The 57,671-nt window shown below is 55.4% G+C and carries 51 protein-coding genes, 1 tRNA gene, 1 pseudogene and 1 riboswitch (2 of these 54 cut by a window edge); of the genes and pseudogenes, 26 read left to right on the plus strand and 27 right to left on the minus strand.

All coding sequences use genetic code 11. The annotated features are described in order from the left end of the window. A protein-coding gene (locus J7412_RS16855; RefSeq protein ID WP_209079689.1) for a heme NO-binding domain-containing protein crosses the window boundary here: on the minus strand, nt 1–87 show its 5' portion. It extends 459 nt beyond the left edge of the window; only the first 87 of its 546 coding nucleotides appear in the window; the start codon lies at nt 85–87; the stop codon falls past the left edge of the window. A 143-nt stretch (nt 88–230) separates the two neighbouring features. On the opposite strand from J7412_RS16855, the gene J7412_RS16860 reads away from it, so the two are divergent. The 3 genes from J7412_RS16860 to J7412_RS16870 all read left to right on the plus strand — a co-directional run bounded on the left by J7412_RS16860 (nt 231) and on the right by J7412_RS16870 (nt 2,823). Further along, a complete protein-coding gene (locus tag J7412_RS16860) occupies nt 231–1,397 on the plus strand; it encodes an alpha-hydroxy acid oxidase (protein ID WP_209079690.1) in 1,167 nt (388 codons plus the stop codon). Nucleotides 1,398–1,583: 186 nt separating this feature from the next. After that, on the plus strand, nt 1,584–2,090 hold the full coding sequence (locus J7412_RS16865) for a hypothetical protein (protein ID WP_209079691.1): 507 nt from the start codon (nt 1,584–1,586) through the stop codon (nt 2,088–2,090). 103 nt (nt 2,091–2,193) lie between these two features. Then, on the plus strand, nt 2,194–2,823 hold the full coding sequence (locus tag J7412_RS16870; RefSeq protein WP_209065606.1) for a 50S ribosomal protein L25/general stress protein Ctc: 630 nt from the start codon (nt 2,194–2,196) through the stop codon (nt 2,821–2,823). Nucleotides 2,824–3,070: 247 nt separating this feature from the next. Here J7412_RS16870 and J7412_RS16875 read toward each other — a convergent pair whose 3' ends face one another. From J7412_RS16875 to J7412_RS16885, 3 genes are all read right to left on the minus strand, one after another. Continuing rightward, the gene (locus J7412_RS16875) at nt 3,071–3,892 is read right to left on the minus strand and encodes an arginyltransferase (RefSeq protein ID WP_209079692.1); all 822 of its coding nucleotides are present in this window, start codon (nt 3,890–3,892) and stop codon (nt 3,071–3,073) included. Nucleotides 3,893–4,057: 165 nt separating this feature from the next. After that, nucleotides 4,058–5,221 carry an acetylornithine deacetylase gene (gene argE, locus J7412_RS16880; RefSeq protein WP_209079693.1) on the minus strand — a complete coding sequence of 388 codons (1,164 nt, stop codon included), beginning with the start codon at nt 5,219–5,221 and terminating at the stop codon, nt 4,058–4,060. Nucleotides 5,222–5,225: 4 nt separating this feature from the next. After that, nucleotides 5,226–7,046 (minus strand): ABC transporter ATP-binding protein, encoded by a 1,821-nt coding sequence (locus tag J7412_RS16885; RefSeq protein WP_209079694.1) that lies wholly within the window; start codon nt 7,044–7,046, stop codon nt 5,226–5,228. A gap of 299 nt (nt 7,047–7,345) precedes the next feature. Between J7412_RS16885 and J7412_RS16890 the strand changes: the two genes are divergently transcribed. From J7412_RS16890 to J7412_RS16900, 3 genes are all read left to right on the plus strand, one after another. Then, nucleotides 7,346–9,046: a peptide ABC transporter substrate-binding protein gene (locus J7412_RS16890; RefSeq protein WP_209079695.1), complete on the plus strand. Its 1,701-nt coding sequence runs from the start codon at nt 7,346–7,348 to the stop codon at nt 9,044–9,046. A gap of 112 nt (nt 9,047–9,158) precedes the next feature. Further along, nucleotides 9,159–10,166 (plus strand): ABC transporter permease, encoded by a 1,008-nt coding sequence (locus J7412_RS16895; RefSeq protein ID WP_209065611.1) that lies wholly within the window; start codon nt 9,159–9,161, stop codon nt 10,164–10,166. After that, nucleotides 10,159–11,070: an ABC transporter permease gene (locus tag J7412_RS16900; RefSeq protein WP_209079696.1), complete on the plus strand. Its 912-nt coding sequence runs from the start codon at nt 10,159–10,161 to the stop codon at nt 11,068–11,070. The genes J7412_RS16895 and J7412_RS16900 overlap by 8 nt, the downstream gene beginning before the upstream one ends. Nucleotides 11,071–11,129: 59 nt before the next feature. Here J7412_RS16900 and J7412_RS16905 read toward each other — a convergent pair whose 3' ends face one another. Further along, entirely contained in the window at nt 11,130–11,510 is a 381-nt protein-coding gene (locus tag J7412_RS16905; protein ID WP_209079697.1) for a VOC family protein, read from the minus strand. 189 nt (nt 11,511–11,699) lie between these two features. On the opposite strand from J7412_RS16905, the gene J7412_RS16910 reads away from it, so the two are divergent. After that, nucleotides 11,700–12,458 carry an isocitrate lyase/phosphoenolpyruvate mutase family protein gene (locus tag J7412_RS16910; RefSeq protein ID WP_209079698.1) on the plus strand — a complete coding sequence of 253 codons (759 nt, stop codon included), beginning with the start codon at nt 11,700–11,702 and terminating at the stop codon, nt 12,456–12,458. A 21-nt stretch (nt 12,459–12,479) separates the two neighbouring features. Here J7412_RS16910 and J7412_RS16915 read toward each other — a convergent pair whose 3' ends face one another. The 4 genes from J7412_RS16915 to J7412_RS16930 all read right to left on the minus strand — a co-directional run bounded on the left by J7412_RS16915 (nt 12,480) and on the right by J7412_RS16930 (nt 15,900). After that, nucleotides 12,480–12,848, minus strand: coding sequence for a GFA family protein (locus J7412_RS16915; RefSeq protein WP_209079699.1), 369 nt, complete (start codon nt 12,846–12,848; stop codon nt 12,480–12,482). Between the two features lie 136 nt (nt 12,849–12,984). Beyond that, nucleotides 12,985–14,661, minus strand: coding sequence for a 30S ribosomal protein S1 (rpsA, locus tag J7412_RS16920; RefSeq protein ID WP_209079700.1), 1,677 nt, complete (start codon nt 14,659–14,661; stop codon nt 12,985–12,987). A 218-nt stretch (nt 14,662–14,879) separates the two neighbouring features. Continuing rightward, nucleotides 14,880–15,140: a DUF6525 family protein gene (locus J7412_RS16925; protein ID WP_209079701.1), complete on the minus strand. Its 261-nt coding sequence runs from the start codon at nt 15,138–15,140 to the stop codon at nt 14,880–14,882. A gap of 124 nt (nt 15,141–15,264) precedes the next feature. Continuing rightward, entirely contained in the window at nt 15,265–15,900 is a 636-nt protein-coding gene (locus tag J7412_RS16930) for an NAD(P)H-dependent oxidoreductase (RefSeq protein ID WP_209079702.1), read from the minus strand. A 155-nt stretch (nt 15,901–16,055) separates the two neighbouring features. Here J7412_RS16930 and J7412_RS16935 point away from each other — a divergent pair, with 155 nt between their 5' ends. Further along, on the plus strand, nt 16,056–16,442 hold the full coding sequence (locus tag J7412_RS16935) for a helix-turn-helix domain-containing protein (RefSeq protein WP_209079703.1): 387 nt from the start codon (nt 16,056–16,058) through the stop codon (nt 16,440–16,442). Nucleotides 16,443–16,448: 6 nt separating this feature from the next. Here the strand turns inward: J7412_RS16935 and J7412_RS16940 are convergent, their stop codons facing one another. Continuing rightward, entirely contained in the window at nt 16,449–17,057 is a 609-nt protein-coding gene (locus J7412_RS16940) for a d(CMP) kinase (protein ID WP_209079704.1), read from the minus strand. A 231-nt stretch (nt 17,058–17,288) separates the two neighbouring features. Between J7412_RS16940 and J7412_RS16945 the strand changes: the two genes are divergently transcribed. The 6 genes from J7412_RS16945 (at nt 17,289) to mdoH (ending at nt 26,194) form a co-directional block, all read left to right on the plus strand. Next, a complete protein-coding gene (locus J7412_RS16945) occupies nt 17,289–18,887 on the plus strand; it encodes a thiamine pyrophosphate-binding protein (protein ID WP_209079705.1) in 1,599 nt (532 codons plus the stop codon). After that, nucleotides 18,877–20,091, plus strand: a complete 1,215-nt coding sequence (locus J7412_RS16950; protein ID WP_209079887.1) for a CoA transferase — start codon at nt 18,877–18,879, stop codon at nt 20,089–20,091. The genes J7412_RS16945 and J7412_RS16950 overlap by 11 nt, the downstream gene beginning before the upstream one ends. Nucleotides 20,092–20,200: 109 nt before the next feature. Further along, complete coding sequence (locus tag J7412_RS16955) at nt 20,201–21,565, plus strand: tetratricopeptide repeat protein (protein ID WP_209079706.1); 1,365 nt, start codon at nt 20,201–20,203, stop codon at nt 21,563–21,565. A 15-nt stretch (nt 21,566–21,580) separates the two neighbouring features. Further along, nucleotides 21,581–22,801, plus strand: coding sequence for an OpgC domain-containing protein (locus J7412_RS16960; protein WP_209079707.1), 1,221 nt, complete (start codon nt 21,581–21,583; stop codon nt 22,799–22,801). Further along, nucleotides 22,788–24,311, plus strand: a complete 1,524-nt coding sequence (locus J7412_RS16965) for a glucan biosynthesis protein (protein ID WP_209079708.1) — start codon at nt 22,788–22,790, stop codon at nt 24,309–24,311. The genes J7412_RS16960 and J7412_RS16965 overlap by 14 nt, the downstream gene beginning before the upstream one ends. A 41-nt stretch (nt 24,312–24,352) precedes the next feature. After that, nucleotides 24,353–26,194, plus strand: coding sequence for a glucans biosynthesis glucosyltransferase MdoH (gene mdoH, locus J7412_RS16970; protein ID WP_247743988.1), 1,842 nt, complete (start codon nt 24,353–24,355; stop codon nt 26,192–26,194). Here the strand turns inward: mdoH and J7412_RS16975 are convergent. The 4 genes from J7412_RS16975 to J7412_RS16990 all read right to left on the minus strand — a co-directional run bounded on the left by J7412_RS16975 (nt 26,177) and on the right by J7412_RS16990 (nt 28,226). Beyond that, complete coding sequence (locus J7412_RS16975) at nt 26,177–26,470, minus strand: hypothetical protein (protein ID WP_209079710.1); 294 nt, start codon at nt 26,468–26,470, stop codon at nt 26,177–26,179. The two genes, mdoH and J7412_RS16975, sit on opposite strands and share 18 nt — an antisense overlap. Beyond that, on the minus strand, nt 26,470–27,306 hold the full coding sequence (locus J7412_RS16980) for an alpha/beta fold hydrolase (RefSeq protein WP_247743989.1): 837 nt from the start codon (nt 27,304–27,306) through the stop codon (nt 26,470–26,472). The genes J7412_RS16975 and J7412_RS16980 overlap by 1 nt, the downstream gene beginning before the upstream one ends. Nucleotides 27,307–27,308: 2 nt before the next feature. Continuing rightward, complete coding sequence (locus J7412_RS16985; RefSeq protein ID WP_247743982.1) at nt 27,309–27,680, minus strand: rhodanese-like domain-containing protein; 372 nt, start codon at nt 27,678–27,680, stop codon at nt 27,309–27,311. A gap of 78 nt (nt 27,681–27,758) precedes the next feature. After that, nucleotides 27,759–28,226 (minus strand): YHS domain-containing (seleno)protein, encoded by a 468-nt coding sequence (locus tag J7412_RS16990; RefSeq protein WP_209065693.1) that lies wholly within the window; start codon nt 28,224–28,226, stop codon nt 27,759–27,761. Between the two features lie 469 nt (nt 28,227–28,695). On the opposite strand from J7412_RS16990, the gene J7412_RS16995 reads away from it, so the two are divergent. The 5 genes from J7412_RS16995 (at nt 28,696) to J7412_RS17015 (ending at nt 33,199) form a co-directional block, all read left to right on the plus strand. Then, a tRNA-Ser gene (locus J7412_RS16995) sits at nt 28,696–28,785 on the plus strand. A gap of 2,184 nt (nt 28,786–30,969) precedes the next feature. Beyond that, nucleotides 30,970–31,305 carry a hypothetical protein gene (locus tag J7412_RS17000; RefSeq protein ID WP_209079712.1) on the plus strand — a complete coding sequence of 112 codons (336 nt, stop codon included), beginning with the start codon at nt 30,970–30,972 and terminating at the stop codon, nt 31,303–31,305. 245 nt (nt 31,306–31,550) lie between these two features. Beyond that, nucleotides 31,551–32,063 carry a hypothetical protein gene (locus J7412_RS17005; protein WP_209079713.1) on the plus strand — a complete coding sequence of 171 codons (513 nt, stop codon included), beginning with the start codon at nt 31,551–31,553 and terminating at the stop codon, nt 32,061–32,063. Between the two features lie 41 nt (nt 32,064–32,104). Continuing rightward, nucleotides 32,105–32,485, plus strand: coding sequence for a hypothetical protein (locus tag J7412_RS17010; RefSeq protein ID WP_209079714.1), 381 nt, complete (start codon nt 32,105–32,107; stop codon nt 32,483–32,485). Nucleotides 32,486–32,710: 225 nt separating this feature from the next. Further along, nucleotides 32,711–33,199: a hypothetical protein gene (locus tag J7412_RS17015; protein WP_209079715.1), complete on the plus strand. Its 489-nt coding sequence runs from the start codon at nt 32,711–32,713 to the stop codon at nt 33,197–33,199. 228 nt (nt 33,200–33,427) lie between these two features. Here J7412_RS17015 and J7412_RS17020 read toward each other — a convergent pair. From J7412_RS17020 to J7412_RS17050, 7 genes and pseudogenes are all read right to left on the minus strand, one after another. Continuing rightward, a pseudogene (locus J7412_RS17020) lies at nt 33,428–34,182 on the minus strand (IS5 family transposase). 669 nt (nt 34,183–34,851) lie between these two features. Continuing rightward, a complete protein-coding gene (locus tag J7412_RS17025) occupies nt 34,852–37,137 on the minus strand; it encodes a PAS domain-containing hybrid sensor histidine kinase/response regulator (protein ID WP_209079716.1) in 2,286 nt (761 codons plus the stop codon). A gap of 896 nt (nt 37,138–38,033) precedes the next feature. Beyond that, nucleotides 38,034–39,647: an amidohydrolase family protein gene (locus tag J7412_RS17030; RefSeq protein WP_209079717.1), complete on the minus strand. Its 1,614-nt coding sequence runs from the start codon at nt 39,645–39,647 to the stop codon at nt 38,034–38,036. 9 nt (nt 39,648–39,656) lie between these two features. Next, nucleotides 39,657–40,946, minus strand: coding sequence for a TRAP transporter large permease (locus J7412_RS17035; RefSeq protein ID WP_209079718.1), 1,290 nt, complete (start codon nt 40,944–40,946; stop codon nt 39,657–39,659). Further along, the gene (locus tag J7412_RS17040) at nt 40,943–41,482 is read right to left on the minus strand and encodes a TRAP transporter small permease (protein WP_209079719.1); all 540 of its coding nucleotides are present in this window, start codon (nt 41,480–41,482) and stop codon (nt 40,943–40,945) included. Before J7412_RS17040 ends, J7412_RS17035 begins: the two co-directional genes overlap by 4 nt. A gap of 77 nt (nt 41,483–41,559) precedes the next feature. After that, nucleotides 41,560–42,558: a TRAP transporter substrate-binding protein gene (locus J7412_RS17045; protein ID WP_209079720.1), complete on the minus strand. Its 999-nt coding sequence runs from the start codon at nt 42,556–42,558 to the stop codon at nt 41,560–41,562. A 238-nt stretch (nt 42,559–42,796) separates the two neighbouring features. Continuing rightward, nucleotides 42,797–43,738, minus strand: coding sequence for a LysR substrate-binding domain-containing protein (locus J7412_RS17050; protein ID WP_209079721.1), 942 nt, complete (start codon nt 43,736–43,738; stop codon nt 42,797–42,799). 99 nt (nt 43,739–43,837) lie between these two features. Here J7412_RS17050 and J7412_RS17055 point away from each other — a divergent pair, with 99 nt between their 5' ends. Both J7412_RS17055 and J7412_RS17060 read left to right on the plus strand, forming a co-directional pair. Continuing rightward, nucleotides 43,838–45,466, plus strand: a complete 1,629-nt coding sequence (locus J7412_RS17055; protein ID WP_209079722.1) for an amidohydrolase — start codon at nt 43,838–43,840, stop codon at nt 45,464–45,466. Further along, entirely contained in the window at nt 45,463–46,368 is a 906-nt protein-coding gene (locus J7412_RS17060; RefSeq protein WP_209079723.1) for a CobW family GTP-binding protein, read from the plus strand. Before J7412_RS17055 ends, J7412_RS17060 begins: the two co-directional genes overlap by 4 nt. Here J7412_RS17060 and J7412_RS17065 read toward each other — a convergent pair. Both J7412_RS17065 and J7412_RS17070 read right to left on the minus strand, forming a co-directional pair. Beyond that, a complete protein-coding gene (locus J7412_RS17065; RefSeq protein ID WP_209079724.1) occupies nt 46,365–46,961 on the minus strand; it encodes an HD domain-containing protein in 597 nt (198 codons plus the stop codon). The two genes, J7412_RS17060 and J7412_RS17065, sit on opposite strands and share 4 nt — an antisense overlap. Further along, on the minus strand, nt 46,958–48,097 hold the full coding sequence (locus J7412_RS17070) for a TauD/TfdA family dioxygenase (protein ID WP_209079725.1): 1,140 nt from the start codon (nt 48,095–48,097) through the stop codon (nt 46,958–46,960). The genes J7412_RS17065 and J7412_RS17070 overlap by 4 nt, the downstream gene beginning before the upstream one ends. 105 nt (nt 48,098–48,202) lie before the next feature. Here J7412_RS17070 and J7412_RS17075 point away from each other — a divergent pair, with 105 nt between their 5' ends. Further along, complete coding sequence (locus J7412_RS17075) at nt 48,203–49,060, plus strand: LysR family transcriptional regulator (RefSeq protein WP_209079726.1); 858 nt, start codon at nt 48,203–48,205, stop codon at nt 49,058–49,060. A gap of 11 nt (nt 49,061–49,071) precedes the next feature. On the opposite strand, the gene J7412_RS17080 is transcribed toward J7412_RS17075, so the two are convergent. The 4 genes from J7412_RS17080 to J7412_RS17095 are packed head-to-tail and all read right to left on the minus strand — an operon-like array spanning nt 49,072 to nt 52,264. Next, the gene (locus J7412_RS17080) at nt 49,072–50,061 is read right to left on the minus strand and encodes an iron ABC transporter permease (RefSeq protein ID WP_247743991.1); all 990 of its coding nucleotides are present in this window, start codon (nt 50,059–50,061) and stop codon (nt 49,072–49,074) included. A gap of 39 nt (nt 50,062–50,100) precedes the next feature. After that, on the minus strand, nt 50,101–51,054 hold the full coding sequence (locus tag J7412_RS17085) for an ABC transporter substrate-binding protein (RefSeq protein ID WP_209079728.1): 954 nt from the start codon (nt 51,052–51,054) through the stop codon (nt 50,101–50,103). A gap of 26 nt (nt 51,055–51,080) precedes the next feature. Beyond that, complete coding sequence (locus J7412_RS17090; protein ID WP_209079729.1) at nt 51,081–51,860, minus strand: ABC transporter ATP-binding protein; 780 nt, start codon at nt 51,858–51,860, stop codon at nt 51,081–51,083. Beyond that, nucleotides 51,857–52,264 carry a DUF1636 domain-containing protein gene (locus J7412_RS17095; protein ID WP_209079730.1) on the minus strand — a complete coding sequence of 136 codons (408 nt, stop codon included), beginning with the start codon at nt 52,262–52,264 and terminating at the stop codon, nt 51,857–51,859. Before J7412_RS17095 ends, J7412_RS17090 begins: the two co-directional genes overlap by 4 nt. Nucleotides 52,265–52,366: 102 nt before the next feature. Further along, nucleotides 52,367–52,567: riboswitch (cobalamin riboswitch) on the minus strand. A gap of 286 nt (nt 52,568–52,853) precedes the next feature. Between J7412_RS17095 and J7412_RS17100 the strand changes: the two genes are divergently transcribed. The 4 genes from J7412_RS17100 to J7412_RS17115 all read left to right on the plus strand — a co-directional run. Then, nucleotides 52,854–53,780, plus strand: coding sequence for a hypothetical protein (locus J7412_RS17100; RefSeq protein ID WP_209079731.1), 927 nt, complete (start codon nt 52,854–52,856; stop codon nt 53,778–53,780). A gap of 22 nt (nt 53,781–53,802) precedes the next feature. Further along, complete coding sequence (locus J7412_RS17105; RefSeq protein ID WP_209079732.1) at nt 53,803–55,734, plus strand: methyl-accepting chemotaxis protein; 1,932 nt, start codon at nt 53,803–53,805, stop codon at nt 55,732–55,734. Between the two features lie 463 nt (nt 55,735–56,197). Next, nucleotides 56,198–57,412: a GTP-binding protein gene (locus tag J7412_RS17110; RefSeq protein WP_209079733.1), complete on the plus strand. Its 1,215-nt coding sequence runs from the start codon at nt 56,198–56,200 to the stop codon at nt 57,410–57,412. Then, nucleotides 57,409–57,671, plus strand: partial view of a DUF1826 domain-containing protein gene (locus J7412_RS17115; protein ID WP_209079734.1) — the 5' end (the start) only. 373 nt of this gene lie beyond the right edge of the window; 263 of the gene's 636 nt are visible here — the first part of the coding sequence; it begins with the start codon at nt 57,409–57,411; its stop codon lies off the right edge, out of view. The genes J7412_RS17110 and J7412_RS17115 overlap by 4 nt, the downstream gene beginning before the upstream one ends.

The raw sequence follows: 57,671 nt of genomic DNA on the forward strand, positions 1-57,671 counted from the left end.
TGTTTCATCGAGAATTTCATCCACGACATCCTCCCCTAGGGCGGATTCAGCCATTCGAACCAATTCAACAAACACAATGCCTTTCATGGCAACCTCCGCGAAACTCAAAACCAACTCACGCGAACATGATGGGAACAAATGGTAAACAAATATCTAAGGCAACAAGGGGATTGCGCTTAGCCTGCCATATTGGTAAAGAACATTTACCAAATTACGGAGTTTAAGAGCGCATGACCGTGATCACCTGTATTGACGATCTCAAACGCCAGTATAAGCGCCGCGCACCGCGTATGTTTTACGACTATGCCGAAACCGGTAGCTGGACGGAGAAAACCTTCCAGGAAAACACCTCTGATTTTGCCGATATCTACCTGCGCCAGCGGGTGGCTGTGGATATGGCCGGGCGCTCTACTGCGAGCCAGATGATCGGTCAGGATGTGGCCATGCCGGTGGCGCTGGCCCCTGTTGGGCTGACCGGAATGCAGTGCGCCGACGGCGAGATCAAAGCCGCGCGCGCAGCAGAGAAATTCGGCGTGCCCTTCACTCTGTCCACCATGTCGATTAACTCGATTGAGGAAGTGGCAGAGGCCACCACCAAGCCGTTCTGGTTTCAGCTTTACACCATGACCGACGAGGATTTTGTGGCCCGCCTGATCGAGCGCGCAAAGGCGGCAAAATGCTCGGCACTGGTTATCACGCTGGACCTTCAGATCCTCGGACAGCGGCACAAAGATCTCAAAAACGGCCTGTCCGCTCCGCCCAAGCTGACCCTTTCGACCATTGCCAACCTCGCCACCAAATGGCGCTGGGGCATTGAGATGCTGGGCGCCAAGCGGCGCAACTTCGGCAATATCGTGGGCCATGTGCAGGGCGTGACGGATACCGCCGATCTGGGTGCCTGGACCGCGCAGAGCTTTGACCCGTCGCTGGATTGGGACAAGATTGCCAAAATCAAAGAGATGTGGGGCGGCCCGGTGATCCTGAAAGGCATTCTGGATGCCGAAGACGCCAAGATGGCGCTGAAAGTGGGCGCGGATGCGATTATCGTTTCCAACCACGGCGGCCGCCAGCTTGACGGGGCGCTGAGCGCAATCCGAGCCCTGCCCTCCATCATGGAGGCCGTGGGCGATCAGGTTGAGGTGCATTTGGACAGCGGCATCCGCTCTGGTCAGGACGTGCTGAAGGCGCTCGCGCTGGGGGCCAAAGGCACCTACATCGGTCGCGCCTTCATCTACGGACTGGGCGCGATGGGCGAAGCGGGCGTCACCAAGGCGCTGGAAGTGATCCACAAGGAGCTTGATGTCTCCATGGCGCTTTGTGGCCGCCGCAGCGTGACTGATCTGGACCGCGATATCTTGCTGGTGCCGGAAAATTTCGAGGGCCGCTGGCAGGGCTGATCTAACGCTTTGACATTCCGCTGCCCGGCACGTCATAAACGGGCCGGGCAGAAGGACGTCTTGTATATGCTTGTCTTTTTCAAACAGAATCTTGCATTTCTATCTGTGCCGAAGACCGGTTCGACGGCATTTGAAAGCACATTGCGCTCAAGAGCGGACGTCATTTTCACCAAGAGTGTGAAGCATATGACAATTGGCAAATTCCACGCCAAACTCGCCCCGCTTTTGTCTGAGACTTACGGCATTGAGCCCGAGCGCGTCGCTGTGATCCGCAACCCAATCGACCACGCGCGCAGCTGGTACAAGTACCGCAGCCCTGAGCGTATGGGAGCAGGCAACCCCGCAAGCCATGGCGGCATCAGTTTTGACGAATTTGTAATGGATGCAATCAGCCCATCACCAAGCAAAGCTGCTGGCATAGGGTCTCAAGCGTCTTTTCTGTCGCTCACGCCGGGCATTGTCCCCATCCATCACCTTTTCGCTTACGATCAGAGCGAGCTTCTGCTGGCCTTTTTATCGGCCCGATTTGAAGAGCCAATCGTGCCTGGCTTGCGAAATGTATCTCCGGATGTGGCTGCCCCGATTTCTGAGGATGTTGCCGCCGCCTTTCGCGCTGCGCGCCCAGATGATTTTGCGCTTTATGACCGCGTCAAAGACGCAGGGGGCATCCTGCGCGATTTTCGCAGCGAGTAGCCCCGAATCCCCTTTGCATTTCAACCAATCCGCGCTATAGGCGCGGCTTCACGTGGGGTTACAGCCTTGGAGGAACCCCACCCTTATTTATGGAGAATTCAATATGGCTGGTCAGATTCCTGATCTTCACGCCGAAGTACGCACGGGGACAGGCAAGGGCGCCGCTCGTCAAGCGCGTCGCGACGGTTTTGTTCCTGGTGTTGTTTACGGCGGCGAAGGCGAACCTTTCGCAATCCAGATCCCTTTCAACGTTCTGTTCAAGAAGCTGAAAGAAGGCCGCTTCCTGTCCACGCTTTTCAACCTGAAAGTTGAAGGCCAGGAAGATGTGCGCGTGATCTGCCGCGGTGTTCAGCGTGACACCGTGAAAGACCTTCCGACCCACATCGACCTGCTGCGCCTGCGTCGTACATCCAAAATCAACCTGTTCATCCACGTTGACTTTGAAAACGAAGAAGCGGCACCGGGCATCAAAAAAGGTGGCGTTCTGACCATCGTGCGTCCTGAAGTTGAGCTGAACGTGACCGCGGGTGACATCCCTGAGCGCCTGGTTGTTGACCTGACCGGCAAAGAGATCGGCGACGTGATCACCATCAGCCAGATCGACCTGCCAGCTGGTGCGAAGCCAACCATCGACCGTGACTTCGTGATCGCCAACCTGTCCGCACCTTCCGGCCTGCGCTCTGCAGACAACGAAGAAGAAGCGGAAGGCGAAGAAGCCGCAGCGGAAGAATAAACACAACACCGGCCTGTCCGGACTGTGTGAACGCGGTGCCCTAAGGTGCCGCGTTTTTTTGTTGGCAATGCGCGCTGTGCTTTCGGAGCAATCTTCCTGTGCCGTCCCTATAGCTCAAAGCAACCACAATCGCTCTCGTGCGAAGATTTGCATCTCGCGCCTCGGACCACCTACTCGATTGCGAACACGTCAGTGCTTAGACAAAGCAGACATTAAACGAGTGGTAGCTCAAGAACCGTATGCACCCTCAAAACTTGTGAGCGCGCAAGTCAGGCAGAGATATATTGGCAACTTGCTCTGCGATAGGAGGTGTGGACAGGGGATGGGTATCAGAAGAAAACTCCTCCGGGTCCCTCATGGGATGCCACTGATTGGCGAAATGGATTTCCAGACCGGAGAACTTCGCTTTGTAAGCCATCTTCGCACTGCCCGGCACCCAATAGCCAAGATAGACATAAGGCAGCCCTGCTTCCCGCGCGATCTCGATGTGATCGAGGATCAGATAGGTTCCCAGTGATGCCCGTCTCTGCTCCGGATCATAGAAGGAATACACCATGCTCAGACCATCTTCGAGCATGTCCGTCAGGCACACACCGATCAAGGCATCGGTTTCCCGATCAGTGTACTCCACCACGCGGCTGCGGATTGGCGTTTCCTCAATCATTGCGGCAAACTCAAAGACATCCATATCCGCCATGCCACCGTCGGCATGACGGGTGTCAAGATATCGTCGAAACAGTTCAAACTGCTCCTCTGTTGCCCAAGGAGACGTTGCGCGACGCATCAAATGCGCGTTTCGACGCGCCGCACGTCGCTGACTCTTGGTGGGCTGAAACTTCGACACATCAATGCGTGCCGACATACAAGCGGTGCAATCCGTACAAGAAGGACGATACAAAACATTCTGAGAACGTCTAAACCCCTGTTGAGAAAGCGCGTCGTTCAGAGCCGTTGCATTGTCTCCTTGCAAGGCGGTGAACAGCTTTCGCTCCATGCGCCCTTCCAGATAGGGGCAAGGCTGCGGGGCGGTTACATAGAACTGCGGTGCTATTGGCAGGGTGTGGCGCATGATACTCCATCAACTAGGCACGAGGACAAAGTTATCAACAGGATCTGAGAACGCGCAAGCCCCTACAAAGCGTTGCCACCCCCTGTTTTTACACTGTTGGTTAAGATTTGAATTTCATTAACCGATTATTACCATCAACTTCGCGCAATCCGTCGCGTGCTTAAACTAGGTGCAACTTTCGATCAGTTTTTCCATGAAACGCTGTCCAGCTTCAAACTGAGCGACGGAGAGGAACTCATCCGGCTGATGCGCCTGCGCAATATCGCCGGGACCGCAGATCACTGTAGAGTAGCCTGCTTTCTGGAAGTGGCCTCCCTCGGTGCCATAGCTGACAACGCGCGTTGCGTTGTCTCCAGTGAGCTGACGCACCAAAGCTTCCGCTTCGCCTTGCTCCTCAGGGGCCAGCGCCGGAACCATAAAGGACTCCGTCATCTCGATATACGTTTCAGGCACAACCGCTTGCATTTCTGCTTCAATTTCAGCTGCCTTTGCACGTGCCTGAGACATCCAGAACGCATGATCCTCACCAGGGACAACCCGAAAATCGAGACCGAAGCGGCAATCAAGCGCGGTGATGTTATGCGCTGTGCCACCTTCAATCACCCCAACATGAACAGTGGTCCATGGAGGCTCAAATGTAGCGGCCGTATCGCTAGGGGTCTTTGCCTGATTGGCGACATTCATTTCGTTAGCCCACTCAATCAGCTTGGCACCATACATGATTGCGTTCACGCCGGTGTGCATAAGCGAGCTATGCACCTCAAAGCCGCGCACATGCACCATAAAGCCAGCTCCGCCTTTGTGCCCAGAAACCGCGCCCATCATGGACGGCTCCCCAACGATGGTGGCACTCCCTTTTGGAAAGTTAGCATTCAAGCTGTTGATCAACGGCGGAGCGCCTGCGCAGCCGATTTCCTCATCATATGACAAAGCAAGCTGAATAGGCCGCTGCAGATTAGCATAGCGCGCTTCAACCATTGCCCAGATGGCCAAGGCATCAAAACCCTTCATGTCGCATGTACCGCGCCCAAAGAGCTTTCCGCCCCGCTCAACAACCTCAAAAGGATCGCTGGTCCAGGGTTGCCCTTCAACCGGCACAACATCTGTGTGACCCGACAATACGATGGCACCTTCCACCGCAGGCCCGACATGCGCAAAAACAGCAGCTTTGTCAGGGTCTGTTTCGTGCGGATGGCGGTATGCCGTGATACCATGGCTCTTGAGATAAGCCTCGACCCAATCGATCAGCGGCAAATTCGTTTCACTCGACACCGTCGGGAAAGATACGAGTTTTTCAAGAATGGCGCGGGGCGTCAGTCGTTCCGCCATAGACTCAATACCCGCTGTCGGTGATCAGAACTTTATGGCCGGGAACAACCTCTTTGTACTCGGACGGCTGCGCCTCATAGCCCACCGGATGGATCGGGCTTGGAATTGGCTTGAAATTCAGATCCTTCTCGGACTTGCGACGACGCGGGTCCGCAATCGGCACGGCCTTCATCAACGCTTGCGTATACGGGTGCTGCGGGTTCTCAAATACCGCACGACGCGGGCCGATCTCGACGATGCGCCCCAGATACATCACGCCAACATGGTGGCTGACACGTTCCACGACTGCCATGTCGTGGCTGATAAAGACGTAAGAAATTCCCATTTCTGCCTGAAGTTCCATCATCAGGTTCAACACTTGCGCCTGGACCGACACGTCGAGTGCAGACACAGCTTCATCAGCCACAATCAGCTTGGGATTCAGTGCTAGTGCGCGGGCAATCGCAATCCGCTGGCGCTGACCGCCGGACATCTCGTGTGGGTAGCGGCGCATAAAGCTGCGCGGCAGCTCCACACGGTCAAACAACATCTCTACACGCTTTTGCAGTTCGGTACCGGAATGCGTACCGTAGTTTCGCATAGGCTCCGCCACCTGATCCATCAACACCATCTGTGGGTTCAGGGATGCAAAAGGATCCTGAAAGATCATCTGCATATCTTGACGCGCAGCGTGCATCTCTTTCGGATTGAGCGAAATGATATCCTTGCCGTCAAACCGGACTTCCCCAGAGGTTGGCTCAACCAGACGCAGCAACGAACGGCCCGCCGTGGACTTACCGCAACCAGACTCTCCGACAAGAGACAGCGTTTGACCTTTGTTGACGGTAAAAGACACATCTTCCACAGCATGCACATTCGCCACGGTGCGCCGCATGAGGCCACCTTTCACCGGGAACCGGGTGACGAGGTTTTTGACCTCCAAGATGGTTTCTTCCGTTCCGGGGATTGGATCTGTGTTGTGCGTGGTGTCCCCAAACAACTTCATCGGGCTTGGGACATCCGTACCCGTCATTTCCCCCAGCTTGGGAACAGCTGCGAGCAACGCTTTGGTGTAATCATGAGACGGGTTCTCGAAGATCTCTTCGACAGTGCCCTCTTCAACCTTGTTTCCGCGGAACATGACGACAACGCGGTCAGCCATCTGCGCGACAACCGCCATGTCGTGCGTGATGAACATCACGGCCGTGCCGGTTTCCCGCTTCAAACGGTCCATCAGTGCCAGAATTTCCGCCTGAATGGTCACGTCCAGAGCTGTTGTAGGCTCATCCGCGATCAGCAAGCGCGGTTCGCACGCCATGGCCATTGCGATCACAACCCGCTGGCGCATCCCGCCGGACAATTCATGCGGATATTGCTTCAGGCGTCGTTCTGGCTCCGGAATCCGCACTTGTCGCAAAAGTTCCAAAGCACGGGCTTCTGCATCGGCTTTTGACAGTTTTTTGTGCAACCGCAGACCTTCGGTCAGCTGCCGGCCGACTGTAAATACCGGGTTTAGAGCCGTCATAGGCTCCTGAAAGATCATCCCGATCTCGTTGCCACGAATCGTCCGCATAAGATCTTGATCGGCTTTGGAGAGGTCCACATCGCCGTTATCGCGGCGGTCAAACAACAGGCGGCCGCCAGCAATATCGCCGCCACCAAACTCCACCAGACGCATCAGAGACAGGCTGGAAACGGATTTGCCAGAGCCAGATTCTCCAACGATACATACGGTTTCACCCGGACTCACCTTGAAGGACACGTCCTCGACCCCAACCACCGGGCCGTCTTTGGTTTGAAATTCGACGCGCAGGTTCTCGATGGAGGCTATAGCGTTGTCCAGCATGCGGGTTACTCCCCTCAGTGTTTTTGTTTTCTCCTTGTCGCCGACGCTATAGCTGACGTTCCACAAGGTCAAACCGATGCGAACTTCTTTCTCGGAAAGCGACGGCAGGAAAAACAAACGAACCCTTGCAATTTTTTACCGACTGGTCTGTGATGCCCTCAGTCGGAGGGGAGTACGACACAAATCTGTGCATTGGGTTCTGTGCGATTCGCCACCCGCTCCTCTTGTTATGACAACCAAGAACGGGCGGAACCAATCTGCCTTTTTCGCACGAACGACGTGCCAACATGGAGTGAGATATGAAAGCAAAAACCCTGATGCTGGGCGCTGCAGCAGCGTTTGTGATGGCCCCGGCGGCCATGGCAGAGCGCGGCGCTGATGGCCACGTAAACATCATCTATTGGCAGGCGCCTTCGATTCTGAACCCTTATCTGTCCTCCGGGACCAAGGACATCGAATCCGCCTCTCTCACAATTGAACCGCTGGCGCGTTACGACGAAACCGGCAAAATGGTCCCATATCTGGCAGCTGAAATTCCAACCGTGAACAACGGTGGCGTTTCTGAAGACCTGACCTCTATCACCTGGACCATTGCAGACGGCATGGTGTGGTCTGATGGCACTCCGGTGACCTCCGCTGACGTTGTTTTCACCGGCGATTACTGCATGCACCCAGAAGGCGGCTGTGCACAGGCCGCGTTCTTTGACGGTGTTGAAGAAATCGAAGCGCTGGACGAAAAAACCGTCAAAGTGACCTTCAACCAGCCAAAGCCAAACCCATATGGCCCATTTGTTGGCGGTCAGTCCCCAATCCTGCAGAAAGCCCAGTTTGAAAACTGCATGGGTGCCAAAGCACCTGAGTGTACTGCAGAGAATTTCGGCCCAATCGGCACCGGCCCGTTTGTTGTGACCGAATTCAAAACCAATGACGTGATCCAGTACGAAGCCAACCCGAACTATCGCGATCCGGCGAAGCCAGCGTTTGCTACCGTAACCTTCAAAGGTGGCGGGGATGCGACCGGCGCAGGCCGCGCGGTTCTGGAAACCGGCGAGTTTGACTATGCGTGGAACCTCCAGCTGGCACCCGATGTGATTGCCAAGATGGAAGAAGGCGGCAAAGGCATCGCGATCGCGGGCTTTGGCCCACTGGTTGAGCGTCTCGAAATGAACATGACCAACCCATCTTCTGACCTTCCAGAAGGTGAGCGTGCGACTGTTGCGCATCCGCACCCGTTCCTGTCCGACATCAACGTGCGTAAAGCTCTGTCTATGGCAATCGACCGCGAACTGTTGGTGGAAATCGGCTATGGCAAAGCGGGTAAAGTCACCTGTGACCTCGTGCCTGTGCCTGCGAACTACGCGTCTGCAAACACCGACTGCTTCACCCAAGACATCGCTGGCGCCAACGCGCTTCTCGATGAAGCGGGCTGGGTCAAAGGTGGCGACGGCATCCGCACAAAAGACGGCGTGAAACTGTCCATCCTGTACCAGACATCCACCAACGCCGTGCGTCAGGACTTCCAGGCGCTGATCAAACAGTGGTGGAGCGAGATTGGTGTTGAAACCGAGCTGCGCAACCTGTCTGCATCCGTGTTCTTCGGTGGTGACCCAGGTTCCCCTGACACCTTCCAGAAATTCTACGCAGACGTGGAAATGTATGCGAACACCTTCAACGGCACCGACCCTCAGCAGTATCTGGCGGCCTACCGTTGTGGCGGCGAGCCTAAGCCGTCTTCCCAGTGGCAGGGTGAGAACATCAACCGCTTCTGTGATCCGGCGTATGACGCTCTGATCGACGAACTGGCTCGCACAGGCGACATCGAGAAGCGCGGCGAGATCGCGAAGAAGATGAACGACATGCTGACCAACGAGAGCTTCACCATTGTGCCACTGGTGCACCGTGGTCGTGTGTCCGCACATGCCAACTCTCTGGGTGGCGTTGTGCTGAACACATGGGACTCCGAGCTTTGGAACATTGCCGATTGGCACCGTGTGAAGTAAACTAATGCTTAGGGCGGGCTTTCGGGTCCGCCCTATCCTCTATCGGTTCTGAACAGGCAGGTCGCTGCGCGGAGCCCACCAATCAAAAATAGACGCACAAAGGCGCCGCTTTATGCTGACCTTCACAATACGACGGTTGATCCTTTCGATCCCGACGCTCTTTTTCATATCTCTCGTCATTTTCCTTCTACTGGAACTGGCCCCGGGCGACCCGATGGCACAGGTGCCGCTCACCGTGCCACCAGAAGTGAAGGAAAAGATGCGCCAGGCCCTTGGTTTGGGCGAGCCTGGCTATATCCGGTTCTACAAATGGCTGGTTCAGTTTTTCTGGGTAGAACCGCAGGTGCTGTTTGACCATCTCTTTGGCACCGCCTTCTCTGAAGGCAAGCTGCGCATCATTAGCTGGCAGACCCGCTCTCCGGTGATGGATGTGGTGGTGGAACGCCTGCCCCAGACCCTGTGGGTTGTGGGCATGTCCTACATCGTGGGCATCCTGATCGCGCTACCAATCGGGATCTACTCAGCCTACAAACAATATTCGGTGTTTGATCAGGCCGGCACATTCATCACCATGATCGGCTATTCGATCCCACCGTTTTTCACCGGCCCGCTGATCATTGTGATCTTCTCGGTGAACCTTGGCTGGTTCCCCTTCATCTATGACACCACCCATGAAGTTGTGGATTGGGACAGCTTTGTCTATCAGCTGCGCCAAATGATCATGCCGGTGATGGTGCTTGCTTTGCAGACCACCGCGCAAATCAGCCGCTACATGCGGGCCTCGATGCTGGATAACCTAAATCAGGACTATGTGCGCACCGCGCGTGCCAAGGGCCTGAGCGAGCGTGTTGTGGTGCTGGTGCATGTGCTGCGCAACTCGATGATCCCGGTTGTGACCGTGATCGCGTTGGGTCTGCCTGCCATCTTTGGCGGCGCCATTATCACCGAGCAGGTCTTCTCTGTGAATGGCATCGGTGCTCAGTTGATCGGCGCGATTCAGGCCAACGATCTGCCCACCGTACAGACGCTGACCTTTATGTTCGCTTTCCTGATCGTCTTCTTCAACCTGATCGCAGATGTGCTCTACGGCATTCTTGATCCGAGGATCCGCTATGACTGATACCACCAACACCGAACCGACCACACCGCAGCGGTCCCAATGGGTGGACGTCTGGCACCAGTTCAAGGCACACAAAGGCGCGCTTTTGGGCGGGATCATTTTCATTGTGATCGTACTGGGCGTCTTTATCGGCCCTTGGCTCTGGCCTTATGACGCAACCTACATCGATATCCGTTCGCGTAACCAAGGCCCAAGCTTTGCGCATCCCTTTGGCACAGACCAGCTGGGACGGGATACTCTGGCGCGGATGATGGCGGGCGGGCAAACCTCGATTGCCGTGGGCCTCACCGCCATGCTGCTGGCGCTAGGTCTGGGCAGCTTTGTGGGTATCGCCGCAGGCTATTTCAAGAAACTCGACGGCCCGCTGATGCGCCTGACCGACTTGTTTCTGGCTCTGCCAATCCTGCCTCTTCTGCTGGTGATGATGATGCTCTTCCGAGAGCCCCTCTCCGCCGCTGTTGGTCCTGAGCGTGGTATTTTCATCCTGATCGTGGTCGCCATCGGCATCACCTCCTGGATGCCCACAGCCCGGATTGTACGCGGCGACGTACTTGCACTGAAGGAACGTGAGTTCGTACTCGCAGCCCGCTCCATCGGGACGTCAAACCACAACATGATCACACGGCATATCCTACCCAACGTGCTTTCGCCGATCATGGTGTCTGCGACACTTGGCATCGCCAACGCGATCATCACGGAATCGGCCCTTTCATTCCTAGGCCTTGGTTTTCCACCGGACTTCCCAACCTGGGGTCGCCTGCTGAATGACGCCGTACAATATCTGCAGGATTATCCGGAGCGCGTGTTCTGGCCCGGCCTTGCAATCTCTCTGACCGTGTTGTCGGTAAACTATCTCGGTGACGGCCTGCGCGACGCACTCGATCCGCGTATTCGCGGCCGGTAAGTCAAACAATATCAACAGATAGGCCGGGTACATCGCCCGGCCTTTTCCATTTAGAGCATTCAGTAATTTGAGACTTCAATCAAATTCTGATCTGGGTCTCTAAAATAGAGCGATGTGATCGGCCCCTTGGCACTGGTGCGCACGACGGGTCCCTCCTCGATCGTGACACCTTGCTTTTCCAAATGCACAATTACCTCGGCCAGCGGTGTCGTTGCGATGAAACACAGGTCGGCTGATCCCGGCATCGGCTGTCCAGCTTTCGGTTCAAACTCGCGACCAGCCTGATGCAGATTGATTTTCTGTTGACCGAATGTGAGGGCCACGCGGCCTTCTCCAAAAATCGCGACCCGAAATCCCAAAACCCGAGTATAAAACGCCACGGTTGCCTCGATGCTGGCAACTGTGAGCACAAGATGGTCCAGTCTTTCGATCTCGATCATTTGGTCACTTTCAGGATCTTTTCTCAAAAGCCGTCCAATCGCACATAAAGTTGTACAGCTCACCACCAAATAAAGGCGGTAAAGGCCGTTTGCCCTGCTAGGGTTGCTGCAAACACCGCTGCTGACTGCAGAACGGAACTCAACGCCTCGATCAAATATAAGCTGATCGCAAAACACAAGGAACGTCCAATGTCTCAAAGTGACCGCGCCAAAGCCTTCGCCGACCTCCACAAACCCGGCTCACCTGTTGTGCTATACAATATGTGGGATGCTGGCAGCGCAGCTGCCGTGGCCAAAGCTGGCGCATCAGCTCTCGCCACTGGGAGTTGGTCGGTGGCCGTTGCACAAGGCTATGCAGATGGCGAAGACCTACCGATGGAACTGCTCTTTCAAATCGCAGGCCGGATCACCGCCACAACAGAGCTGCCAGTCAGCGTCGATTTTGAAGGCGGTTACGCTACTGACCCTGAAGAGCTCTCACTAAACATCAAACGCCTTTTGGCCACAGGTGCGGTGGGGCTGAATTTTGAAGACCGTGTGGTCGGCGGTGAAGGCCTGCATGATACCGCGTCACAGGTGGCGCGTATCAAAGCAATCCGAGCGACAGCCGATGCAACCGGAATTCCACTCTACATCAATGCGCGCACAGACCTCTTTCTACAATCAAAGCCGGAAGCGCACGCCAGCTTGATTGACGATGCTCTCGCGCGGGCTGAGGCTTATACAATAGCAGGTGCGAGCGGTTTCTTTGTGCCCGGCCTGACAGAACCTGATCTGATAAAACAGATCTGTGAACAGGTCTCTCTGCCAGTGAACGTGCTGTGTCTGGACACATCTGCTGACATCACACCGCTGGCGGCGCTTGGAGTGGCGCGCATCAGCTTTGGCCCAGCACCTTACCGCACAGCGATGAAAACGCTGACAGCGCAGGCGGCGCAACACTATTGAGTTTTAGAAAGTTGGCGACGCTCAGGCTGTGTCGCCAACTGCAACCCAACTGGGCTTATCGTCCAAATGCTCTTGGAACTGAATTTGCAACCCGAGATCACTATCAAAGGCATTGGCGGAAATCGGGAAACTCTCTTCCTCTGACAGGATCTCTCCCAACGACGTGCCGCAGATCTTGCAAAAACATCGGCCATATTTGAACGGTAGCTCTGGCTGATAGAGCGCAACCTGCTCTTTGCCGGACACCCACCGCAGGCTCTCTTTCTTTACAAAGACAATCGTACTCGCGCCCGATTTGCGACAGCGAGAGCAATGGCAGGTCCCCATCATTGTTGGGGCCGCGCTCAACGCGAATTTCACAGCCCCGCAATTGCAACTTCCAGAAATCATTTTACGTCCTCACCCGGCATTCAACATGAGAACATTTGCAGAACAATGACAACGAAGCAAGCTCGCCGACCCAAAAGAAAAACCCCGCCATTGCTGGCGGGGTTTCCCATTTCATAAAGCAAAAGATCGGGTGATCTTACTCGTCGCCTTTGAGCGCTGCGCCCAGGATATCGCCGAGGGACGCGCCGGAGTCGGAAGACCCGTACTGTTCCACTGCTTCTTTTTCTTCTGCGATTTCGCGTGCCTTGATCGACAGGCCCAGACGACGGGTCTTGCTGTCGATGTTGGTGACGCGCACGTCGACCTTGTCGCTGACGGAGAAACGCTCTGGGCGCTGCTCTGCACGGTCACGGGACAGGTCGGAGCGGCGGATGAAGGATTTCATGCCTTCGTATTCCACTTCGATGCCACCGTCTTCGATCGCGGTCACTTCAACAGTCACGATAGAGCCGCGCTTCACGCCGCCAACCGCATCTGCGAATTTGTCACCACCCAGCGCTTTGATGGACAGGGAAATACGCTCTTTTTCAACGTCCACTTCGGAGACAACGGCCGAAACCATGTCGCCTTTGCGGTAGTTCTGGATCGCATCTTCGCCACGCTCGTCCCAAGACAGGTCGGAGAGGTGAACCATGCCGTCGATCTCGCCTGGCAGGCCGATGAACAGACCGAATTCGGTGATGTTCTTGACTTCGCCTTCGACCTCGGTGCCCTCTGGATGTGTTTCTGCAAACACTTCCCATGGGTTGCGCATGGTCTGCTTGAGACCCAGAGACACGCGGCGCTTGGCACCGTCGATCTCCAGCACCATGACGTCCACTTCCTGAGAGGTGGAAACGATCTTGCCGGGGTGCACGTTTTTCTTGGTCCAGGACATCTCGGAGACGTGAACCAGACCTTCAACGCCCGCTTCCAGCTCAACAAAGGCACCGTAATCGGTGATGTTGGTCACGCGGCCTTTGTGCACGGACTCCAGTGGGTACTTGGCAGCAACCAGATCCCATGGATCGTCTTGCAGCTGCTTCATGCCCAGGCTGATGCGGTGGGTTTCTTTGTTGATCTTGATGACCTGAACCTTAACGGTTTCACCGATCGTCAGGATCTCAGATGGGTGGTTCACACGACGCCATGCCATGTCGGTGACGTGCAGCAGGCCGTCTACGCCGCCCAGGTCAACGAATGCACCGTATTCGGTGATGTTCTTGACCACACCGTCCACGGCCTGACCTTCGGACAGGTTGCCGATAACTTCGGCGCGCTGCTCGGCGCGGGACTCTTCGAGGATCGCGCGGCGGGACACAACGATGTTGCCACGGCGACGGTCCATTTTCAGGATCTGGAACGGCTGCTTCAGACCCATCAGAGGGCCAGCGTCGCGCACGGGGCGCACGTCAACCTGGGAACCTGGCAGGAAGGCCACGGCGCCGCCGAGATCAACCGTGAAGCCGCCTTTAACGCGGCCGAAGATCGCGCCTTCAACGCGCGCATCGTCTGCGTAGGCTTTCTCAAGGCGATCCCATGCTTCTTCGCGGCGCGCCATCTCGCGGGAGATAACAGCTTCGCCACGGGCGTTTTCAGCCGCGCGCAGGTACACTTCCACTTCGTCGCCAACAGCGATTTCAGGAGCTTCACCAGGGTTTGCGAATTCTTTGAGCTCAACGCGGCCTTCCATTTTGTAGCCGACGTCGATGATGGCTTGGCCCGCTTCAATTGCGATGACTTTGCCTTTGACAACCGAACCCTCGTTCGGTGTGTCCATTTCGAAGCTTTCTTGGAGGAGGGCTTCGAATTCCTCCATGGTTGCGTTAGCCATGTGGCGTTTACTTCCTTTACAAACGTTTTTTCTGGCCGTGCGGTTGTCTCCGCCGGTCTTGGTTGGTGTCCGCCTTCTGGCAGAACAATTTGGTCTTGGGCGCGCCAACAACAAGAAAACACACAAAAAGCAAAGAGGGCCGGTGCTTCCGACCCTGCTCGTCTCATTGTTTTATGGCATTTGCGCCTTATAGACGTGCGCTTCTTAGCGACAATCACCTATGTGGGCAAGCCGATTCCGCGCACTACGCGATCTCGGCGTAGTGTTGCCTGTTCAATCGCATCTAGCCGCTCAAGCGCCGCCTCCGGATCTCGTGTACCGCCGGCCTTCTTCCAGATACCGATGGCGGATGCAGGGCTCCATGGCAACGTCGCCACGCTCAACCATTGGCGCAACTCGGGTGGCAAAGCATCATAGGCTTGCATCGTATTCCCCTGACGCCGCCGCCCCTTCAAGCTGCTGTTGAGATTTTTTCGCATAACCACTCTGCCTTAGCCTCAATATGTAACGTTATTACATATCTATGCAGGCAAATAACAAGCCAGAAATGCAAATCAGCGGCTCCCAATCCGGGCGCCGCTGCAATAGCGCTATCGCCTGCTATCAGGCGATGGTTTTGACCAGAGTCTCTCGCGACTTACGAACTTTCGGCATCGGCAGCAGCCAATCCGCGCCTTCTTCGCGATAGCCAAGCGGCAACAGCGTAACGGATTTCAAACCAAGCTCCTTAAGCCCCATGATCTGATCCACAGCATCCGCATCAAACCCTTCCATCGGGCAGCAATCCACTTCAAGTTCTGCCGCCGCCAGCATTGCAAACCCCAAAGCAATATAGGCCTGACGGGCTGCGTGGTCGTGGTTTACGGTGGATTCGCGGTGCAAATAAGCGCCTTTGAGGTTCTCGTAGTACTGGGTGATCATCGGGTTTTCGCCGCGCAGCTCTTCCATATGCGTGCGAACCGCATCGATCCGTTCTGCGGAGTAGTTGTCCCACGCAGCAAAAACGAGCAGATGGCTACACTCGGTGATCTGGCTTTGATCCCAGCCTACTTTGCGGATTTCTTCGCGCATCGCATCTTGCGTCACCACAAACACCTCAAACGGCTGCGTGCCGCTGGAAGTTGGAGCCATGCGGATTGCCTCCAAGATGGCCTCTACTTTTTCTTCAGAAACCGCTTTTGCAGGGTCCATTTTCTTGGTGGCATAGCGCCAGGTCATCAAGTCTTTAAGGGAGGTCATTTTGATCTTTCTCAGTCTGTCACCCCTCCCGCGGCCGAGCCGCAAAGGGTGGTATATTTTCGATACTGACGATATAGAAAGAACCATATACCGCTGCAAGAAGTTACATTCTCGTTCCCCGGTCACACGAAGGGAACCACCCCCAGGAGTCTCACATGCCAGATGCAACGCAAAAGACGCAGTGCCCGGAATGCCAACGCATCAACGAAGTTCTGAGCAGAGTTGGTGACCGCTGGTCTGTTTTGATTGTGATGTCGCTTGGCGAATACGGTGTCTTGCGCTTCAACGAGCTCAAACGCCGACTAGGTATTTCGCAACGGATGCTGTCGCTGACCCTGCGCGAGCTGGAGCGAGACGGGCTGGTCAGCCGCACATACCACCCAACGATTCCTCCCAAAGTGGAATACGCTCTAACAGATTTGGGGTATTCGTTTTTAGAGCCTGTAAAAGCGATGGGATACTGGGCGTTGGAAAACCTGCCCACCATTGATGCGGCACGGGAAATCTATGATCGGGAAGCGGCGCTGAAGGACAGTGCCTGAGGCCTATCAGCTCCGCTGCGCCTTCACCGCATCGATAGCTGCTTGAACCGCCGCCTCGATGGCCAAGTCAGACGTATCAATCAGAACCGCATCCTCCGCGGGCTTCATGGGCGCCTCGGCCCGCTCGGCATCACGTGCATCGCGCTCTTTCACATCAGCCAGAACAGCGTCTCGCGTCGTTTCGTGTCCCTTGCCGACGAGCTCAAGATATCGACGCTCCGCCCGCACCTCCGCACTGGCGGTCACAAAAAGCTTAGCGTCCGCCTCCGGACAAATAACGGTGCCGATATCGCGACCATCCAGCACAGCCCCACCTGCCCGCCCGGCGAAAGCGCGCTGAAAATCAATCAGTGCTGCGCGCACCTCCGCTATTACCGCTACCCGGCTTGCAGCCTGCGCCACCTCTGGCGTGCGCAGATTTTCCGCAGCAAGATCCTCGGCCGTCAGCGCTTTCGCGGCATCAATCGGGTCAGTGCCATCCAATGTACGCGCACCCACTGCGCGATACAAAAGCCCCGTATCAAGATGCGCAAAGCCGAAATGCGCAGCAATCGCTTTGGAAATTGTACCTTTTCCAGCCGCCGCCGGTCCATCAATCGCAATGGTGAATCGCATCGCTTCGCCTTTTCGCATGCGCTCCTGAATAGCAGCAGAGAGCTTTGAAGTTGATGCGGGCCTACACCACAGCCACCTTGGGGCGCAAGCTGACACGCCACGAAAATTCGCACCGCCAGAAAATCTTAATATTACAGAATATGAATTTCACGTGGGTTCGCCGCACCTCCGTTGACTTGCTGCAAGCCTACGACCAATACACCGCTAGATGAATTCAATGGCGGGGATAACATGCGCGCAGCAGATGTGATTGCGAAACGGTTGTATGAGCAAGGATGCCGTTGGGCCTTTGGTATGCCCGGAGGCGAAGTGCTGACACTTCTGGATGCACTGGACAATGTCGGCATCGAATTTGTCCTCTGCCGTCACGAAAACGCTGCGGGCTTTATGGCAGAAGCCACCTATCATCGCACTGGCGCACCAGGTATTTTGCTCACGACCGTTGGCCCTGGCGCTCTTAACGGTGTGAATGTCGTGGAAAATGCGCGTGAAGATCGCGTGCCGATGATTGTCTTGACCGGCTGCGTCGATCCGGAAACAGCACAAGTCTACACCCACCAAGTTCTGGATCAGACAAAGGTTTTTGAGAGCGTCACCAAGGCGAGCTTTACGCTAAACGCGAAAGCAGCCCATGTGATCATCGACAAAGCCATTGGCATCGCCACCGAAGGACGTCCGGGCCCGGTCCACATTGATGTCCCGATTTCTGTGGCGAATGCGCCCTCTGAAGGGGAAGGCGTGATGCGCCGCTCAGCCCTTCCGGTCGCACCGGCAGGGCCCGAGCTGGATGCAGCCCGCACCGCTCTGGCAAACGCAAAGAAGCCACTCATTGTAGCAGGCGTTGACGCCCTGTCTGAGGCTGGCGCAAGCGCGATTCAGCAAGCTGCAGAGCTCTTGGGCGCGCCGGTCATCACCACCTACAAAGCCAAAGGGCTGCTGCCCGAAGATCATCCCCTTGCACTCGGCGGCGCTGGCCTCTCCCCGAAAGCTGACAATATTTTATTGCCTCTTGTCAAAGAGGCCGATGTCATTCTCGCTATTGGTTATGACCCCATCGAAATGCGGATCGGCTGGCAAAATCCTTGGGATCCCGAAACGCAGGTGATCATCGACATAACTGCCGAGCCGAACCACCACTATATGCATCAGTCCACGCACAATATTGTTGGGGATTGCGCCGCCTCTGTTGCTGCGCTGCTTCCAGACAACGCGCGCACCGGCTGGTCAGGCTCCACAATCTCAGACACCCAAAATGCCTTGGCGGCAGCGTTTCCAGCCGGAGAAACCTGGGGGCCAGCTCAAGCCATCTCAATATGTCAGGACGTTTTGCCGGCGGACACGCTGGCCACGGCTGACAGCGGCGCCCATCGCATTCTTCTCAGCCAAATGTGGACATGCCGCTTCCCGCGCGCGCTCACGCAATCCTCAGGGTTTTGCACCATGGGCTGCGCCGTACCGCTCGCCATTGGCGCTCAGTTTGTCGAACCGGATCGCACAGTGGTTTCCTTCAGCGGAGATGCAGGCTTTCTGATGGTTGTGGGTGAACTCGCAACAGCCGCCGAACATAAACTGAAAACCATCTTCGTTGTGTTCGACGACGCCTCACTGGCACTCATCGAACTGAAACAGCGCGAGCGCAAACTCGACAATGTCGGCGTGGATTTCAAAGGAACCGACATGGCGGCCGTTGGGCGCGCTTTCGGCGGCAACGGTGTGAGTGTTTCCAGCGAAGCGGAATTGCGCCAGGCACTGAACGATGCGCAATCCGCTAAAACTTTCACAGTTATCGCCGTTAAAATTGACCGGAAAGCCTATGACAATGCCTTCTAATCCTACCGCCCCCCGCGCGCTTGAAGGCGTTTTGGTTCTCGATCTCAGCCGCATTCTTGCGGGCCCGACAGCCACCCAGCTTCTCGGTGATCTTGGCGCGACTGTGATCAAAATCGAAAATCCAATCACCGGCGGCGATGACACGCGCCGCTGGGGTCCACCCTACGCAGAAACGACAGACGGCCAAAGTGACCTCAGCGCCTACTTCATGGCCGCCAATCGCAACAAATTCTCGGTTGCGGCAGATCTCTCGACCACTGAGGGGCAAGGGCTTGTCAAACAGATCGCGGCTCAAGCTCAGATCGTGATTGAGAACTACAAGCCTGGGGGTCTCAAAAAGTATGGGCTTGATTACGCCGCGCTGAGTGAGATCAACCCGAGCCTCGTCTATTGTTCGATTTCAGGCTTCGGCCAGACCGGTCCCAATCGGGAACGGCCGGGCTATGATCTCATGGCGCAGGGATTTGGCGGCATCATGTCCATTACAGGTGACCCGGATGGCGCGCCCATGAAAGTGGGCGTCGGTATCGCCGATGTCATGTGCGGCATGTACGCCACCGTCGGCATGTTAGCCGCACTGCGCCACGCAGAAGCCACCGGCGAAGGGCAACAGATCGACTTGGCATTGGTGGACAGCCAGATGGCGTGGCTTGTCAATGAAGGCACAAACTACCTGACATCCGGCAAGACGCCGAAACGGCGCGGAAATGGGCACCCTAATATTGCGCCCTACAATGTTTTTGCCACCAAAGAAGGCCATATCATCCTAGCCGTCGGAAATGACACGCAATTTCAGTCTTTTTGCCGTGCCTTTAATTGCAGCGATTTGGCTGCGGATCCGCGTTTTGCAACAAATCCGCTGCGTCTGGAGAACCGCGTTGCGCTGGAAATCGCCGTTTCTGAAACAATTGGCGCCCATTCCTCGCAAGAGACCCTCGCAATGTTGCAAGCTCAGGGCGTGCCCTGCGGACCCATATACACCGTTGAAGAAGCTCTCACATCGCCGCAGGCCATAGAAAGAGGCGCTGTTGTCAAGGTTTCAGCCGAAGCAACCAGCGCTGGTAACGTAAATCTGCTGGGCAATCCGCTCAAATTCTCTAAAACGCCGATTCAATATGCAAAAGCACCGCCAAAATTTGGAGAAGACACCGAAAATGTATTTGACCTGCTGTCGCAACACATGAGCCAAAGCCAATCACAATAGGTTGAGATCCAATCACCTTTTCGAGCCATAACGTTTTGGTGATGTGCGCGTATTTGGTGCCCAACCTATAATTTTTCAAACTGTCTTGAAGCGTTCGAAAGGTTTCATAATGCTGACCGATATCAGTGCCTGCGAGGTAAGTCTGTCCAACGAGGAGGCCTTGAGCGCATGGAACAATGTTATTCTTGGTGTCTTATCACATGGCCAAACAACCGGTGACCATCTCAACCGCCTGCTGACTCTGGCACCTGATTTTGCGATGGGTCACGCCATGAAGGGCCTGAGCTGCTTAATGCTCGGCCGTCGCGAGCTGGTCAGCGTTGCGCAATCCGCAAGCGATGATGCGCAGCGTGCTCTGACGCAAGGCGGCGCCACAAAGCGTGAACGTCTTTGGTGCGCCGCACTGACGGATTGGCTGGCAGGCAAGCCTTCTCAATCTGTGGTGCGCATGGAGGAAGCGCTGCGCCTCAATCATGCCGACACGATCAGCGTGAAGCTCTCACATGGCATTCGCTTTATGCTTGGCGACAGCCAGGGCATGCTGCGGTCGATCGAACGCGTGATCAGCGCTCACGGGGTTGCGCATCCGCTCTACGGATACGCACTGGGATGTCACGCCTTCGCACTTGAAGAAAACGGTCGGTATGAGCGCGCTGAACACGTCGGCCTGCGTGGGCTTGAATTCGCCGCAGACGATGCTTGGGGTCTTCATGCTGTGGCGCATGTTTATGACATGACACATCAGACCGACAGTGGCATCTCACTCATCGACAGCAATCTCGATGCGTGGAACCACTGCAACAACTTCCGGTTCCATGTCTGGTGGCACAAGGCCATTCTTCACCTGGATCAGGGCGACATTGGCACGGTTCTGGACCTCTACGACACCAAAGTGCGCGATGAGAAAACCGACGACTATCGCGACTTTTCAAATGCAAGCTCCCTACTAATGCGCCTTGAACTTGAAGGTGTTGATGTGGGAGATCGCTGGGTTGAATTGGCCAACCTTGCAGAGAAGCGCTCTGATGATGGCTGCCTGACCTTCGCCGATATGCACTACATGCTTGCGCTGATCGGTGAAACCCGCCCTGACGCCGTCGCGCGCCTGAATGCCCGCGTGGCCGAAAACGCCAAAAAAGAAGATGAAATGGCACGCGTAATGCTCTCGCCAGGTGTGGCGACCTCCGAAGGTCTGGCTGCCTTTGGCGAAGCAAACTACGCGTCTGCCTTCTCCCACCTGCGCGCGGCACAGACCAACTTCCAATCCATGGGGGGCAGTCACGCACAGCGCGATATCTTCGAACGCCTCACCATCGAAGCCGGTCTGCGAGCTGGTCATTTGGCGGAAACCGAAGCGCTGCTGCGAGCACGCACAGGGCTGCGCGGCGGACATGAAGACGCATTTGGCGCATCACGCATGGCCCAAATCGCCGAGTTGCGCACGTTGGCGACCCCATCGACGGCAGCAAACTAAGTCTGGACGAGGACTATGAGAGTGGCAAACCCGACCTTTGCTCCCGCTACGGCGGCAGTGAATACAGCCGCACAGATCGGCGCCAAAACACGCGATATCCGTCTGGATTTTTTCCGGGGTATCGCGATGTTCATCATCTTGATCGCCCATGTCCCGGGCAATTGGCTGACTCTCTGGATCCCGGCCCGCTTCGGCTTTTCAGATGCCACTGAAATCTTCGTCTTTTGCTCTGGCATGGCGAGCGCCCTCGCCTTTGGCCGTGTTTTCCGCGAGCAGGGCAACATGATGGGCACTGTCCGGATCAGTTATCGTGTCTGGCAGATTTACTGGGCGCATATCTGTCTGTTTTTTGCAATTGCCACCGCCATGGTCGCGCTCAACGCGCTTCTGCCAGAGGGTCGCAACTACGTCGGCCAGCTCAACCTGCACCCATTCTTCAAGGACACGCCAACCAATCTGCTTGGTCTGCTGACTTTGACCTATGTGCCGAACTATTTTGACATTCTGCCAATGTATATGGTCATCCTCGTGATGCTGCCCGCAGTGGTGATCTTGGCAAAGATCAATAAGGCGCTGGCATTTGCAGCCGTCATCGCGGTTTGGCTGTGCGCGAACCTCTATGACCTCAATTTTCCCGCCGAGCCCTGGTCCGAGCGCCAATGGTTCTTCAACCCATTTGGCTGGCAGTTGATTTTCTTCACGGGATTTGCGCTCAATGCACGTTGGCTCCCTGCTCCTCCAGTAGACAATCGGTTGTTTCTGGTGGCCGTCGCTGTGCTCCTGATCACCCTCCCGTTTGCTTATTTCCGTCTCTATAACGAGCTATCTTGGGCATTGGAGTGGCGCAAAGAGTGGCGTGCGCTCATCGACAAGACCAACTTTGGCATCTTGCGCTATGTCCACTTCTTGTCGCTTGCTTATGTCGCTTGGGTGCTGGCTGGCCGCAATGGCGACCGCCTTCAGCCGCGTGACCCAGCTTCGCCCATCGGGCACATCTGGCAGCGCATGATCACCGTCATTCTGAAAGTTGGTCAGCAATCTTTGGCGGTCTTCATCGCCTCCATGTTCCTGGCACGCCTGATGGGAGCTTTGTTGGATCAGGTGGGCCGGACACATTTCACTATGTTCTGGGTGAACCTGCTCGGCGCGGCGATCATAGTCGGCGTGGCCTATGGCGCGTCTTACTACAAATCTCAACCTTGGAAAAAGCGGAGCGGCGCCAATGCTAAGACGTGAGTTCATCGCCAGCTTGGCGGCTTTGGCCGCAAGCCCCGCTTTGGCTGAAGCCAGCAAAGAACCCGGTTTGCAGTTGCATGCGCCCGTCTCATTTGATCCGAGAGAGGTGATTGAGCGTGCCCGTGCGCTTAGCCAGAAGGACTACCAACCGCCAAAGCGCATTCCGCAGGAATGGACAGAAATTGGCTATGAGGATTACGTCTCCATCTGGTTTGACGTGCGCAATGCACTTTGGAGCAAAGAACCCGAGACCCCGCTCCAGTTGGACGTCTTCGCCCCGGGCCTTTACTTTCCGCATCCGATCGACATCGCAGCTATCGAAAACGGCATGGCTCAGCCGCTTAAATTTGATTTCGATGTCTTTGACAAAACTGACAAGTTCCCTGAACTGCCTACCGATGACACGCTTGGCTATTCCGGCCTGCGGCTCCGCGCAGAATTGGAAAAGGCAGGCATCTATCAGGAATTCGCCGTATTCCAGGGCGCGAGCTATTTCCGTGCCATTGGGACCGGAAACATCTATGGCCAATCCGCACGAGGTCTGGCCATCGATACAGCCTCACCTGAGGGCGAGGAGTTCCCGGATTTCCGTGCCTTCTGGATTGAGAAGCCTGGACCCAATGAAGAAATCTTCATTGTCCATGCTTTACTTGATAGCCCAAGCTGCACAGGCGCCTATCGTTTTGAGATAACGCCGGGCAAAGCCCTCACCATGGACATCACAACGCATCTGTTCCCGCGTCGCGATATAGACAACATTGGCATCGCGCCTTTGACGTCGATGTTCCAATACGACCAAACCAACAGACACCGCTTCACCGACTTTCGTCCTGCCGTGCATGACACGGACGGTCTGCTGATCAGTAACGGCGCGGGCGAGACCATTTGGCGTCCATTGGCCAACCCGTCCGCGCTGCAGATCAGCGCCTTTCAAGACAACAATCCCAAAGGTTTCGGCCTTCTGCAGCGCGCGCGCGAATACAGCGATTTTGCGGATCTAGAAGCGCTCTATCACCGCCGCCCGGGCGTTTGGGTGGAACCCAAAGGCGATTGGGGCGAAGGTGCGGTCACGCTGATCGAAATCCCGACCCAGTCCGAGATCTACGACAATATCGTGTGTTACTGGCGTCCAGCAGGAGGCCTGACCCGCGGCACCGAGACCGAACTGTCTTATCGCCTCACATGGAGCGAAGAGGTCAGCTATGGGCAAGGCCTCACTGTGCTCAACACGATGATTGGTTCCGCTTTTGAGAACAACGGAACCATCGTACTGATTGATTTTGCCGATGGCGAAACTGTGCCGGCAGATCTCTCCGAGATTGAAATTGTGGTGAACAGCAGCGCCGGCGAAGTGTCCTCCGGCGTCTTGCAGCGCAATCCGGAAACCGGTGGCCCTCGACTGGCCTTCAAATTTCATCCAGGAGACGAGACGCTCATTGAATTCCGCGCACAGCTTCGGCTCAAAGACGCACCGCTGAGCGAGGTGTGGCTTTACCGGTGGACCGCATGACGTCTGAGCATTCCCATATGCCCCCGCGGGCACCGCTCGCGATGCCGGCTCAGACGTTTTCAGAAGTCGGCAGCAGGCGCTCCATGGAACATGCCGGACGTCCGGGCCGTCACCTTTGGCGCCTAGCGGCCTTTGTACCAACCATCACGTTGACGACCCTGATCTGCACGTCCTTCTCAACGTATTTAAGCCGCGGCGGCGTCTCGACGATTGACGCCATTGTCTTGGCTCTGATTGCGCTTTCGACCGTTTGGCTTGCATTTTCGGCAACCAATGCCTGTTTGGGACTGGTCAGCACAGCTCTTGGCGGCATGCGAATGACCCGTGGCAACGTGAACGGTCAATCAGCTCAAATCGCCCTGTTGATGCCCGTCTACAACGAAACGCCCTGGGATGTTTTTGGCAATGCCTCCGCCATGATGCGAGAGCTGGCCGATGGTCCGGGAGAAGATTGCTACACACTCTTTATCCTCAGTGACACGCGCGACCCGCAAGTCGCCAGGATGGAAGAACGCGCCTATCAGGCACTTAGCAGTTCAGCACACCCAGACACCAAAGTGTTTTATCGCCGCCGCGAGGAAAACACCGACAAGAAAGTGGGCAACCTCACCGAATGGATCGAAAACTGGGGTGCCGCTTATGACTCCATGGTGATCCTTGACGCAGACAGTTTGATGAGCGGCAAAGCCATTCGCCAACTTGCGCGCGCCATGGCGGCTGATCCGGATGCAGGTCTCATTCAAAGCCGCCCAATGTTGATTGGCGCTCAGACACTTTTTGGCCGCGTGCAACAGTTTTCGAACTCCGTCTACGGCTGGCTGATTGCCGAGGGGTTGGCCTGCTGGTCACAACACGAAGGCAACTATTGGGGCCACAACGCGATCATTCGCACGCGCGCATTTGCCGAAAGCGCACGCCTTCCGCACCTGAAGGGTTGGCGCGGCGCAAAGCATCTTTTGCTCAGCCACGACTTTGTCGAAGCAGGCATGTTGCGCCGCGCGGGATGGGCCGTGCGTCTTCTGCCCCGCGTTACAGGAAGCTATGAAGAAACACCGCAAACCCTGATCGACTATGTCGTGCGGGATCGTCGCTGGTGCCATGGCAATATGCAGCATCTGCGAATTCTTACGGCACGCGGTTTTCATGTCATTTCCCGCTTTCACCTTTTGTTGGGCGCCCTCGCCTTTCTGATGTCGCCCGCTTGGCTCGCGGTGATAACCCTTTGGGCCTTTGTCGGCGTCAGCGATGACACACCGCCCAGCTATTTTTCACCGGCGAACCCGTTGATGCCAATATGGCAGGAAACCCCAACCAGCATGGCCTGGTTCTACCTCGCTTTCATCTACGGCATGCTTTTGTTCCCAAAAATCGCCGGTGCTGTCATCTTTGGTCTGCAATCCAAAACACGCGCAGCCTATGGCTCCCGTCGGGTCTTCATCGGATCAATGCTGGTCGAAGTTCTGCTCTCGGTGCTCTATGCTCCGATCATGATGGTCCACCACACCATTGCAGCGACCTCCGCACTTCTGGGGCGCAAAAATGCGTGGGCGCCACAAGACCGGAGCGGGAACGGTTACGGGTGGTTGGCGACCTTGCGGTTCCATTGGATTGAGACCGTGTTTGGCCTTGCACTCATCGGAGGCATGATTTTCGCAGATATCTCGCTTTTGATCCTGCCGATCGCTTTCAGCCTCGCAGCTGCTGTACCCCTGTCAAAGCTCAGCTCAGTGCCTGTCGCGAATGCCGCAAGCCGCGTGCTACGCCTCGACACACCGCACACACTCATCGAGCCAAAGATCGTGTCTTTGGCGCGGAATGAGCGGGCTTGGATGAAATCTGTACTGACAGAAAGCGCTGCGCCGCAATCAATTGCTGCGGAGTGACAAGCGATAGATTATCGGCAGCGCCAAAGCCAACAGCGGCGCAGCAAAGGCGCGATAGCTTATCTGCAAGTTAAATCCGAAATATGAAAGGTATGAGCCGTTGAACAACAACAGGCTCTCCTCAAAACTCGCACCGGCAAAACCACCAGCGGAATTGATCCCGACTTGTATCAGGAAAAGAACTGCTGCGCCGCCAAAAAAACCATAGACGCCCCACCGTAACGGGAGCAAAATCCCGGTGACAAGCGCAGCAACTGATATACCTGCGACCAACATCACAGCCCCTCAAACCAATCTACAACAAGATCAGACCAGCCCCTCGGGATGGCATGCCCCCCAGGGAACAGTGCCAATTCCAATGCAGAGTCCGGTGCACAGCGGTCCCAGATACGCCGCCAGAACTGTCCTTCCGTGACAAAGCGATCCGCTTTCAGGTGCACACATTTGTTGGTCTCTCGCCATAGAGACATCGCATAAAAAATATCGCCTTGTGCGAAAGCATCCGGATCGGTCACTGGCACACGATTCACCACGCGCCCCTCCAGCGGAACCGTTCCATCTGTCCACCCATGCGTGTGCAACATCCGCACCTGACCGGCACATTCTGTCGGATGCGGGCGCCAGAAATTTCCGCCGACAGGCGCATAGGCAGCAAAAGAATTGGGATCAAGACAGGCCGTATAGGCAACCATCGATCCGCCAATGGAAAAGCCAGCCAACACAATGCGCTCCGGATCCAAGTCGAACCGCTCTATAGCATCATCTCGCACGGCGTGCAGATAGGAGATTTCCTCCAGCTGCCTGCCTGAATTTGGATGAAATCCCCAACTGCGCCCGCTACGCCCTTCCCGGGGTACGCCATCAGGCGCAATAACTGCATAGCCCCGCTCCAAAAACGCAGACACCATGCCCCCATTGCGGAGTGCCCCCTTCCCACTGCCCCCCCATCCATGGATGTAAACAACGGCGGGGGCTGGCTGTTCTTGCCCCTCAGGCAAAGCGACATAGTAGGCGCGCTCCCCCACCTCACAGGGTGTCTCGTTAGAGCATGCCCAAGCAGCGGAACCACTCATTGCAGTAAAGGCCAGAGCCGCCAACATGGTCCATCGCATCACTATTCGGTCCTCACCGGCAAACCAGTTTTGAGCCATCCGGGGCCAGAACGGGACCCCAGCATACCTTCCGGCACATCAATGATAGGTGTCAGATTGACCGCTTCCAGCTGCCGAGTGACACGGGCAGAGCGTACGCCGCGCGCGCAAATAACGGCGACAGGCTGTGCAGGAAATGCACGTGCGTTTGACACTTGCTCAATGAAATCGCGCGCACGCATATCAATCGGCACCGCCGGCGCGGGTACACCAGTCGCCGCCCATTCATCCGGGCGGCGAATATCTACAAGCAGGATGTCACCTCTTTCTGCGGCTTGAAATGCCTCCTGAGGTGTCATGGTGTGCGCCACATCCGCACGCGAAGTGGGCAGCATAAAAGAGGCCCCCACCCCAACTGCAGCCGCACCTCCAAGCGCGAGCACAGACCGTCGTGAGAGCCTCATAGTATCGCCTTAGTTTGTCGGCGCAGGCGACGAGAAGTTAGGGATCGTGCTGTCTGACGCCGCTTTTGATTCAATACCACCCCAGTTGCCCTGTGCCAGCGAGATATTCCCCGGAATATCTTCTTCCCAGAAGCCTACCACATTTTTGGTGATGTTGAGATAGAGGTTACCGTCAACAATCCGCCACAGGTTCGGGTTACCAGGAACCTTGCCGCCTTTGGACACACCATATGCGCAGTGGCCATCATATTTCGGAGCGTATTTTTCCGGATCCTTCAAGAAAGCCTTTTTGTTCTTCTCAGAGGCAAAAGCAAAGGTCGCGCCGTTGTAGTCAGCGGTGATGCTCTTGTTGCCAGGAACTGCTGCTGGCTGCGCGCTGCCCACAGGGGCCTGCTCAAGCCCAAAATAGGCCACAACATCGTAACCCGAAACGGCGTAGCCGGTTTCGTCAACATACTGCTCGCCAGCAAAGGCCATGGTCGAGGTCAGTGCCACAAAGGCAGGTGCAATTAGCCACTTCACGATAACTCTCCTAATAACGTGATCATTTCAGTTGAGACCAGCGTAACACAGCATCGTTGCTGCGCGCAGCCATCCTCGCGTGGGTGTGATTGGTTGTGTAGCAGCGCGAAGTTAACGCGGTCATATCAACAGATACTTGTGCATTTTTTGTTCTAAGCCAATGGCTTGCCACAATAGTAGACTGTCACAAATTTCACTCACTGATTGCGAGTCTGCTACCACGGCTGGACCTTCTAGCAACAGAACCACTCCGCATCATTGCGCTGCGCCTAACCACAAACTCGCTTCGGCTTCCTGGTCTGAAGGCCTAACACACTACGAGTCGCAGGGACGTTTGCGAGACGTGACATCGAAACTCAAGGAATTCTTGAAAACGTGTTTTTGGGTCTTGTGTCCCGTCAGGCCTGCACATATACGGGTCCGCGGAGACGTGGCCGAGTGGTCGAAGGCGCTCCCCTGCTAAGGGAGTATACCGGAAACGGTATCGAGGGTTCGAATCCCTTCGTCTCCGCCATAAAACTCAATAAAATAAATACTAAGGCGATTTGACCCTAGCCACGAAGCGCGCACCAACGGCCAAAAACGTCTTAGAAAACCTCAAGAACTCTCTAGATATTTTGGCAAGAAATTGGCAAGATAGACTCGAGTTGGTTTGACGGATCAGGGACGTCCAGCACCCCCGCGACAAACTTGGCCGATACGAGGCCATAGACAGTCCCTTCTCCCACCTGAGCGATACACAGTCTGTATGGCTCTGCTGTAAGGACTATCTCTGCACCCATAGCCGTGGGTTTGCGAGAGAACAGCTTTGGGATCTTTTAGGCCCCAAAGCTACCTCTCGCGAAGTCATGTTGCGAAGGATATGCTTGCAGTGTGGTAGCCGACCACAAAGCATGAGGCTAGTGACTAGGTAGGGCTTAGGTGTCGTCGAAAGCTTCCGTAATCGCCTCACACAGGCGCTCAGACACAGAACCTGAGGCGACGACGATAGCGGAGCCTCGCGAGATGTTGCTCTCTTTGTTTTAGAAATAACTACAACGTGCAGAAAGTGTGTTTTGCAAAGTTCGGCTAACATCTCCAAAGCGGGCATTCCGTTCGTTACTTGGTTTGATCGCTTTGAGCCACAGGCAACATTGGTCATACCCTCACATTTCAGAAAGTACCTCCTATAAATTCAGACTTTTTGGCACTTCGAATTGAATCGAGAAGTGTCAGAACTGCGAAAACTGTTTGTACTTATTACCAATTGCAACGGCTTCGACACTTTCATGTTCGCTATGCATTTCTTTCCTAGAGGACGTTTCCAGGTAAAATCATTACCTCTTACCCCGGAGCTCGCGATCCCAGAAATCAAACCTTTATTCCCGTCATTTTAGGACACACAAACTCGAAAAAGGGAAAAGTATCCGCAACCAAGTTAAATTGATATTAGGTGAAGATTTTTCCCTATTAGAGGAGAATAAAAATTTCCTATCATGATCTTATCAAGGCCAATTCCAGTTAATATTACTCAAAGTGATTCTATCTACTTCCATAGGTTGCGTTTTATATTGAGCAAACAAACACAGCATCTTGGCTAGCTTTGCAATTTATCTCAATTATTCTATACTGAGGTTGTTTTCTTGTCCTTTACCATTCTGTTCCGTTAGAGGAACGCGACCATGACACTCTTCACCTTTTACTTTCCCCTCTCCCTTTTATTATTATTCAAGACCCTCCGCTTTTTCCTTTAGAAAAAAGCCATAGAAGCATTTGACGGCGGCAAAAAATCGCAGAGTATCATTATTGCCTCATGCAATCCAAACATTCAGCGCTGCCATTAAAAACAATTATAACGTATAAAATTCGGTCCCCTACATTTCTGAACAAATGTTAAAAGTCGCTTCAACTGGCGCTCATTGGGCGCTCGAGAGACGAATCTAATTTTCAATTCGATCCAGCCCAAGACTTAGTTCGGTGAGCTGAGGAGGCATGACATGGATAAATTTTCTCCGGTTTTTTTTGGATGTATTTCACCTTTGGATGTGTGATCCTCGCAGTCGAGGCGCGCCGGCTATTCAAGGGTCCTCAACTCAGACTAGTTCTATCACGAGGTCAATTTCCTCGATTAGCCGGAATTAGTTATCAACAGCTTTCCAATGAAAAATACTACAACCGCGGATTTTACGTCTATGTTTCAGCTTATCTTTTGATCTATGTTATAGCTGTATTTTCTGTGCAGATTGGCTCAGAATTACGCGCTCTGGCCGGTCAACAAACCAAACAGGACTTCAGGGGACTATTGGGCCGAGCGCCTCTGAGCCAGATGGCTATGCGTGGCCGTTGGTCATTGCTATGACCATGACTTATTTTCTCTCCGCAAGAAACCAAGCCGGAAAATATCTGCGCGCATTCGAGATGAGTTTCAGGAACTTTGCCCATCGCTTGGCAGGTGTACCAAACAGCATTTTCCGACAGATCACTCGCTTAGGTCGATTGGACTATTCTGCCGCGCTAAAGGGAAGTTCGACACCTTATCTCGACATGTATAGTAGGCTTTGCGGGCCTGCCAGAACCCGGGGTCGACAACGCAATCACCTTTCAATTTCTTCAGACCACAAAACGTGACTTTGAAGCAATTGACGCATTTGAGCCTGCGATTTGCGGTGTTTTTCGCGGTCTTGTATTTCCTGTAGGCGATGGAGAAAAAGCGTCGGTAATGCACAAGCTGTTGGATGATCAGGAAGAGGAATGCTCCGCATTACGGCTTCTCTTGGAGGAGGCGCTATCTGACAGTAACCCCATCCCTTCCATTCAGGAAATGCGCAGCATTGCTGACGCAGGTCAGGAGTGCTTGCGCAATCTAAAGGCCCTATTTGGGGCACTGAATTCTCAAGCTGACCCAGACGACATCTCCCGCGAAATTTACCTCCCTATTGATCGAGTACTCGATGTACTGATATCGCCAGACAAGTTTGGCTTAAAGGATAAAGCCTTTACAACGGTTCTACTTACCACAATTGCCATGATTGTGATCTACCCCGCTTGGCGCTGAACAGACTTAGGCTGCGCGAGGAACCAGTATTGCCGATTTGGGGCTTTGGGACAAGTCCATAACAGATTTATTTTTAAAAGACATGTCCATTCAGTCTGACCTGTATTTTGTTTTTTAAAGAGCCAGCGAGGATATCCTACCACTGACTGTTCTTTTTTTAACGGTTTCTGTTGCAACTTTTGTCGGCTCGACGCAATTTGATAGACAGCCGCGATTGGAAGCCCTACCGACTGGCCAATCTTCCGATGGCACGCTTGCTTAAAGTCACTTCGCTGCAAGCTTTTGGTGCAGCATTTGCGACCGCATCCCTGATCTCATGCTTCAAGCTCTTTGCTACTCTCAATCCTTCTAGTTTCTTGGCGGAGGCATCTATTTGGGAACGTACGGCAATCGCGTTAGATATAGCAGCGCAAGAGATCGCTTTGTCGACGTTGAAGTATCTGCTTCTCTATTTCACTCTCGGTATGATCATTGGGCTAGCGACAATGGTCGTTGCTGACCAACATCTTAATCGGCAGTGCTGGAAATCCGTTCTTTGCGCTTCAGCTTGTGCACCAGTGTTTGTCTTAATGGCACTGGTCGGCCAATTTGGGATCGCTATGGGAGAGGCAGAAATTAATTCTTTTTTTGTTGAGTCTTTACTCACAAATGGCGTGTTTCAGGGAATATTTTCACTGGCGTTTCTGGCACTTTTTGCATTTTTGGTCGAACTTTCCGAGGGATCCGGCAACGATGATTTCTCCGAAGAACTCGACTGAGAAGACGCCAAGAATGCGGCCTTCGTTGAGGGGATTTGAAAGTGGTTGGTCCTGCAGTAAACTGGAAGGTTTCGATTTGCATCAGTCTTGCACTCATGGTTACTTTTTCTGTCGCCAAGGTCCATGCACAAGAAAAACTGGTGTTTGGAGTTCGGGTGGACGCACCTCCGTTTTCTTACCATGAGGCTGTATCGGAATACTTAAGCGATAGCTCCATGCCGGGAGCACCTCGGGCACATGGCTTCAAAGGCTATATGGTTGATGTGTGTAGTTCTGTTATTGAGGCGCTTCAGAATGAGGGACGAATTGACACGCCTGTAAGTACGCGAGTTGTCAACGCCGGAAACAGATTTGATCTGCTGCGTGATGGCGAAGTGCATATCTTGTGCGATCCAGCCGCAATCCTGCAGGAACGACTTTAAATTCCACCGCAGAATATCACTGGTAAAGCACGCTATCTCAACGTTTCTGTCCCAGTGTAAATGTCGTCAGTAACTGTAGCCAGACCTATGGAAATGCCCGCCGGTGCGTCCCCGTGTCGAGTTCTTGTGGGTTCCGTAGGAGAGACAACAGCAGCGCCCAACGGCATTAACCGAATAGTGCAGGATCGGAGTTTTCGCCGATAGGGAACTGAAATACTCGCAGCGGTGAAAGCCATTAACTCAGGCGAACCATCTCCGACAATCCCGGGTAAGGCAAACGATGAAGCATGTCCAGAATTTCCAGTGATAAAACACTATGCAACTCATCGACAACTGGCTCGTGCATTTTGTGATAATGACGTCTTGTACTACGTGGGCGACGTTGAGATTGTACGCGCAATGCTGCAGAGGGAAAAATGCATCGACTCTAGTATTATAGCCCCGGCGACCTTCACGGTAGAACGGTACGGAATTTATACCGCTCTTCCTCAACGAGAGGTTCTTACTGCAGCTATACTTGTTTTCCTGTCGGAGCTATCTCTGCAGATCCACGGCGGGTACATTGGTGACGAAAAGTCCGGCGCTGTAGTCAAGGAAAGCCCGTCTGCACTTTTGGACATCGTCTATGAACAAACCTTTGAAGGTTATAGCCCTTCGCGCAACCTGCTAGATTTTTTCTGGAATATCACCGGCAGTTATCCTCATGCTAATTGAGTTAAAGCCAGGCGTTCGCAAAAGCTTGTCATGTTTTTTCCAATCACAAGTTCTGCTGGTAATTAAAGAACTGCATTCGGCAGAACGAGATATTAGTTGTTCCGCAAATTTCAAATCAGCTTAAGAGACAAGCAAACTGTTACTTGAGCCGGAAGCACTAATTGCGCATCATAGACATGTATGCTCGTTTTGCTTACTCAAAACGCGTTTGGAACCTAGGGTCAGGCCTCATAACCAATAGATAGCGAACGCTACGAGGGCGATTGCTGACAGGAAGACCTTCAGGCACCTGTTATAGCGGATTGCCACACGACGCTAATCCTTCAACCTGCCGAACATGATTTCGATCCGGTTGCGCCGTTGGTAACGACGCTTGTCGTACTGAACCGGTTTCTTTCGCTGCTTCCGGCCAGGGATGCAGGCGCGTATCTCCTTGCCTTCCAACGCTTCCCGGAACCAATCGGCGTCATGGCCTCGATCCCCGAACAGCCAACTGACATCGGGCAGACCGCTCAGCAGTACCCGCGCACCAATGTAATCGCCGACCTGACCGGCGATGATGATCAGGTTGAGAGGACGCCCCCGGCTGTCGCAGATGGCGCGCAGCTTGGTGTTCATGCCGCCCTTGGTGTGACCGATCAAGCGTCCACGCCCCTTCTTACGCCCGAACTGGTCGCGGTACGGTGGGCCTTTAGGTAGGTTGCATCGATCATCACGATCTTCTCTTCACCGTGTTCGGCAGCCAGATCAGCCATCATCTGGGCAAAGATGCCTTTGTCGTTCCACCGCTTTCAACGGTTATTGAGCGCCTTGTATGGGCCATAAACCGAAGGGGCACCGCGCCATCTCAACCCACTACGATTAATGAAGATAATGCCGCTCAACACACGTCGATCATCAACGCGTGGTTTGCCGTGGGACTTGGGGAAGAAAGGCTCAAGACGTGCCAACTGCGCATCCGTCAACCAAAAAAGGTCAGACATGGTCACCGCTCGATTTTCGAACCGTGAATCACGCAGCCGAGCAGAAGTCGATGGGTCCTGACTCTAGACCGTCCTAAGCCTTGAAAGCTGCTAAATTCAAAGCCAAACGCACGCGAAAGTTACATAAAGCACATAGTCCATCTTATTAACTGAATGGCAAGACACCGCCGAACTGCGCAACTCGCCGATTGAGTATTGAGATTAGGAAAAATTATTTCTCCTCTCTTGCGCGGCGTTGAATTCGCGACCGTATACGCTCTGATTTTATTTACAGCCACAGGTCGATATATATTAAACGATAACACCCATGAGCGGCGGCATGGCTATAGCGAGGGCGTGATCATGGCAGTAACGATTCAGCCCGAAGTATGCCAAGCGGCAGCCAAGTTGTTTCAGCGCGGTGGGCCACTGGCTCCAGCTTGCGGCGCTCGCATCCGAAATGGCGGTGCGTGTACCACTCCCCCAATCAAGGAAGGTAAGGGGCGGTGCCTAACCAACTTTCAGTGAGCGCCAATTGCGCCGCTTAGAGATCGGTCAAATCTCACCTGAGGAATGGAAAAGAGTAGAAGCGCGGTCCGCAACATGTCCGCGCAAATAATACTTCATGGTCAAGTTATTGAAGCGGAAGACAATATCGCGAAGCTAACACAAACCCCTAAAAATCTTCGCCTATAGTGAAAGAAACCCCGCTATCCGATCCAGCACCTCACCAGCTCGATAAGGCTTAGCGAGGTAGTCATCCATGCCACAGGCCAAGAACCTCTCGCGCTCACCTTCGTTCACATGCGCGGTCACGGCAATGATTGGCGTATAGGAGGATGTGTCCGCCTCCAACTCGCGGATTTTCTGGGTCGCCTGTAGCCCATCCATCACGGGCATAGAAACATCCATCAGGATCATACGGGGCTGGTGGATTTGATAGCGCTCAATGGCCTCAACCCCATTCCTGGCGACTGCAAAACGATAATTGTGCTTTTTCACAATCGCCATAAGCAAGCGTTGATTGGTCATGTTGTCATCACAGATCAAAACGTCCACTGCGCCCGCTGCACCCTCATCATCAGGGTCCACCAGAGGCGCGGAAACAGGACTTTCAGATGCAATGGGCTTGGGCGCTTCGGCCAGTAGTTTGAAACCCTCCGGGCTCAGAAGGCGCATCATGGCATTGCGCAGTTGCGTCGCCTGCAGGGGTTTCATCAAATGGACAATCCCACCAGCAGCTTGCATTTCCGGTTCCGTCGGCGTCGACTGAACAGAGTTCAACTGCAAAATCGGCAACGCGCAGTTTTGATCGTGTGACATCTTCTGCCATTCCGACACGCTACCTTCGTCCACGATAGCGAGATCTGCCTGCGCCAGAAGCTGTTGCGCGCAGCTCTCTGAGGAAACCACATGTGCCGCGGCGCCCCAAGCCGTCAGCAACTCCACCAAGATCGCACACCGAGCTGTGTCTTTATCAGCCACCAAAACAGTTTTGCCGCCGATCTGCACCTTGGCATCCTCTGCGAGCGTAGCGTCTGAAGCGGCTTTCAGGTTGATTGCAAAAGCGAACGTCGACCCGTCGCCCAGTGTGCTTTCGACAGAGATGTCCCCATCCATAAGGGTTATCAGCGTCGAACTGATCGCCAGCCCCAACCCGGTACCGTCATGATTGCGCGTGTACGTCCCATCCACTTGGGCAAACTCATCAAAAACGCGGCCCAACTCATGCTCAGGAATACCGCATCCTGTGTCCTGCACACGGCACACCAGACGCCATTGACCATCCGTGTCGCAGGCTCCCTTGACATCAACCCGCACAAATCCGCTGTCTGTAAATTTGATGGCGTTGCTCACGAAATTCATCACCACCTGCTGCAGTCGACCTGCGTCACCGACAAAAGTCTTGGGTAAGACCGGATCGACCCGCACTGTCAGATCAAGGTCTTTTTCGGCTGCACGCGCAGACATAAGTGCACCAACACTTTCAAACACTTGCGTCAGTTCGAAAGGCTGTGCCTGAATTGTCATCTGACCGGCGCGCAGCTTGGAAAGATCCAAGATGTCATTAATGATGGTCAGAAGCGATGTACCGCAACTGTTGATGGTCGCGACAAACTGGCTTTGCTGCGGGTCCAGAGCTGTGTCCGCCAAAAGGTCCGCTGTGCCGATCACACCATTCAAAGGTGTGCGAATTTCATGGCTCATCACCGCAAGAAACTCTGTTTTTGCCCGATCTGCCGCCTCAGCGCGTTCTTCCGCCTCCTTGACCTCAGTGACGTCAATTTCGCTGGTCAAAATGACGATATCACCGTCAACCGCATCCACCCGTTTTTGCATGATGATCTCATGCCAACGTTCGCCAAATGTGGTCTGAACCCGCGCCACCTTGCGTGTGTCTTCCCCGACGCAAAGCTCGGTCAGAAGCTCATCAGCAACGTCTGCTTCCACAAACCGCGACCAGAAAGATTTCTTTGGGTCATAGGTCTCTCGTGCTGCAGGATTCTGATAAAGCGTTTCACCATTCTCCATATGAAGAGAGATCGCAACCGGTGTATGCAATAGCGCTTCAGCACTGCGAACGGTGGTTGGCGCGCGCTGCTTATCACTTGTCCCTTCACACAACATGGCAATACGTCCATCAGGCAGCGTCACGCCCAGCAACGTCACATTCAGATGCTGAGGTTTGCCATCAGGATACAATGTCCAGGATTCATTCAACACAAGGTCAGGGTTCGACAAATCTGCCCGATACTGCTGAAGACGCGCATGGACCGTATCGGACATGTCTGCACTCAGATCACGAGCCCGAAGCTCGTCCAAAGTCAACGCATCCCACACCCGCAACGCGGCGGCATTCGCCCAAATGACGCGCTTTGCGTCAAAATCGTAAATCCACATTGCCGTTGCAAGCCGATCTGTCTGGCGTGCAACAAGATCGTGCAAATCCTGTACATTCGCTGGACCAAATTCCATTACCACGTTGCCTTTTGATTGGTGGACCCACTGCGAATTTCTGTCAGGCGCGCCCAGGTATTGCATTTGTGAAATTGTGTTGGGATCTTGACACTCGCCAAATGTCTCTTTGCATCGGAGAAGCTTATCAGGCCAGGCACCCTATTTGGTGCAAATGAAGGTATTTGTCTCAATAGGCAAGTGACCAAGCAAAAGGTGTGGTTACAGGTGCTCAAGTTTCCCAACCAAATGCGTGGGAAACAAACCCTTTTTGTCGCGCCTTGGCTGAAGCCGCACAAGAGTCCAGTGTGACATTTCATACAACAGCGTTTCCTCCCTCACCAAACACCGATACTAAACTGCCGCAAAAGAGTACAATACCGCGTTAACACCGCTGCGTTAATGCGGCCTAGTCGCAGCTTTTTCGTCGCCAATCTATGGTGGACATGATCACGCTGATGATAGGCTGGCCAAGCTCTTGCGTTAAATTCTGCGTGTTGTGGTAGTTTTGCTGTTGCTCCAGCGCCGGCGCCTTCAAAGCCATCGCGCGAACAGCCGTAAGCTCCATACGGGTAGCTTAGCAATCCTTCTAAATGCCAAATAGCCTTGCCTGTTGCAGGGCAAAAGCCTCCCAATCCACTCAGACCAAACGTGCCATCGGCGCGCACCTGCAATCCATACGATTTTGAAGCGGTTGCACCTCTGACAGCTACCGCCGCCCCATTCCACGGGACTTCTTGCCGCAAGTTATAGTTATTGTCCTAAAGCCACCCGTGCAGCACGCGCAGCATACACCAATACCTCCATACAAATGCGCGTCGTCCTCACGCAAAACCTTCAACGTTCTGGTCTGAATACGACTTGTATGTCATTTTCACTCCCTGCCAGACAACAGATTTACGCGCAGTTTTAAGAGGTTAAGCAGACGCGCTAAAATCTCGCAGAACCTGCCCCGAATTCTTCGACGTACGCTGACCGTTCTCCATGGCCAGCGATCCATTCACCAGGACATGCGCAATGCCCGAAGCGTACCGGCGGGGGTGTTTGGCGGTGGCGTTGCTCGCGATGTTGACTTGATCAAAGACACAGATATCAGCCTGCTGCCCTTTCGCCAGAACCCCGCGATTTTTCAGCCCAAGGCGGTTGGCGGGAATGGACGTCAGCTTGGCCACGCCCTGCTCAAGCGAGAGCACCGCCTTGTCGCGCACATAGTACTGTAAAAACCGCGCGGCCCAGCCATAGCCTGAGAGTGACCCAATGTGGTCTTTCAACACACCTTCATTTGCGATCGCGACGGTGTCTGAGATGACAGCGCATTCCGGCTGCTCCAGACACATCTCGACATCTGCATTGCGAAAGGACTTAGACGACCACATACACGCCAACAGGTGATCGCCTTCTTCCAGCAGAATATCGAGCACCGCATCGTAGGGATGGCAGTTTCTCATCCGGCCGATCTCGGCAAAGTCGGCTCCGACGATATCTTTGTTGACGGTGGCATTCAGCAACACAATATCCGACCATTGCTCCGCCTTGACGATCAGCCACATGGGTTGCGGATTGGCCTTGATACGCGCGCGGCATTCAGGATCCGCCAACCGGGCAAGCACATCGTCAATAGAGCCAGCTTGAGCCCATTTCGGCAAAATCGCAGCCATCAGCGTGTGGTTCCAGTCATGCGGGATCACATCAAAGGCGATATCCACATCGTGGCGCCGCGCCAACTCGATCATCTCAAGCGTATGATCCATCGCATAGTCCGGCGCACCGAATTTCGGTTGAATATGGCTGATCTGCAGCTTCGCGCCCGATTGCCGGGCCGTTGCAATCGCCTCGGCAAAACCAAGGTCATAGTGGGTGTCTCTGTTGCGCACATGGGTCGCGTAAAGGCGCTTATACTTCGCAGCGACCTCACACATCGGGACCAGATGTTCAGGGGAGGCGAGATTGCCGGGGAAATACTCCAGTCCCGATGAAAACCCGCCTGCCCCCTCATCCATGCACTGATCAACCAGCCGTGCCATTTCGGCCACGTCTTCGGCCTCACCCGGATGGAGCTGATCGCCCAACACCGCACGGTGAACAGTGCCATGACCTACAAAGGCCATCACGTTCACTCCCAGCTCGGTCCGGTCAAGCACGTCAAGATAGTCGCCAAACCCCAGCCAGGTGTCATGCTTGGCCTGATCGGTATACCAGGGCGCAACGCGGCTGATATCGCCGGGGCTATTGACCGGCGCGCAACTGATGCCGCATTGGCCGATGACTTCAGTTGTCACCCCTTGGTGCACCTGACTTTCAGCGCGACCATCGGCAATCAGAGTAAAATCGGAATGCGTGTGCATATCGATGAAGCCCGGCGCGACGATCAGGCCTGAGACATCAATCTCCCGCACGCCCTTCCGCCCCGCCAGCTCCCCTGCGGGCAAGACGGCGCTGATCTGCTGCCCCGTAACCGCTAGGTCGCCGACATACCCATCCTGCCCTGTGCCGTCGACAATGGTGCCGCCTTTGAGAACAAGATCGAACATGTCAGCCTCCTATTTCGCTTCTCCGTAGAGCCAATCGGGCAGGAACGTCGTGAGATCCGGGAAGAAGATCAGGATCACCATGCCAATCACATAGGCCAGGATGAACGGCAGAACCGCCACCGATATACGTTCGATCGACACCCCGGAGATGCGCGCCGCTACGGTCAGGTTTGCGCCCAGCGGTGGCGTCAGGAAGCCGATTTCGCAAGTGATCACGGTGAAAATCCCAAACATGACCGGATCAACGCCCAACGAGCTGACCAGGGGGAGAAACACCGCCGTGAACAAAACGATCTGCGCCAAGGACTCCATGAACGTCCCGATGAAGATGTAAAATACACCGATCAGCAGCAGCACGAGAAACTTATTGTCGGTGATCGACGTGATGCCGTTCTGTACGGCTGTGGGCACATCGTAAAAAGCGGTCAACTGACCAAAGGCCAATGTCGGCGTCAGCAAGATCAGAATGCCGGTCAGCAAAGAGGTGAACCGCAGGGCTTCAATCAGCTTTTTGAGGGTCAGCTCACGGTAGATGAAAAAGCCCACAAACAGAGAATAGAACACCGCAACGCCCGCGGCCTCGGTGGGGGTAAAGACACCACCATAGATCCCTCCAAGGATCAGAACCGGCGCCCCGATGGACCATTTGCCGTCCCATGCGGCACGCAGGAACGGCCCCCAAGAGAAACGCTCGCCATCCCCGCCGTAGCCGCGGCGACGTGCGACGATATAGGTGGTGATCATCAGCAGGGCCGTGACCAAAACCCCGGGGATCAGCCCCGCCAGAAACAGACGTGGGATCGAAGTTTCTGACACCAGCCCATAGATGATCAGCAGATTTGACGGCGGGATCAAACTCCCCAACGCTCCGGCGCTGGCTGTGATGGCGGCCGCAAATGGCACGTCATAGCCTTCGCGCTTCATCGCAGGCACGGTGACCGATCCAATCGCCGCCGTTGTCGCAGGGCCTGAGCCGGACAGGGCTGCAAACAACATGCAGGCAAAAACCGTGACCAGCCCCATGGAGCCGCGATAAGCGCCCACCAGATTGGTCGCGATCGAGATCATGCGGGTGGCCATCCCACCCACTTCCATCAACCGACCGGCGAGCACAAAAAGAGGAATGGTCAACAGCGGGAAAGGCGTCAGGCTGCCGTAACCGGTTTGCGCCATCAATGTATAAGGAATGTCGATTAGGTAAAGGGCCAGCGCGGTGGTCAGCCCCACCGACACAAACAGCGGCACGCCCATAATGGTCAACACCACAAAGGCAATCGCCAAGATCATCAATGCACTCATATCTGATGCTCCTGATCCTTGGACGTTGCTTCCCACTCCTCATTCAACATGCCCGGAAGCCCGTTTCGCCGGTCACGCCACCAAGTGAAATAGGTTTGCACAAGGCGGATCAGCATCAGGCCATAGCCGATCACCAAGATGGTTTGCGGGTAGAATTGGTTGATGCCCAAGCTGGGGCTGGTTTCAGGAAACCGCCAGAAAACCGCGAGGTAATCCAAGCTGATTTTCAGCATGAACAGACAGAAGAACGCCCAAAATAGGTCTGCAATGAAGATCACAATCTTACCGATGCCAACAGGCAAGGCCTGCACGGCAACCATGATGCGGATGTGGAACCTCTCACGCACGCAAAGCGATGCACCCATGTAAACAGCCCAGACCATACAAATTGCGGCCGTTTCCTCAGTCCAGTGCAGTGCCACCTGAAAGACATAACGCGCCACCACCTGCGCAAAGACTGCCACCGCGATCACCGCAAGGCAGGTGCAGCAAATCAACTCCTCGAAGTGCCGCTCGAGCCACCTCAGACCATTCATATTGTTTTATTCCCCATCCGTTGCCGGCTCTTACTAAGCAAACTGGGGCACCCGTTCAGAGTGCCCCAATCTTAGGATTATTCCGCCGCGGCCTGGATCGCATTCACCAGTGCGATGAACTCCTCACCGCGCTGTTCTGCAAACTCTTGCTGAACGCCTTTCGCTGCTGCGATGAAATCGCTGCGGTCTGGATCGGTGCGCGCCATGCCACCTTCTTCCACCAGCCACTTGCGGACCTCTTCGGTCTCAGTCGCAACCTGAGCGGCATACTCAGCCCCCGCCTCCTCGGCCGCCGCCAGAATCTGCGCGCGCTGCTCATCACTCAGCTTCTTCATGAAGTTGTCGGATGCAAACAAAGGAGCAAAAGCCACAAAATGCTCAAGGATGACGAGATGCGGCTCAAACTCGAAGAATTTCATGTCGCGAATGAAGGAGGTGCCGTTGTCACCACCATCCACAGTGCCGGTTTGCAGGGCGGTCGGCGTTTCTGACCACGCCAGCGGCACGGGATTTGCGCCAAAGGCCTCAAACGTGGCGATCATCACCTCATTCTTGGGCACCCGGATTTTCAGCCCTTCCATATCCGCCATCGTGTTCACCGGACGCACCGAATTGTAAAAATCGCGGTAGAGCGCCGGACCAAAGGCCAGCAGGTGCACGCTGGTGTCTGCCTGCAGCTGGTCTTTCATCTGCTGGCCCACCTCGCCATTCAGCACACGGTCCAGGTGTTCGGCGTTCTGGAAGATGTAGGGCAGTACGGTCACATCCATCAGCGACCAGTGCGGCGACACATTGTTTGCGGTAATGAAGAAGCCGTCCACGGTGCCAAGCTGCATGGCCTTAAACGCTTCATCCTCGCTCGAAATCTGATTGCAGCAGCGCAGTTTGACCTCAATTGCGCCATCTGAGTGCTCTGCCACCTTTTGCTGAAAAATCTTGCCGAACCGGCCGTAAAGGGATTCTTCAGGGGCGCCAAAGCCAACATTCATCGTGATATCGGCGGCCAAAGTGCTCGTTGCGCTGAGTGCAATTGCCAGCACTGCCACTGCCATCTTCTTCAAGTTCCATAATTTCATGAGATCCTCCTGGTTGGTGCGCTATTAGCGTCTGCTTTTGCCGTTTGTGCCCCGTCTGTCCTGAGTCTATGCAAGCCCAATACCGGCGAACTGCGCTCTGCAAATACCGGCGCATCAAAACCAGCCAATCGCGGGGTTCTCAGGCCCCACTCCAGTGAGTGGGACAAGGAAACGCTACTCAATTCCCATTGATGCAGAAAACAGTTGTTTTCTGGGGGTATTCTTACATTTTTTGGATTTATTGCGCAGCCTGACTACCGGATGGGTTGAGCAGATGGTCAAACCCGCCCTGATCTGAAATTTCCCTGCAGGTTTCCAAAACTGTACGCACCAAGGCCGAACGCTTACCCGCCCCCGTATAGGCGACCCCGTAAAAAGGCGCGTCCTGATCGCCAGAAATCGGGCGCGTGACATAGCCATTCTGCCCCATACGGTCCAGCGGGCCGCAAATGTTCAGGATCGCATAGCCCAAATCCGCAGCAACCATCCCGCGCAGCACCGAAGAGCTTTTGGTGGTGTGACCTATGCGCGGGCGCAATCCTTCTGCGGTGAAAAGCGCATCAAAATAATCGGGTGCACCGGGCAAATCCAAAAGGATCATCGGCAAATCAGCCAGATCGGACAAGGCCACCTGTTCCTGCTGCACCAACGGAGAAACATCCGGGATCATCGCAATGGGCGCGGCCTTGAACATCGGCAGGAAAGGCTGAGCCTTAGGGGCGGCACGCCGATAGGTCAGCGCCAGATCAACAACCCCGCTGTTCAGCATTTCCGCAATGCTCAGCATGTCACCTTCTTTGATTTCTACACGGATATGCGGAAAGTCCTGCGAAATCCGTTTGAGGATCGGCGGCAAAACATATGGGGCCGTCGGTGCATAGCACCCCAGTCGCAGCGTCCCCGCCGGATCGCCGGTCAGTGTCAGCAGATCGGATTCAAAAATACGCGCTTGCTCCAGAAAATCTCGAATGCGGGCGCCGATCTCAATGCCTTTGTCGGTCGGAACAATGCCTTTGGCAGGCATCCGCCGCAGCAATTCCGCCTGAGTGGTGCTTTCGATCATGTCAATCGCTGCGGTGATCGAAGATTGCGAGATCTTCATCTCCACAGAGGCTCGGGCAATTGAGCCAGTGCGCAGCGCCGCGTCAAAGTACTGAAGTTGTTTGAGGGTAAATCGCACAGGTCATTCCAATATTTTTTGTGTGTTACTCTAGTACTAATTCCATTTTTCCACACAACCAAGCTCAGCTAGCTGTTTGGAAACAACAGAGAGAGACACATGGGCAAAACGCTTCTTTTCCATGCGAAATCCGTGGTGACGATGGACCGGAACATGCCTCGCGCCAGCCATGTGGCGGTTCGTGACGGGCGCATTCTGGCCGTGGGCGGTCCGGACTGCGCGGCCCCATGGGGCGGAGCAGACAGCCATATTGATGTCTCAGGCAGCGTGCTGATGCCCGGATTTGTCGAGGGCCACGCCCATTTGATGGCCGGGGCCATGTGGGATTATGCCTATTGCGGCTATCACGATCGGATTGACCCGCATGGTCAGATGCAGCGAGGTATGACACAGATTGATGAGGTCATCGCCCGGCTGAAAGACTTCGAAGCCACCCTGCCCCCGGATCAGCCATTGGTGGGCTGGGGGTTTGATCCGATTTTTCTGACGTCGGAACGCCTGAGCCGCCATCACCTTGATCAGGTCAGCACGCAACGCCCTATCGTCATCATCTTCTCAAATTTCCACCTGCTCTGCGGCAACACCGCGGCCTTGGACTTGGCAGGATACAACGCCCAGACCAATGTCGAAGGTGTCGTCAAAGGATCAGACGGCCAACCAACTGGTGAGCTGCAGGAAATGGCCGCGATGTTCCCGGTCATGCGCCGCACTGGGATCGACTTTCGCGCACTCACGCAAACCGATGCAGCGCTGCAGTCTTATGCCGAAGTATGCAAACGCGCCGGCGTGACCACAGTGACCGATCTGTTTGCCACGCTGGGCGACGATGACATCACAAGGCTCGCCGAAGCCACCGGCAAGAAAAGCTTCCCTGTACGTCTGGTTCCGGCCCTTGGCGCGATAGGCGGCACCCCGGCGGAGGTCGCGGCTCAGGCCTTAGCAATGCGTGAGCGCGCCACCGATAAACTGCGCTTGGGCGCCGTGAAGCTCATGACCGACGGCTCCATTCAGGGCTGGACAGCCCGCGTGCGCGCACCGGGCTATATTGGGGGGCATCCCAACGGGCTCTGGAACACCGCACCGGACCAGATTTTCCAACTGTGCGAAGAGATGCAGCGTCAAGGCTTGCAAATGCATATCCATGTGAACGGCGACGAGGCAGCGGCAGTCACATTGGATGCCTTAGAGGCGGCGGCACGCAAACACCCATGGCCGGGCGCGCGCCACGTGTTGCAGCACTGCCAGATGATGGATGCCGCGCTCTTCCGGCGCGCCGCCGAACTGGGCGTGGCCTGCAACATCTTTGCCAATCACATCTGGTATTTTGGCGATCAACATGCCGCGCTGACCATCGGCCCCGATCGTGCGCGGTCGATGAACGCCGTGCGAGATTGTCTTGATATGGGCGTGATCACCGCAATTCACTCCGACGCACCGGTGACCCCAATGGGGCCGCTGTTCACCGCCTGGTGTGCCGTCAACCGCCGCACGATGAGCGGGCACACCCTCGGGCCCGCGCAACGCATCACGGTGGAGGAGGCACTTTACGCCATCACCTTAGGGGCCGCGCAGACGCTCAAAATGGACACCGAGATCGGCTCCATCGAAACCGGAAAACGGGCGGACTTTGTGCTACTGGGCGAAGACCCTCTGAGCGTTGCAGCAGAGGATTTAAAAGACGTGCCGGTGCTCGGCACCGTTCTGGGCGGCGAGGTGCATCAGCTATGACCCAACTCCCTCTAACAGTGATCGGTGGCTACCTCGGAGCAGGAAAAACCACCCTGATCAATCAGATTCTCAGCGCCAACCACGGGTTGCGGATCATGGTTCTTGTGAACGACTTTGGATCAATAAACATTGACGCAAGCCTGTTGATATCCGCCAGCCAAGACACTCTGGAGCTGTCAAATGGCTGCGTGTGCTGCACGATGGGCGCAGACCTGTTTCTTGCCATCGGAGATGTTCTGGATCGCAAACCCCGCCCGGATCACATCATCATCGAAGCCAGCGGCATCGCCGACCCGGCCCGTATCGCAAATGTGGCTCAAGCCGAACCGGAGCTGTTTTACTCTGGGATCGTCACCGTGGCGGACGGTCTTCAATTTGACGCTTTGAGCGGCGATCCCTTGGTCGCAGCACAATTCAAAGACCAAATTGCCTGTGCGCAGGTGATTGCGGTCAGCAAAGCCCCCATACAAGAGGACCTGCGCCAAAATCTGTCAGACCTCAATCCAGATGCAACGATCCTGCCCGTTGATCGACTTGGCATCGAACAATTTCTGATGACGGGGCAGGATCCAACCCAGATCCTTCAATCCTCCCACCCCGCTTATGCGAAATGGTCCTACTCCGGAGATCGCTCTCTTGGTCAAACTGAGCTGACCGAATTGCTGAACTCACGGCCAGAGCCGCTCTACCGTCTCAAAGGGCACATGCGCGGCCCAGACGGCACCGGCTACTTGGTTCAGGTGGTCGGTTCATCTGTCGAGGTTCACGAGATCGCGCAACCGTCGCAAACAGAACTCATAGGCATCGGCCTTGCTGCGCGCCTTATGCCTGAGACATGTGATGAGTGGTGGGCCCAAGGCACTCGCGACCAAGCGGCCCACCAAACAGCACTCCAAAGCTAGCCTTTACCCTGCGCAAGATGCACATCCACCAAGCGTTGCACCTTCGGCGCAAAGTGCCAAAAATCAGGCGTCTCCATTCCGGCGATCTTTCCAGCTTCGTCCAGGTACCTGACCGCGATGATCTCTTTCAGATTCGGGTTCTTTTCAAACTCAGCCACTTCTTCGGCACTCATCGGCCCGCCTTGCAAATTGAGAGAATGCACTGACGCCTCAGACAACCGGTCAAAATAACTCGGCTTGGTGGCACAGAGATAGCGTTTGGCGGCAACGTGAAAGCGGCAACAATCCGTCACCACGCTCGGAAAGAACCGCTCAAGCACTTCCGCACCGGCATCCTCATGATGCCGATCTTCTGTGTCATCCATCGTGAACATCCCAAATTCGGAGGTGAAGTGGCCAATGTCGTGCAGCAAAGCCCCCACAACGATCTCATCAGGTTGCCCATTCCGCTCCGCAATCGTCGCGCCCTGAAGCATGTGCTCGCCCATCGTCACAGGCTCACCCAGATACTCTTCCGATCCCCGACGCTCAAAAATCGACGCCAGAAATGCTACGATGGTGTCAGCCGTCAAACCTTCTGCCGGAGTGTTCATTCCGCCGCCTCCAGAGCCTTGCGACGCAACGCATCGCGTGTGGAGCGCAGCCCATCTTTGTCGGCGTAACACCCCTGCAACCAACGCTTTCCAGCACCCGAATACGCCTTACGTGCATGCAAAACGCGGGTGTTGTCCACCACAAAGGCTTCCCCAGGATCGAGACGGAACACAACCTCCATCGCAGGGTCATCAATGATCTCCCCCAGCCGGCGATAGGCCGCATACCACAGGTCCATCTTTTCAAACGGCACATCCGTAACAGCTGCAAGCGAGCGATTGTTAAACCGCACCCCAATGAGTTCACCGTCCGGCGCGAGTTGGATCAAAGGGCGGCGGGAGGTCAGACAAACACCATCTTCGCCCGCATATTCAAACCGCGCACAATAATCGGCAAGCACATCGAAATAGGCCGGGTTCTCTGCCTGCAAACGGCGCGCGCAGGCGAACCCGTCAACCACCATATTCTCGCCTCCGGCGGCAGAGCTTTCCAGACAATAGAGCACCTGAATCGTCGGCACGGGGTCGCGGTACGGGTTGTCGGTATGCGCCTGCAACCCGAGGCCAGTGAACGCCAAATTGGTCGGGTTCACTTCGGTGCGCACCTCAAAATGCTTGCCATAATTGGTCTCGCGCACATGGCCAAAAAGATCGACCACATCAAACAGCGCGCCCTCTCTCACCGGGCCGCCTTCGATTTTGCCAAAACCAAAGCGGGCCACTTGCTCGATCCAAGTGGCAAATGGGGTGCCCCCCTCCGCAAGCCTCGGGAATGCACCGGTTGGCACATTTGCCTGAAGCTTCGCGTCCCATGGGGAAACCTCCTCCGGCAACCATCCACGAACCGCTTTCTGAGGCCGATCATACGCATGCGCCTTCAGCCACTCTGCGTTAAAGACAACCTGCTTACCTTCCGGTGCAAAGGTCACATTTACGTCCTCCCCCGCAACCGAAACAGCGATGATGTGCGTGTCCTCAGGAATGTCGCGCAACGCGATCAGCCGCTGACCATTGCCAACGGCGCGCGTCTCCGGGTCCTGCGCATTGTCTCGCAGCCAGATCGAGTGAAAACGGAGCGTCTGCTCTTCAAAATGAAGGGTTAAAACGGCGCCATCTTGGCTCAATGTCGTGTGCATCGGCGGTGTCCTTTTGGCTAACAGCACGAACGGTCGCCTTACATTCTCCTGGGAATTTGCATAAAATCAAATTTGAAATAACCCGACTGAGCATCGAAATAATTTATGAATAAGCCAACTCCATCCCTACCGCCTCTCGAATGGGTCCGCGCTTTCGAAGCGGCCGCGCGCCTCGGCAGCTTTACCGCCGCTGCAGAAGAGACAGGCCTCACCCAACCCGCAATCAGCCAGCGTATCTCGCAACTTGAAAAACTCCTCGGCACGCAACTCTTCTTGCGTCAAAGCCGCACAATCACGCTAACCGTGGAAGGCGAAACCTGGCTGCCCCATGTGCAATCCGCCTTTCGCACGCTCAGCGACAGTTCTGAAATGTTGTTTTCTAGAGGCCGCTCCCGCCTGACAATTCTGGCAAGCCAATCTGTGATTTCCATGTGGCTTGCGCCGCGACTGGCTCAGATGACTGTGGCAACAGGCGCGCAGATTTCACTCCAGTCCTTTGTTTTAACCGGACAAACCTCAACGCCTGACAGTTCCCTGCAAATCCGCTATGGCGCAGGAGACTGGCCGCATCACTACAAACTTCCGCTGTTCAGAGAGGCGCTCGCTCCGGTCTGCGCACCGAGCCTTGCCTCAACTAACTGGCACCACCTGCCCCGCATCGCCTGTACTGGGCCACGGCCGGACTGGGACGTTTTTGCCGCGCGGTTTGGCATTCCCTCAACGCCCATACCGCAGATCCGGATCGACACGTTGCATGGCGCCATCGCCGCTGCCAAAGCGGGCCATGGCATTGCACTTGGTTCCCTCCCGCTGTGCGAAGAAGACTTGCGCTCAGGCGCGCTTCAGCAACTGGGCAATGACGTCATGGAGCACCGCGAAACCTACTGGCTTTTGGCATCACGCGAAGCGATTGGGCGCAAACAATGGGAAGCGCTGTCAGAAGCCATCGTGTCGGCTGTGTAGTCCGCGCCTAGTCATCGCTTCAGCAACAGCACAAACGCGACCCCGCCAATCAGCCCCGTCACGATCCCAACCGGAATATCTTCAGGCGCCATCACAGTGCGGGCGACAATGTCGGCCCAGAGCAGGAAAATCCCACCAAATATCGCCGACAGCGGCACCAACCGGATGTAATTGCCACCAACAATCAGCCGCACGATGTGGGGCACCATCAGACCCACAAATCCGATCATACCGGAAAAGGCGACCATCACGCCGGTGATCAGTGCTCCCACCACAAAGACAGTCAGCCGAAATCGGGCCACCGGAATGCCAAGAGAGCTTGCGGTCTCATCGCCAATGGTCATCGCATTGAGTTGCGGTGCCTGCAGCCAGAGCCACAGGCTACAGGGCACCAAAATGGCCAGCGGATAGATCAGATGCGACCACTGCGCCAGCCCCAAACCTCCAAGCATCCAGAAGACAACCGTATGGGTCGCCTTCGGATCACCGAGAAAAATCAATATGTTGGCGCAGGCCATCACAACAAAGGAGATGGCCACCCCGGTCAAAACCAGCCGGTCTGCACTCATCGCCCCCGCCCATTTTGACACCACCAAAACGCAGAGCGTCGCAATCAAAGCCCCTAGGAAGGCCATAAGCGGCACGGTCAGAAGGCCAAGGAACAGGCCTGTGTGCAGCAAAGCCAAAATGGCTCCAAACGCCCCTCCGGATGAAATACCTAGCAGATGCGGATCGGCCAGCGGATTGCGGGTCACTGCCTGCAACGTGGCCCCCACAACAGCCAGACCGGCCCCGACCATGACCGCCAAAAGCGCGCGCGGAAAACGGATTTCCCAAACGATGGCGGCGCGCCCTTTTGACCAGGTCGGATCGCCGGACCAGACACCCAGCTTATCCAGGAACACACCCCAAACCGTGTCGATGGGCACCGCAATAGCGCCCATCGAAATCGCAAAAGACAAGGACACTCCCAACGCAGCAAAGCTGCCAAAAAGAGCCATCCAGAAAGAGACGTTTTGTCGGAAGTGGTCCTTGTTCATTTAGTGGCTTGCCACACCTTCAGAGCCCCAGAAGCCTTCGGCCAGCTTCTTCACGGCTTTGATGTTGCGCGGACCAGGGGTCGCCTCGACATATTCCAGCACAACAAAACGGTCGTTCTTCACCGCATCCAGTTCGGCAAAGGCTGGGTTGTTCATCATGAACGCGCGTTTTTCTTCTGCGGTGACCTTACCGTAGTTCACAATCACAACCACTTCAGGGTTGCGCTCGACAACCGCTTCCCAAGTGACCGTGCCCCAGCTTTTCTCAAAGTCGTCCATGATGTTGGTGCCGCCAGCGGCCTCAATCATCGCGGTTGGCATGGCATAAAGCCCTGCGGTGAAAGGTGTGTCTTCGCCGCTGTCATACACAAAGACGCGCAGCGGCTCGTCCGCGGTTTCCAGGCCGTCGGTAAACGCGGCCAGCTCCGCCTTATAGCCATCCACAAGCGCTTCGGCCTTCGCTTCAACATCAAAGATTTTGCCGAGGTTGAGCAGGTCGTTGTACATGTCGTCCATGCTAACCTTGGCTTTCTCGCCGATATGGATGCAGCTTTCTGTTAGCTCGTAGACGTCAATGCCAAACGGCGCGAGGGTTTCGGGGGTCACATCGCCGCCGACCTTCATGCCATAGTTCCAACCGGCAAAGAAGAAATCAGCATCCGCGTCAACCAGCACTTCTTTTGACGGATATTTTGCGGAAAGCTCCGGCAGCTCTTCCACGCCAGCACGCATCTCTTCATCCAGCGTCTTCCAGCCTGAAATACCGGTGTAGCCGACCATGCGATCTGCAAGGCCAAGCACCAGCATCATTTCGGTCAGGTTCACATCGTTGGAGATCGCAGCCTTTGGCGGCGCATCAAAAGTGACGGTGCGGTTACAGCTTTGCACGGTGGTTTCCGCCGCAGCGGTTTGGGCTGCAAGGATCAGCCCGAGGGTGAGAGTGCTCTTTTTCATAATGGGTCCTTTGTTGAGCTTTGTTTTTATTGAAGTCGGAAAGTGAGGTGGGGCTTCTGGCTCAGGCTGAGCTGTTCGCGTTGCGCCTGAACCTGAAACGTGTCGGAGACAAGCGCGTCGTTCAGCACATCCACCGGAGCGCCAAATCCCTGCGGACGACCGTCTTTCAAGACAAGGATACGATCACAAACATCTGCCGCCAGATTGAGATCATGCAGCGAGGTGACGATTGTCAGATCCAGATCTCGGATCAGCTGCAGCACCTCAAGCTGATGGCGGATGTCCAAGTGATTTGTCGGCTCATCCAGCACGAGCAACTGCGGCTCTTGCGCAAGCGCGCGCGCAACCATCACCCGCTGGCGTTCGCCTCCTGAAAGCGTGGAAAGGCTCCGGTCGGTCAGATGCTGCAGCTGAAGACGCGCCAGCGCCCCGTCAATCACATCCGCATCGCGCTTGCCCGGCGTGGACAGGCCAAGCCGATGCGGCACACGCCCAAGCGCCACCACTTCCCGGACCGTCAGCGCAAAATCTGACGGTTGTTCCTGCAGAACAGCTGCTACTTTGCGGGCCACGGCACGCGGTGCCATTTGGCGCAGCGAGTCACCACCAAGCAGGATGTCGCCCGACAAGGGGCGATTGTAGCCGTAGATCATGCGCAAAAGTGTGGTTTTGCCGGCACCGTTTGGGCCAACAAGCCCCATCACCTCGCCCTCCTTGAGGGTGAAGCTTGTGTCTTCCAGCAGCAATGGGTCGCGCTTGCGCGGTGCCCAGCTCACATTGCGCACTTCCAGCGCCGCCGCGGTCATGACACACGCTCCATGCAATCCTCGATCGCCAAAATGGTCGCCGGAACACGCGAGAGGCTGGACGCGCACAACATATCCGGCACCTCCACCGGGCCGCCCCAACCGTCATCCAGCGCATCATGCTGCCGGGCAAACTCCATCAGCGCGTCAATGTCCTCATCAGGTGTGATATCGCCAAAGAGATAGGACGCACTGCGTGTTGCGTGATAGGCCACCGTGCAAGGGCGATCACAAGCGGCCACACGGGCCGTGCCTGTGATCTCAAAGTCCTCGGCGATGCTGTCCCCGGCTGCGGCAATGGCCGTCCGGAGCTTCGCAATCAGCTCATAGCCCGGCTTGCAGGTTTCGCCTTTGTGGCGACAGGACGTACAGACTGTGATGCGATGAGTGGGTGTTCGGTTCATTTCGCCCTCCGCGAAAGCGCGGGGCGAACAGGGAACCAGTCATGTCTGCGGCATAAGCCAAAAGAGCCATCTTGGCCTCCTTCCGGGACACCCCGCCCGGGTTGAGTTACGTTTGATGATGGCAGGTCTCCTGACTCGCGGTGCTTGGCTTCCCCACCTTCCCGGGCTCTGGCCCAGTGGCATTTGGGGTTGCTCACCGCCTACAGTTGCGGGGGCAGTCACGGACTTGGCGCATATATCGCCGCACCGTATTCCCTTTTATCCGGCGCTGATGCACCAGATACCATCACGTGCAGCAATCCACGATGCGCGTCATTGAGTCAACTCCATCTGGCACAGTGAGGCGTGGTCCGAAGCGAATTGGTGACGTGACGTTCGCACCCCGAGACAACTGCTCACCGCCGGAGACCTGGACAGAATGCCTTCGTCCTTTTCACACAATTTTCAGTTTTACCGTTATTTTGCTGCACTTTAATCTCCACCTTCCAACCACAAATTCAATTTGCAGCCCCCACTGCCAGTTTAACTCTTTCTTCTCCAGATGACGTTAGGACAGCAAACGCGCGACACTGACCGATGGAGCCTCAAAATGAGTATCACCAAGATCACTCTCTCATTCAGCATAGCATTTTCCGGCTTGATTGCCCTTGCACAGCCATCAACAGCGTCGGGGGTCAAACCTGATCACGTCTACCAAGTGACCGAAGCGCTGGTACAAGAACTTCAGGTCCTGAATCAGGAAAACTTCACCAAGAGCGCCACCTCGGCGACACCAGATGATGACGCGATGCCAAGACACGTGCTGTTTTTGGCGCGCGACCAGTGGCGCAAAGTTCAGCTGCTCCGCTTTATGAATGGGCTAGAAACCCACGGTCTCAATCAGGTCAAAGTCCACAAAGTGACTCCGGCAGAGGTCAAAGAGTTCGTCGACCAGCTGCTGATTGAGGCACAGGATCTCCGCCCGACTTACGGACTTGAGGAGAGCACCATCTCCGTCGATCTCCAAAGCGGCAAGAAACCCAAAGATGTTTACGGCAGCCTGCTCAGAGTGTCTGGTGAGCTCAAAGCGCTTGGCGTGCCCGCCACTGTGCCAAACGACGTTTTTCGCGTGGCCGTGAGCATCCGCCAGTCCCTGAGCGCCGTTCTGGCAAAACAAGGGCTCTCCATCAACGAATCCGATCTCGCAGCCGAATCCGGACGCACCCCATCAGAAGCCTACCATGCGGGTTTGTCACTTCTTCAAGATCTGCAGTCTCTCTCCGAAAACGATCCGGCGTTTGCCGTACCCGGCAAAATCACCGTGCCTGCAGCCCAATCCGGTCCGATCTCACCCGATGATGTGATTGTGGTGCTTTCGCGCGCCTATGCAGACACCATGGCGCTGATGAATGCTACAAACGCAGCCCCGCATGTGGTCTTCGCCCCCTACGAAGGCGGCAAAACCCCGTCTGATGTCTACCGCGAAATCAAACATGCACAGCTGATCTTGGCCGCGCTCACCAAGCCATCCATCTAAGCGTTCCGAGGAGACCAGAAATATGAAAATTTCGAATGTAACCTCCGGAAAACGCCCCTTCACCGGAAAGTTCCAGATGCGGCTGGCCACTCGGATTTTGGCATGGGTCATCGGGCCGATGATCCTCTTGTCCGCCATTGTGGTGATTTCAATCTGGAACGCCCATGTGCAATCCTCAGGCCTCCTGTCACAAAAATCCCTCATCGTAGACAGCAACCGCTTGCTCACACAGAACAGCAACAACGTCACCAACGCTCTGCTGAACATCAACCGCGCCATGGTTCAGATGGAAAACACCCGCCGCGCCAACCTGGCGGCTGATCGCTTCGCCCCTGAAGACGAGGCCGCAAAACGCGCGGATTTGCAAAAATCCATTCGGGCCTACCTGAAAGGCATCATCGGGTTTGCCTCCGCCATCGAGCGCACGGGTTTGCCAACCGATCAGTTGGAAAAGCACATCCTCTACCTGACCAGAGCCGCAGGGCAAATTGATCGTCTCGCATCGCTCTATACCGTCTCAAACAGCCGCACCCTCCGGCTGGCCAGCGCCGGAGATTTTCAGGCCGCCCGCAACAACTTCCGGTTCGAAGAGCTCTTGAAAACCAAAGCACTGCGCCGCAGCCTCGATGAGGCCAGCATCCAGTTCTCAGCTCTGTCTGACCGTTTGATGCTGGTGCAATCCGAAGTGACCGAGGCGCAAATCGCAGCGGCCAAAGCGGATCAAAAGCAACGGGAAACCCTGTCCTACATCGCTCTGGCCATAACCGCCTTTGTCGCCGCCACAGCCGCCCTCGTATCGGTTCATTTCGGGATCATTCGCCCCATTCGCGCCGTCCCTGCACTCATTGAGCGGGCCGGACAGCAAGAGAGCGGGGAACAGAGCGCGGATACAGCCACCCGAAACGATGAAATTGGCGACATTCTGAATGCGGTCTCTGCTTTTGGGACGCGCATTGAGCAACAGCAGCAACTTCAACAAGAAGAGGCAGAGCAGCGCTTTGCCGAACAAAAGTCCGCAGTGGATGCCATCGGGTCCGGACTGTCCCAACTGTCACAAGGCGACCTCTCTGCGCGCATCGCGCACGAGCTTCCCGAAGGTTATCAACAGCTTGGACATGACTTTAACAACGCCATAGAGCGGCTATCAGAAACCGTGCGTCAGGTTGTCGACTCCACGATTTCCATCTCCAACGGTGCGTCTGAAATCAATCAGGCCTCCACAGGCCTCGCCCATCGAACCGAAAGCCAGGCTGTGACCTTGGAAGAAACCGCCGCCGCGCTCGCCACGATGACAGAAACCGTCCGCACCACCGCCGACAATGCCCGCAGCGTGGAAGAAAACACACTCGGCGCGCAACAACAGGCCGAGGAAAGCAGCAAAGTGGTCCATGATGCCGTTGAGGCCATGACCAACCTGCAGCACACCTCCGATGAGATCTCTCAAATCATCGGTGTGATTGATGACATTGCGTTCCAAACCAACCTCTTGGCTCTGAACGCGGGCGTAGAAGCGGCCCGTGCCGGTGAGGCTGGCAGAGGCTTTGCGGTTGTGGCATCCGAGGTGCGTGCGCTGGCGCTCAAGTCTGCGAACGCCGCATTGCAGATCAATGCCCGCATCAAAGACAGCGCGCATCAGATCGAAAATGGCGTCGACCTTGTCAGCCAGGCAGGCGACGCGATCAACGGCATCTCGACCCGCATCAACGAAATCACGCAACTGATTTCAGGCATCGCTGAAGGCGCGTCAGAGCAGTCTGTCGGCCTTGATGAAATCAACGTCGGCATGTCCCAGCTGGATAACATGACCCAAAAGAACGCCGCCATGGTCGAGGAGGCTACCGCCGCCATTCAAATGGTCGCCTCAGATGTGAGCAACTTGGAACAATTGGTGCGCTTCTTCCAAACTGACGCACTCTCCAGTGCTTCGCAACCGTCTGTGGCAAACGCAGCCTAAGGCACATCTGCGCAAATTCATCGGGCGGCCCCTTCCGAAAGAGGCCGCCCACTTTGCAGTCGCCTGAATGCGACGGATGCAAAGCGGCGATCCTCCGCTCAAACTTGGTGTCAAAGACATCGAGACGGGGAGGTGCAAGAACCTCTCCCGCTGTCAATTCAATTGAAAAACCAAACTCTTAGCCCCATCGTTTGTTTGATGCGGGGCGTGCTGGCGCAGTCACCGCGAAAATCGCGCCATGTCAAAAAAGCACCTTGTGCAATGTTATAGTATAACGTTACATATTCGCGATCTGGAGAGTCAGCAAATTCGGAGCGCATACAGACCCCCTAAATGCCTGCGCTGGCGCCGGTATGTCCAAACCGCCTCGCCTCAGGTGCCTTCCTGAAATTGCCCTCCCCTTTTTGACCAACCAACCGTCACCACCCGCCAGCTATGGCACCAACACAGATGAGGTCCCTTCATGCGCGACACACGCCTTCCCGTCACCGTCCTCTCCGGATTTCTGGGCGCCGGCAAGACAACCCTGCTCAACCGCGTTCTGAACAACCGCGAGGGGCGTCGCGTGGCTGTCATTGTCAACGACATGTCCGAGGTTAACATCGACGCCGATCTCGTGCGCGCCGACACCGAACTCAGCCGCACCGAGGAAACGCTGGTTGAAATGTCCAACGGCTGCATTTGCTGCACCCTGCGTGATGACCTGCTTGACGAGGTGCGCCGTCTCGCCGCTGAAGGCCGCTTTGACTACCTGCTGATCGAATCCACAGGCATTGCCGAACCGCTCCCCGTCGCCGCAACCTTTGATTTCCGCGATGAATACGGCGAAAGCCTGTCTGATGTTGCCCGGCTGGACACGATGGTCACCGTTGTGGACGCGGTCAACCTGCTTAAAGACTTCTCCAGCCACGACTTTCTGCGCGATCGCGGCGAAGTCATGGGAGAGGAAGATGAACGCACATTGGTGCATCTGCTCACCGATCAAATGGAATTCGCCGATGTGGTGATCCTGAACAAGGTGGCTGATGCGACACCTGAACAGGTCGATGCCGCCTGCAAAATCATCCGCAGTCTCAATGCGGATGCCGAAATCATTGAGACCAACCACTCCGAAGTGACCGCAGAGAAAGTTCTCGATACCGGTCTGTTTGATTTTGACAAAGCACATGAACATCCCATGTGGGCCAAAGAGCTTTACGGCTTTGCCGATCACGTACCTGAAACCGAAGAATACGGCGTCACCAGCTATGTTTACCGCGCTCGCCAACCTTTCATTCCGGAGAAAATTCTCGCGGTCCTGAACGGCGAAATGCCGGGTGTGATCCGCGCCAAAGGCCACTTCTGGATTGCCACCCGCCCGGAATGGGTTGCAGAATTCTCGCTGGCAGGCGCGCTGTCCAGCGTAAAACCCATGGGCACCTGGTGGGCCACCGTGCCCAAAGAGCGTTGGCCCGAACATGCGTCCGCACAAGCGTATTTAAAACAGCATTGGGTGGAGCCATGGGGTGATCGCCGTCAGGAGCTGGTGTTCATCGGCGCAAACATCGACTGGCCTGCGCTTAAGGCCAAGCTTGATGGCTGCCTACTGCCCGTGATCGCCGCAGCCGGACCAGAGGCGCTCCCACTGGACATGCCGGATCCTTTCCCCGGCTGGCGCCGCGTTGAGGACGTGGCATGAGTGTCTCACGCGAGGTGGTGAAAGACGCCTCAATTGGTGTTGGCTTGGCCCCAAATCTGGCGGCCCTTTCTGCCATTCACCATCCCGGCTGCGCCGCCGTGCTCTGGCGGCGGCAAATGGCGCCGGAGCTGACAACATGGATGCAATCTCTTCCCCCTGATCACCTGCCAAAAGCGCGGGTGGTCTTGCGTGCGGATCGGGTGAAAGACACGTTGTTGCAGGTCTGTGCCCTCTCAGGAACGCCCGACTGCCCGGAACG

The sequence above is a fragment of the Shimia sp. R9_3 genome, from assembly GCF_017743755.1.
In the GTDB taxonomy this organism is placed as follows: Bacteria; Pseudomonadota; Alphaproteobacteria; order Rhodobacterales; family Rhodobacteraceae; genus Shimia.

Coding starts and splice junctions, on each gene's coding strand:
- J7412_RS16860 (WP_209079690.1), top strand. CDS start 231: ATGACCGTGATCACCTGTATTGACGATCTCAAACGCCAGTATAAGCGC.
- J7412_RS16865 (WP_209079691.1), top strand. CDS start 1,584: ATGACAATTGGCAAATTCCACGCCAAACTCGCCCCGCTTTTGTCTGAG.
- J7412_RS16870 (WP_209065606.1), top strand. CDS start 2,194: ATGGCTGGTCAGATTCCTGATCTTCACGCCGAAGTACGCACGGGGACA.
- J7412_RS16875 (WP_209079692.1), bottom strand. CDS start 3,892: ATGCGCCACACCCTGCCAATAGCACCGCAGTTCTATGTAACCGCCCCG.
- argE (WP_209079693.1), bottom strand. CDS start 5,221: ATGGCGGAACGACTGACGCCCCGCGCCATTCTTGAAAAACTCGTATCT.
- J7412_RS16885 (WP_209079694.1), bottom strand. CDS start 7,046: ATGCTGGACAACGCTATAGCCTCCATCGAGAACCTGCGCGTCGAATTT.
- J7412_RS16890 (WP_209079695.1), top strand. CDS start 7,346: ATGAAAGCAAAAACCCTGATGCTGGGCGCTGCAGCAGCGTTTGTGATG.
- J7412_RS16895 (WP_209065611.1), top strand. CDS start 9,159: ATGCTGACCTTCACAATACGACGGTTGATCCTTTCGATCCCGACGCTC.
- J7412_RS16900 (WP_209079696.1), top strand. CDS start 10,159: ATGACTGATACCACCAACACCGAACCGACCACACCGCAGCGGTCCCAA.
- J7412_RS16905 (WP_209079697.1), bottom strand. CDS start 11,510: ATGATCGAGATCGAAAGACTGGACCATCTTGTGCTCACAGTTGCCAGC.
- J7412_RS16910 (WP_209079698.1), top strand. CDS start 11,700: ATGTCTCAAAGTGACCGCGCCAAAGCCTTCGCCGACCTCCACAAACCC.
- J7412_RS16915 (WP_209079699.1), bottom strand. CDS start 12,848: ATGATTTCTGGAAGTTGCAATTGCGGGGCTGTGAAATTCGCGTTGAGC.
- rpsA (WP_209079700.1), bottom strand. CDS start 14,661: ATGGCTAACGCAACCATGGAGGAATTCGAAGCCCTCCTCCAAGAAAGC.
- J7412_RS16925 (WP_209079701.1), bottom strand. CDS start 15,140: ATGCGAAAAAATCTCAACAGCAGCTTGAAGGGGCGGCGGCGTCAGGGG.
- J7412_RS16930 (WP_209079702.1), bottom strand. CDS start 15,900: ATGACCTCCCTTAAAGACTTGATGACCTGGCGCTATGCCACCAAGAAA.
- J7412_RS16935 (WP_209079703.1), top strand. CDS start 16,056: ATGCCAGATGCAACGCAAAAGACGCAGTGCCCGGAATGCCAACGCATC.
- J7412_RS16940 (WP_209079704.1), bottom strand. CDS start 17,057: ATGCGATTCACCATTGCGATTGATGGACCGGCGGCGGCTGGAAAAGGT.
- J7412_RS16945 (WP_209079705.1), top strand. CDS start 17,289: ATGCGCGCAGCAGATGTGATTGCGAAACGGTTGTATGAGCAAGGATGC.
- J7412_RS16950 (WP_209079887.1), top strand. CDS start 18,877: ATGCCTTCTAATCCTACCGCCCCCCGCGCGCTTGAAGGCGTTTTGGTT.
- J7412_RS16955 (WP_209079706.1), top strand. CDS start 20,201: ATGCTGACCGATATCAGTGCCTGCGAGGTAAGTCTGTCCAACGAGGAG.
- J7412_RS16960 (WP_209079707.1), top strand. CDS start 21,581: ATGAGAGTGGCAAACCCGACCTTTGCTCCCGCTACGGCGGCAGTGAAT.
- J7412_RS16965 (WP_209079708.1), top strand. CDS start 22,788: ATGCTAAGACGTGAGTTCATCGCCAGCTTGGCGGCTTTGGCCGCAAGC.
- mdoH (WP_247743988.1), top strand. CDS start 24,353: ATGCCGGCTCAGACGTTTTCAGAAGTCGGCAGCAGGCGCTCCATGGAA.
- J7412_RS16975 (WP_209079710.1), bottom strand. CDS start 26,470: ATGTTGGTCGCAGGTATATCAGTTGCTGCGCTTGTCACCGGGATTTTG.
- J7412_RS16980 (WP_247743989.1), bottom strand. CDS start 27,306: ATGCGATGGACCATGTTGGCGGCTCTGGCCTTTACTGCAATGAGTGGT.
- J7412_RS16985 (WP_247743982.1), bottom strand. CDS start 27,680: ATGCTGCCCACTTCGCGTGCGGATGTGGCGCACACCATGACACCTCAG.
- J7412_RS16990 (WP_209065693.1), bottom strand. CDS start 28,226: ATGGCCTTTGCTGGCGAGCAGTATGTTGACGAAACCGGCTACGCCGTT.
- J7412_RS17000 (WP_209079712.1), top strand. CDS start 30,970: ATGCACAAGCTGTTGGATGATCAGGAAGAGGAATGCTCCGCATTACGG.
- J7412_RS17005 (WP_209079713.1), top strand. CDS start 31,551: ATGGCACGCTTGCTTAAAGTCACTTCGCTGCAAGCTTTTGGTGCAGCA.
- J7412_RS17025 (WP_209079716.1), bottom strand. CDS start 37,137: ATGGAATTTGGTCCAGCGAATGTACAGGATTTGCACGATCTTGTTGCA.
- J7412_RS17030 (WP_209079717.1), bottom strand. CDS start 39,647: ATGTTCGATCTTGTTCTCAAAGGCGGCACCATTGTCGACGGCACAGGG.
- J7412_RS17035 (WP_209079718.1), bottom strand. CDS start 40,946: ATGAGTGCATTGATGATCTTGGCGATTGCCTTTGTGGTGTTGACCATT.
- J7412_RS17040 (WP_209079719.1), bottom strand. CDS start 41,482: ATGAATGGTCTGAGGTGGCTCGAGCGGCACTTCGAGGAGTTGATTTGC.
- J7412_RS17045 (WP_209079720.1), bottom strand. CDS start 42,558: ATGAAATTATGGAACTTGAAGAAGATGGCAGTGGCAGTGCTGGCAATT.
- J7412_RS17055 (WP_209079722.1), top strand. CDS start 43,838: ATGGGCAAAACGCTTCTTTTCCATGCGAAATCCGTGGTGACGATGGAC.
- J7412_RS17060 (WP_209079723.1), top strand. CDS start 45,463: ATGACCCAACTCCCTCTAACAGTGATCGGTGGCTACCTCGGAGCAGGA.
- J7412_RS17065 (WP_209079724.1), bottom strand. CDS start 46,961: ATGAACACTCCGGCAGAAGGTTTGACGGCTGACACCATCGTAGCATTT.
- J7412_RS17070 (WP_209079725.1), bottom strand. CDS start 48,097: ATGCACACGACATTGAGCCAAGATGGCGCCGTTTTAACCCTTCATTTT.
- J7412_RS17075 (WP_209079726.1), top strand. CDS start 48,203: ATGAATAAGCCAACTCCATCCCTACCGCCTCTCGAATGGGTCCGCGCT.
- J7412_RS17080 (WP_247743991.1), bottom strand. CDS start 50,061: ATGGCTCTTTTTGGCAGCTTTGCTGCGTTGGGAGTGTCCTTGTCTTTT.
- J7412_RS17085 (WP_209079728.1), bottom strand. CDS start 51,054: ATGAAAAAGAGCACTCTCACCCTCGGGCTGATCCTTGCAGCCCAAACC.
- J7412_RS17090 (WP_209079729.1), bottom strand. CDS start 51,860: ATGACCGCGGCGGCGCTGGAAGTGCGCAATGTGAGCTGGGCACCGCGC.
- J7412_RS17095 (WP_209079730.1), bottom strand. CDS start 52,264: ATGAACCGAACACCCACTCATCGCATCACAGTCTGTACGTCCTGTCGC.
- J7412_RS17100 (WP_209079731.1), top strand. CDS start 52,854: ATGAGTATCACCAAGATCACTCTCTCATTCAGCATAGCATTTTCCGGC.
- J7412_RS17105 (WP_209079732.1), top strand. CDS start 53,803: ATGAAAATTTCGAATGTAACCTCCGGAAAACGCCCCTTCACCGGAAAG.
- J7412_RS17110 (WP_209079733.1), top strand. CDS start 56,198: ATGCGCGACACACGCCTTCCCGTCACCGTCCTCTCCGGATTTCTGGGC.